Below are 57671 nucleotides of genomic sequence, written 5' to 3' on the forward strand. Positions count from 1 at the left end.
ATTAATTAGGTTTACAATCCTCTTATTATTCTCTACACATTTTCAGGAACCTCAAACCCTTCACGATAATCACGGGTCAAATATTTATCTGCTTCGGCATCGTTTACAAAACGCTCTGTTTTAGGATCAAAATTAAGCACACGACCCGTTCTATAGGCAATGTTACCTAAATGCGCTAAACCAGAAGATAAATGAGCTGTTTCTACTGGGCCATTAAGTATAGATTTATCATGTTTACGAACCGCTTCTATAAAATTGGCGAAGTGGCCATCTGTTCCGCCATTGCCTCGATCCATACCAGTACCAGATTCACCACCATCTTCACCAGATTTACCAGGTGTTCTATCTTTACCTAAATATGTGGTGTACTTATCGTAGCCATCTACTACTAAAATACCTTTGTCACCGTAGAAAATATTACCTACAGTAGCACCGCCCTCGGCATTTGTACACCAAGGTCGAACCTCAAACTGTATAATTTTATTTTCTTCCGGATAATTGTAAACTGAAGTAAGTACCTCGGGAGTTTCTTTACTATCATTCCAAAGAAACTTGCCGCCCATTGCGGTTATTTGTGTTGGAAGCCCTACATCTAAGCCCCACATACAAAGGTCGGTCTCATGTATACCTTGATTACCTACATCTCCATTACCATAATCCCAATGCCAATGCCAGTTGTAATGAACCAAGTTTTGAGTAAACGGTTCTTTTTGGGCAGGGCCGGTCCATAAATCATAATCCAATCCTTCAGGCACTTGTGATAAGCCTTTATCCCCAATATCGGGCCTCCATCTAAACACAAGTCCACGAGACATGTACACTCTACCAATATAGCCATCTCTCATTAAACCTATGGCCTCATTGATGGCAGGTGAACTTCTAAGCTGTACCCCGTGTTGAACGATACGGTCATATTTATTGGCAGCTTCGACCATTTTACGCCCCTCCCATATATTATGTGAACCAGGCTTTTCTACGTAAACATCTTTACCAGCTTGACAGGCCCAGATTACCGATAACGCATGCCAATGGTTCGGACTGGCAATACTTACCACATCGATATCTTTATCATCGAATACCCTGCGCAGATCTTGCTCAAGAGATACTTTCTTATCATAGGTTTCTTTAAATGACTTCTGTCTCTCTTTAAGAATGTTCATATCGGGATCACATAAGGTGGCCACTCGAACATTATCTTGCGCCATTAAACTTTTGATATGCGATTTACCCCTGCCATTTACCCCTAAGACTGCAGCATTAATACGATCGTTAGCTCCGAAAACGTTTGCGGAAACAATAGTAGGAGCGGCAATGACCCCAGTTCCTGCAACTGCTGTTTTCTTGATAAAAGATCTTCTAGATGATTTCATTTTCAATATATTTGGTTTTAGTTAAGTTGAAATTAAAATAAACCCAAGCAACACTATTTCTTGATCAGTCTGTGCAATCGAATACACAAATTCGCCTAATGCTTGATTGGCCTAAGTTAATAATTATAAGAATAGTTTACCCTTATAAATTATCATATTACTAAAGAATATTGACCAAAACCATACAATTAGTCACATTTGTAGTGCGGGGACTACGAAATAGACAATCAGATTAGCCTAGGGACAGTAGTATTCCACAGTCTAAAAGAAAATTTTAAAATCGCTAGAATATCATTCGCCAGTAGAAAAAACTATAAATAGACAAGCTATTACAAAACAGATGGCGAAAAAACAGAAAAGGACAATATAGTTATCCATAAGTAGGTGTTTTGTTCAAAATTACTCAAAAACACACCTTGGTTCACTTTTACTTACATTTTTTCGATGAAATCCTTACAAATTGACTTCACCAGTGGGTTCAACGATAAAGCCTACCCTTTCAACCATAATTCTGAATGGTCACATCGACAAACTGTCACATTTCGTATAAAAGTGATTCAAATCGGAGAGGAAATCACTCAATTTTAATTAAAATGTTAATTGCGTGATAGCATCAGTAATCTATTTTTTTGTGGTATTAAGTAAGGTAAGGTCAGGCTACTTTTATTGGAGAATACTTTTATAAATTTTTAAAATAAAAAATTATGAATAAAGATCAATTAGAAGGCAAGTGGAAACAAATCAAAGGTAATTTCAAGCAAAAATATGGCAAGGTCACCGATGACGATACCACTTATGCTGAAGGAAAGTTTGATGAAATGCTAGGTCGTTTACAAGAGCGTACCGGTAAAACCAAAGAAGAGCTACAGGAAGAAATAAGTAATTGGTAATTTATCTGTCACTTAAGGTTAGCCCCGATTTATCGGGGCTTTTTAATTCGTTACTTTCCAATTATTTCAGATTTCACTTCAACGAAATTTAACAATAGTGGAATTGCCGGATAGACCATATTGTGACCATACCCATCCATTTCCATTAACTCAACATCTTCATGGCCCACAACTTTCATCATACGATAAAAGTAGGCTACCTCTTCATAGCGCCCCAAGAGCTCAAGTTCTCGATTTCCGGTAATCAGAAGCATCGGCGGTGCATCTTTACGCACATGAAATAAAGGAGCAAATGGGTCTATAATAGGTTGCGTACCCTCGATACCCATCTCTTTGCGAATTGTAAAATGTGTAATGGTATGTCCGCTAAACGGAATTAACCCAGCGATGTCATTGGCATCGATGTCGAACTTCTCAAGGTAGCTTTTGTCTAGGCCTACCATACTTGCCAAATAGCCCCCGGCAGAATGACCTGAAACAAAAATCTTCTCTGGATTACCATTGAACTTCTCGATATTTTTAAATGCCCAAGCGACTGCTGCTGCTGCGTCTTCAATGTAAATAGGATGCTTCACTTTGGGGTGCATGCGATAATTGACGGTAACTACAGCTACACCTTTCTCCAATAGTCCTTCGGGAATGTGCTTATTTCCGTTTTCCAATCCACCGCCATGAAACCATACTATTGTTGATACATTGGTAGTGTCTTTTGGATAATAAACATCGAGTTTACATCGCTCTTTGAGGTATGCATCTGTCTTTTGCAAGCTAGTATTGTAGTAGGGTATATTTTCCTTTAACTCATACTCCGTTTGAGCAAACGTGATATTGCCTAAAAAGAAAAAGATAATGTAGAGATAGAAGGTATTTTTCATTTTCAGTGCTATTTATATGGGCGAAAGTAGGGAAAAAGAATTAGCATCAATCGCTCACTTCAACCACCATATCTACCTCAATAGCAATATTACCAGGCAAAGAACCCATACCGACTGCCGCTCGCGCATGCTTACCACGTTCACCGAAAACGGCTACCATCAAATCTGAATAACCATTCACGACTTTGGGCTGATCCCCGAAATCTGGAGTACAATTGACCATGCCCTTAACCTTTACTATACGCTTTACTTTATTCAAGTTGCCCAATTCAGCTTTAAGCACTGAAAGCTGGTTTATACCGGTAATTCTAGCGGCTTCATACCCTTCTTCTATGGTTAAATCTTCACCGACTTTACCGGTGATATTCTTACCATCTGGCTTTAAAGGACCTTTACCCGATAAAAAAATCAAGTTGCCGACGCGAACGGCATTTACATAATTAGCGATGGGCGAAGATGGTGTACTCAATTCGATACCTAATTCCCCCAATTTTTCTTCTGGATTGTAATCTGGGTCGAGCGTAGTTTCTTCAGCTGGGACAGCAGGAGCAGCTTGTTCTTTTTCGGCCGAAGTATCACATGAAAATAATACCATAAAGGCAAGTAGACTTACTATATATTTCATAAAAGTTTATTATTTCTTAAGCAAAAATTAAGCATTCTTAAGCACCTCTTTGACCCTTTGTGCTACTATTCGCTCTTGACCGGGCTCCATCATCCATGTAGTTATACCCACTTCTTCATTACCTCCAACAGTCTCTATAGATGGGTGACCGTCTCGCAAGGCCCTTCTCATATCGGGCTTCGAAATTTTGACTAAATCTTCATCCCAACGAATTTTAAGACTTGGTACATGATTGGCGTGCGGGGGAACATGTATTTCAGTTTCCACACCATTAACGGATTTTGCACTATCGCTAATTAACTTGATCTGACTTTCCCACATTTCCCATTCCTTTTTATGGTCTCTTGCGAGATACAACTCTAAGGCAACCAACATACCGAGCACTTCTTCTTTATTAACTTTCATACCCCTTGCAATGGTGGTACCTCTGGGAGGAGTATGCAATCGGGCGGCCTCAATAAATTTTCGTTTTCCCAAAAGTAATCCAGCACTTTGAGGACCCCGAATGCCCTTTCCTCCGGAAAACGCAACGAGATCAAAACCCATTTTAGTAAACTTAAAAAGATTTTCTACAGGTGGTACATCGGCAGCACAATCTATAAAAGTGGGAATGTTATGCTTTTTGCCAAGAGCTACAAATTCTTCCCTCGAAATTTCTCCTGCATCGGTATTAGCGTTCAAAAACCATAACATTGCCGTATTCTTGTTAATTGCTTTTTCAAGATCTTTAGTACTCTTTACCTCAACAATTTTAGCCCCTGTATTGATTAGGGCATGTGTATACCCGATAGCATGCTTTTCTTGAACGATCACTTCATTTTTAAGACCTGTGGTGTCAGGAAGTTGGCTGACCTTTTTCTCGTCCATACCACAAATGACTCCGGCCAGCCCAATGGTCATCGCCCCGAATGCCCCGGAAGAGACCGTTGCATATTCACACTCCAACAATTGAGCAATACGCTCCCCTACCTTATCATGTAACTCATCTAAGTTGACGTATTCAGTAGCTCCATAACTAATGGCTTCCGTAACCTCTTTATGCATCAACGAGCCCGTCATCGAGGTGTAGGTACCCGCAGCGTTAATAAAAGTTCTTAGCCCCAATTCTTTAAAAAAATCGCGAGCAGCAGGTTTTAAAAAAACTTCTTCCGTGGTCTTTGCCGACACCAAACTTGGTCCCAAAAGCCCGCCCACTAAAGGTAAGGCCGATATAGATTTCAATGCGTTTCTTCTACTGCTCATAATTCTTAAATTAAGGGTTATTATTCTACTGCTGCTATACAATCCATTTCTACCAAAGATTTACCGGGCACACCACCATAGGTTGCCACCGTAGTTCGTACCGGGGGATTCTTACCGAACCTACCTCGAAACACCTCATTCATAGCCTGGTAATCACCTAAATCGGCGAGATAAACATTTACTTTTAAGACCTGTTCCATAGATGAACCGTTCGCTTTCAAACCCTTCTCTAATTCTTGGAGCACAATTTCAGTATGGGCCTTAATTTCGTAAGGTTCTGTATGCGCTCCTTTACCGGCGATGTATAACGTATTACCATGCCTAACCGCACCAGAAAAAAGAGGGATGTCTTGATTGGTTACGATTTCTCCCACTACTTCTTTTTTTGCCGGTGTCTCGTCTGAGCCCATTTTCTTTGACATGGCATTAACAGAACCTACCCCAAAGAGTGCCGCCAAACCCATACCCAATTTTTTTAAAGAGGCCCTTCTTGTTGTTTTATTATCCATAATTTTAATATTACAATTAGTTATTAATCATTTTAGTTATCCCAATCTCCAACGGCGAGACCGTTCAGGTCATACACTACCTTACCTGCTCTAATCGTCAGTTCGCATTCGAACTTTTTATCACCCTTCATTCTTTTCCGCTGGGTATCGATAAAACCGAAATCCCCTTCGCGTAGATTCAATAAAGTAATATCAGCCACAGCACCCTCTGTTAAATGACCAAGGTCTTCTCTCTTTATGGCTTTGGCAGAATTCCAAGTTGTTGTAGCAATAACTTCTGAAACGGGCATGTTCATGTTCAAAAATTTAGACATTATATTGGTTATATCTTTCATGCCAGCATTCATGCTACCGGTATGTAGGTCGGTACTTATGGTATTTGGTTTAAAACCTTGTTTCATTGCAGGTACCGCTTGAGCAAACAAGAAGCTCCCACCTCCATGGCCAACATCAAAAATAATCCCTTTTTTCTGCGCTTCCCGTGCAAAATCGGCTACTTTACCATCATCACCTACAATTGGCATTCTACCATTTACGTGAGCATAGGCATGGGTAAAAATATCGCCGGGCCTTAATTTTTCCATAAAAAGTGTTTCTAAAGACAATTCGGGTTGACTGCCCCCAAAATCTATCATTACAGGAATATCAGCTAGTTTCCCAGCCTCCACAGCCTTTTCCGTAGGTGTCCAATCAAAGCCACTATAATGAGCGAGTTTTACCCCGACGACATGTGCTTTATTTTGCTTTGCGACCATGGCGGTGAGCTTAGCATCCATATCGAAGAGGTTTTGCTCCAAAGCTCCACCTTTCATGCCTGAACCTACAATATTTATAAAGGATAATACCCTTGTTTTCGATCTATCTATAACCTGATCTTTGAACAATTGAAAATTACGCCAACCGGCACCCCCTGCATCAACCAAGGTAGTTACACCTGCTCTAAAACTAAATCCGTCTGGGGGAAGGGCGGTAAAACTATTACTTAGATATGCATTAGGTTCAGTGCCATGAAAGTTATGGCTATGAATGTCTATTAGACCGGGAGAGACATACAAGCCTTCAGCATCGATTACCGTGCCTGCAGAATTTTTTGAGATATTCGAACCAACCTTGGCAATTGCATCACCTTTGATAGCAATATCGATCACCTTATCGATACCGTTTTTAGCATCTAAAACATGCCCATTTTTTATGAGTATATCAAATTCTTGGGCATTTACACCCAGAGTACACCATAAAATTACCCAAATGAGCGGCTTGATTTTTTTGTTCATGTTTGTCATAAGTGTCAATCTATTATTCCGTTGTTACTTTAATCGGTTCAATGGATAACCCGCTATTTTCTTGGTCATTTCTTATTTTGGTCACTTCATTTTCCTTTATTTCCGAAGCCTCATTACCAAAACTTGAGCGTATGTAAGTCAAAACTTGGGCAATTTCTATATCTTTTAAAAAGCTATGCTGTGGCATCATACCATTATAAACTTCATCACCTACCTTCAGGCTACCCTCCATACCGTTCAACAATACCTTGATTAGTCGTGCTTTGTCTCCAGTTACCCAATCGGTTTCCATAAGAGGGGGGAATCTTCCCGAGGCGCCCCTACCGTTCATTTGATGGCAAGCACTGCAATACTGCTGATAAATTTTTGCCCCGCCGACTAATTTCTTTGGCATGAGGTTGTCTTTATCGATATCAGGGGTTCTAATGTGCGAAAGCTGCTTTCGCGCTTCCATTGCCAATAACTGGTCTTCCCCGAATTCATCTTTATTCCCCTGATAGACTACCTTCCATATTTTGCCCTTTACGGAATCTGAAATGTAAAGTTCTCCATCGGGTCCGATAGCGAGCCCCATTGGTCGGTGTGCGGCATCTTTGGTATTAATGATAGGATCTACTTGCGCAAAACCATCTGCAAATATTTCAAAATCACCGCGCGGTTTTCCGTTTTCGAATGGCACAAAGCCCACAAAATACCCAGACTGCGGATAAGGGGCCCTATTGGTCGAACCGTGAAAAGTGATAAATGCACCATTTTTATAGCGTTCCGGAAACTGCTCTCCTTCATAAAAAACTAAGTCATTGGGTGCCCAATGCCCTGGGAAACCAATAATCGGATCTTCGTAATCTGAACAACGACCAACGATTTCACCATCTCCTCCATATTCGGGAGATAATACTTTTTTATCTTTTAGTTGATCGTAATAGCAATAAGGCCAACCAAAATGAGCACCTTCTTTAATTCGAATAAATTCTTCGGAAGGTAACAAAGCACTTTCTTGTGGGGTGTAAATATTTGGCCATAGACGCAACAGGTCGTCTCGCCCATGTACTACCCCGTAAAGCTCTTCATCTACCGGATTCCAGTTCATTGCTACCAGACTTCGAATGCCTGAAGCATACTTATAACCATCTTTTTGGGTTTGCCCTAACTTATTGGCATCAAAACGCCAAATACCTGCATGGTCTTCTAATTGGGGGCAAGGGTCAAGGCCAGGTGCACCTGGGGTACGTTTAGGTTCTTGACAGGCGTTCGATGGTGCCCCAAAAGGAACATACATATGACCTTTATTATCAAAGGCTATCGGTTTACCAATGTGTTCATGTCTGCCATGCTCGTGGTCATCGGTCAATACCACTTCAACATCGCCTACGGGAGACATTGTCTCGGCCTTCAATTTTTGACGGTGTACCACTAAATCAGAACTATAATAAATATACCCATTATATACACGCATGGCTGTGGAATAGCTCCATCGTGACCCTTTTTCACTACCTCCGAATTTTAAGGTTTCATCTGCGTAGTCGTCGCCATCAATATCTCTAAGGGCCATAACAGCAGTATTGGGCTGTGCATTTCTCATTTTGGCATAAATGATGTGGTCATCGGTTACCGCCAAATGCCTGACAGTTTCCTCAATTTCTTCAATCACCACTGTAGATTTAAAACCGTCGGGTAAAAAGAGATTTCCTTCTTTCGCCTCGGGGCTGCATTGCACTAACAGTGCCATGGCCCAAAGCGCCAAAAAGAAATTCTTTGGGGTGAAATAAGGCTTCATAATTTCAGGTTAGTTTGGCTAGTGGTATGCTATTTCCCTCGAAATAACACACTTAAAGTAGTGCACTTTTTTTATATGTACAAGCAAACCTTAAAAAAATGTGTTCGAACACATTAAAATACTTGGATTAGCTCTAGAAGTAGTCTTAAAGGTGGACAATAAAGCTAAAAATTATAATTACTTATCAATCAAACACCAAGGTTCCGAAGAACTCTGAACGATGAAAGTCAGGCCGGTCGGTATCAACAGAATTCCAACTTACATAATGTTGCTTAGAAGTATCATCACCGCATTTGTAGAAATTGGCCTTTGCCGTTAAATCTGAAAATACGATTTTATCTGAAAAAACAAAAATATCGGTAGGTATAACTATGGTCATTTCCCAATTATGCCCCCCTCCTCTTTCTTTAAATGGCTGGTCGCCTAGGCTAGATTTAATTTGTATTTTCTCTTGAATAATTTTTGGATCTACAAATTTTCTATCGTGCCTATCAGGACCATAAGCCAAATGCGTAGTACCGATACAATTAAACTCAAAATTATAATAATTTCCATTTTGCAGGGGGTCAACAAAAAACTCTACACAACTGTCTTTATGGGTAGAAGAATTAGGCTCGGTAAATTGAGCCAATATATTTTCTTCGCTCACATAGAACTTGAGCCACAAATTATTTTCATGTCTTGCAATTCGAAATTCAACCAAGGGCAAATACGAAAAGGAATCCCAATTTAAAGTTGCAATCCTGTTCTTCTCAGCATGTTCTTCCAACAAGCGTGAAACCACATTCAAATCAATTTTGTCGGTATACTTTATTTCTTTAACCTTCAGTTCCATATTTTGATTATCAGTTTGGGCCTTAACTGTTAGACTCATCAGCGCAAACAGAACAGTTATATACTTCATGATTTATATTGCTATAAAGCTTACACCTTTACCTAAGATACATTTATTGAATCTTATGCTTGAAAAGTCCGTATTCTAAGAACGTTCAATTTCGATAACTCCATCAACTTTACTAAGTTCATATAAGCGATTAACCAAAGCCTTGCGATTCATAAGAACAGAACGTTGATTAATAGATCCCTTATCGGTAATTTCAGCTTTTTTGTCACAAGGTTCAAAATCTGCAATCGTCGCCCGTCTAATAATGGTAGACGCACCTGAACCCTGATTTGCCAAGTCTGTCATTGCTTCTTGAATAATTGATTGCACCTCTTTAGATTTACAAATCTCCTGTAGTGTTGAATTGGGTGGCAATTGTGCTACTGCCGTACAATTTGCAAAATCTAAGAAAAGTATGGCACCCACAAAATCTCTATCATGGCCTGTCAAGACTACATCTCGCACCAGACCTTGGGAAGCAGCAATCAACTTGCTTCTCATGATGCCGACGTTCACCCATGTACCTGAATTCAGCTTAAAATTTTCGGTAATACGCCCGTCATATATTAAACCAGCATTCGGGTTGTCGTCATCGGCAAAATTGAGGGCGTCTGCACTTTTAAAATAGCCCTCTTCATCAAAAGCACTACTTGTTTGTATGGGGTTACGCCAATATCCGGGACTTATATTCGGACCCTTAAATCGTACTTCAAAAGTATCATCGCAAGGCACTAGTTTTGTTGTGATACCAGGTACGGGCACACCAAGATTGCCCGCCTGTTGGTCATAACGAGTATTGAACATGGTAGAAGGGCAAGCCTCGGTCATTCCGTATCCGGAGGAGATCAAAATACGTTTTCCTATCGATTTTATGGCAAGCACGTCTAAACTATCTCTTACATATTGCGAAAGACTGGCTCCTCCGAAAAACAACATTTTCAGCTTACTAAAAAAATTTTTACAAAGCGCCTCATCTGTTTGCAGCTGAGTCACCAATTCTTCGAAACCTTTGGGCACGTTAAAATATACCGTGGGGGCTATCTCTTTCAAGTTATTCACGGTAATCTTGGTACCTTGGGGAGAGGGGTTTCCATCGTCTATATATAAAGTTCCTCCATTGAAAAATACCAACCCAAAATTGTGGTTGCCCCCAAAAGTATGGCTCCAGGGCAACCAATCTACTAAAGTTAATTGACCATTTTTGACAAAGGGATAGGTTTGAGTAATCTGCTGAAGGTTGCAGGTCAGGTTGCCCTGTGTATTGATTACACCTTTGGGCATGCCCGTTGACCCGGAAGTAAAAAGAATTTTGGCCACGGTAGAAGCTTCCACTTTAGCATTAGCCTCCGCTACATCAGAAGTTATCTCAGTTTTCAATACCGTTTTAAAAGGAACACTATCTCCGATTTCATTCTTAGCGGTAATTACAGTAGAATCGACATCGACCACTTCCAGAACTTTTTTAAATTGTTCACCATCTTGAACAAATATGAGTCCGGGTGTCAATACTTCCAAGCAATGCTTTAACTTCTTAAAATCGGTTGATCTTAATGAGTATGCAGGACTAATCGCCGAAAAGGGAATGCCCACATGCTGGGCTGCCAATGCCAAAAGTGCGTGCTGCCAACTATTGCCGGAAAGAACGGCTACGGGACGTTCGACATTGGCATCGCTATGCAGTAAAAATTGACCGATGCGCTGCACTTTTTCCCAAACTTGTGCATAGGAAAGTTTTAACCAATTGCCATCAACATCACGTTGAGCAATCATAGTTTTTTCGGGTGCGATTTCGGCCCAATACCTTAAGCGCTCAGTTACCGTTTTCGGGTAGGTTTCGAATGGCACTTGTGAGTGCAATAAAATACTACCGTCTTTACGGATTTCCTTCATTATGGCGATGGGTGCGGTGGGTACTTCTAAATAAGATATGTCTTGCTTGGTTTCCAAAAGGTTATTTACATTATTTGCCGGCCATACGTATGGCACCATCTAAACGAATGGTCTCTCCGTTCAGCATTTGGTTTTCAATAATATGTTTGGCCAATTGGGCGTACTCTTCAGGTTTACCCAAACGGGATGGAAAAGGCACCTGCTGACCCAAAGACTCTTTTACTTCCTCAGAAAAACCCATTAATAATGGAGTCTCAAAAGTTCCCGGTGCAATTGTCATCACACGTATTCCGAAGCGTGCTAGTTCTCTAGCAGCGGGTAACATCATAGAAATAATTCCGCCTTTTGATGCTGAATATGCAGCCTGACCTATCTGGCCTTCGTAAGCAGCTACCGATGCCGTATTTATGATTAAACCACGTTCTCCGCTTTCCTCTGGACTGTTATTCTGAATCACTTCCGCCACTAGGCGCATCACATTAAAAGTTCCAATCAAATTAATTTGAATCACCTTACTAAAAGTAGAGAGTCGGTGTACTCCCTTTTTTCCTAAAATACGCTCTCCTGGGCCAATACCTGCGCAGTTGATTGCACCATGCAAACCCCCGAAATGGTCGAGTCCCTTTTGAATCGTTTCCTTTACATTTTCCTCATCGGTAACATCGGTCTTCACAAAAAGAGCATTCGCTCCCAATTTTTTTTCTGACAGTTTTCCAGTTTCCTCGTTCACATCGGCCAAAATGGCTTTTCCTCCATTCTCGATGACCATTTGTGCAGTGGCCAATCCCAATCCGGAGGCTCCACCGGTAATCAGAAACGTTTTATCGCTAATATTCATATGATTAACATTTATGCCATTTGGCCTTGGTCAGCATATAGCATATCAATTCTAACATTTTACGAAGATAACATATCAGTTATTACCATAGAACCAAATGCCTTTACAAACCGAATAACATAAAAGATAATTATTCGATAGAGTTTAGTAACTTGTCTAACACTCCATTCACTTAATTACACCCTGATGAAACGCAAACAATTTATTAAAACCACCTCTGCCGCCATGGTTGGCAGTATGTTGACACCTATGGTTTCTTGTAAAACCGACACCAAACAGGCTACAAAATCTAAAGAAGTCTTGCAAAGAACCAACTGGGCCGGCAACTATACCTATCAGGCCGATACCATTTACGAACCAAAATCTGTGGATGAAGTACAACAACTGATCAAAAAGTTAGACATTCAGAAAGCCTTGGGTTCTACTCACTGCTTTAACAATATTGCCGATAGCCCGAAAAATCAGATTTCCACAAAAAAATTAAATAAGGTCATCGAGCTTGACAAAGCGAATAAAACCCTTACCATAGAGGCCGGCGCCCGTTATGGCGACTTTGCCGAGATGCTGCATAAAGAAGGTTTTGCCCTGCACAACTTGGCATCACTACCTCATATTTCGGTGGCAGGTGCCTGTGCTACGGCTACCCACGGTTCCGGTGTAAACAACAAAAATTTAGCCGGTCAGGTGCGATCGGTCGAATTAGTAAAACCAGATGGCAGTCTTTCTACCCTAAACCGGGAGCACCCTGACTTCGCTGCGGTAGTAGTGGGCTTGGGAGCCTTTGGTATTATCACCAAAGTAACTCTAATGCTTCAAGATACTTTTGAAGTTCAGCAAGATGTTTTTTTGGATTTGCCTTTAGAATCGGTTACTTCAAATTTTGAGGATATTATGTCAAGCGGCTATAGCGTAAGCCTTTTCACCGATTGGCAAGATAACAAAGTGAGCGAGGTGTGGGTCAAGCGAAAAGTGTCACAAGAAATGGCCGACTTAGATAATGATTTTTACGGAGCCACACCTGCCAAAAAGAACATTCATCCAATCGTGGCCTTAGATGCGGTTAACTGCACGGAGCAGATGGGTGTTCCCGGGCCGTGGTACGACCGTCTGCCTCATTTCAAAATGGGTTTTACCCCCAGCGCCGGTGAAGAATTACAATCGGAATATTTTGTGCCACGTGAGCATGCTGTAGAAGCCCTTTTGGCCATTGAAAAAATGAAGGATGAAATCTTTCCGCATATTCTCATTTCTGAAATTAGAACCATTGCAGCCGATAATTTTTGGATGAGTCCATGCTATAAGCAAGACTGCATTACGATTCATACCACCTGGAAGCAAAAACCGAAAGAAGTAATGGCATTACTGCCCAAGTTTGAAGAAGCTCTTGCCCCTTTCAACACCAAGCCACACTGGGGCAAATTATTTACCATAGATGCAGAAACGCTGCAAGCTCGTTATGAAAGACATTCAGATTTTGTGGCCCTAGCCAAAAAATATGACCCCGAAGGCAAGTTCAAGAACGGTTATTTGACCAAGAACATTTATTGAAAGTTTATAGGAATTTGCAGTTCGAAATTTTCTCACAAATTGCTATAATACAATCATTTAACACAAATTAACTATTTCAATTACCTTATAGCGTACAATTAGATAAGAAAAATTACTAATTTCAAGCAAACCTTTTCAATCATGGCTACATACAACTTAAAAATTAACGGGAAAACCCAAGAAATTGAGGTTGATCCCAATACTCCCATGCTCTGGGTCTTACGCGACCATTTTAAACTGGTCGGCACCAAATTTGGTTGCGGTATAGCCCAATGCGGTGCCTGTACCATTCATTTGGGCGATAATGCGGTGCGCTCGTGCCAATTGCCCGTTTCATCGGTGGGCGAACAAGAAGTCACCACCATCGAGGGGTTATCTGAAAATGGCGATCACCCGGTACAAAAAGCATGGTTAGAAGTAGATGTACCCCAATGCGGCTACTGTCAAGCAGGTCAGATTATGACGGCTTCGGCCTTTTTAAAGAGCAATCCCAATCCGTCAGACGATGAGATTTCTACTGCTATGAACGGCAATATCTGTCGTTGCGGCACCTATACTAGAATCAAAAAAGCAGTGAAAATTGCTGCCAGTTCCGATCAGGCCTAACCACACCCAAAAAACTACACTCATGACATTCGTAAAAACAAAAATAGGTAGACGCTCATTTATAAGAACCTCGGCCCTGGCCGGTGGTGGCATGGTGGTTGGTTTCAGTTGGCTGGCCTCCTGTAAGATGACCCCTGAAGAGGTTAACAGCTTACCCAAAGAATGGTTCGACATCAACGGATTTCTAAAAATAGCCGATAACGGACTGGTAACCATCATGTCTCCAAATCCGGAAATTGGGCAAAACGTAAAAACGGCCATGCCCATGATTGTGGCCGATGAGCTTGATGTCGATTGGAAAGATGTTATCGTAGAACAGGCGCCCTTGAATATGGATGTCTTTCAACGCCAATTGGCGGGTGGTAGCCAATCGATCCGTGCCGGTTGGGAAGGTTTGCGCATGGCAGGTGCTACAGCGCGAAAAATGCTGAAACAAGCGGCCGCCAAAGCTTGGGAAGTACCCGAAGAAGAAATTACAACCTCTATGGGAATGCTTCATCACAAGGCCAGTAATAAATCCGCAAGTTACGGAGAGATGGCCTCTGCTGCCGTAAGTATTGAAAAACCGGACGAAGCCCCAGAAACCATTGAAGCTCCTGAAGAAATTGAATTAAAGGATATAAAAGATTTTACCATTATTGGCACCGACCGTAAAAATGTTGACGGCCCCAGTATTGTGACCGGCAAACCTTTATTTGGTATCGATACGTATGAAGAAGGTATGCTTACGGCCATGATTGTTCATCCTCCTGCTTTTGGTCTGACCTTTAAATCGATGAACGCCGATGAAGCCAAAGGCATGCCGGGTATTAAAGACATTTTTCATGTAAATGTCTATCCTGAAGGGGCTGAAAAACAATGGAGCGACGGTGGCGGAATTCCTGAGTTGGTGGCTATTGTCGGTGAGAGTACTTGGCAATGTATGCAGGCAAAAAAAGCCCTGAAAGTCGAATGGGACGGCCCTTCAACCCTCGAAAGTACTGCGAGCTATGGTGACGACCTCAACAAATTGCTCGATGCGCCGGTAAAAGAACCGGCCCGGAAAGATGGCGATTTCAACAAAGCTTTCAATAGTGCGGCAAAAAAGATAGAAAGCATCTACAGTGCTCCGTTCTTGGCGCACAATACGATGGAACCAATGAACTTCTACGCCAAAGTAACCGACGATAAGGCGCTATTGAGCGGACCGATACAAACGCCCGAGTTCTTGGAAAAAACCGTTTCTTCGGTGTTAGATATGCCCTTGGAAAATATCGAGATAGACATGACGCGTATGGGCGGTGGTTTTGGCCGTAGACTTTACGGGTCTTTCGGGGTAGAGGCAGCCGTAATTTCCAAAAAAGCGAAGGCGCCCATCAAATTGGTCTATAGCCGTGAAGACGATATGACCCAAGGTACGTATCGACCTGCCTATAAGGTGAAGTTCAAAGCAGGATTGGATGCCGAAAACAACTTGATTGCTTGGTATGTAAAAGGCGTGGGCACCAACGATGATTTAATATTCGAAAACCGTTTTCCTGCCGGTGCCGTTGACAATTACCTCGCTGAAAAAACCAGCTTAGAAACGAAAATAACTACCGGTGCCTGGCGTGCACCACGCTCCAATTTTATCGCTGGCGCAGAACAATCGTTTATGGACGAAGTTGCGGAACTGGCCGGTAAAGACCCGATTGAATTTCGTTTGGCACTCTTCGACAGGGCGATTAAAGATCCGGTGGGCGACCCCGAAAAGAACGATTACGACCCTGAACGTTATGCTGGGGTATTAAAGCTGGTCAAAGAAAAATCAAACTGGTCGAATTCCGGTGATAAGGCAAGAGGGGTCTCGGCCTATTATTGTCACAATAGTTATGTAGCCCAAGTGTTAGACCTCACTATGAACAACAACCAGCCCAAGGTCGATAAGGTATGGTGCGCCGTAGATTGTGGTATCGTTATTAACCCGATAAGTGCCAAGAACCAAATAGAAGGGGGCATCATCGATGGTATCGGGCATGCAACCTATTCTCAAATGACCTTTGAAAATGGGGTGCCACAGCAAGAAAATTTTGATGACTACCGATTGATACGAAATACCGAAGCGCCAAAAGCCATCGAATCTTATTTTGTAGATAACGGCATCGACCCTACTGGTTTGGGCGAACCTTCGCTACCGCCCGTTGTGGGCGCCTTGGCGAATGCGATGTACAAGGCCACCGGAAAACGGGTCTATAACCAGCCGTTTATTTTAGAAAAAGAGGTCGTCGGGTAAAATGTGTTCTAAATGAGACTGTTTTTTATAGGGATGCTATTTTTGGTTTCAAGATTTTCCTTTGCCCAAAAATATATCGGCCCACAAGAGGATATCGACCAAATTCTGGCAAATGCCAAAAATTTTTCACAATATGTGATGGACTCCGATTATGAGATGATCGGGAAGTCGTACACCGAAGATGCCAAGATTTTCCCGAACAATCGAGATATTTTGACCGGGGAAGAAGCCATTTTAGGGTATTGGCATTTACCCGAAGGCCTAGAAACTATACACCATAAACTGATGCCCGAAGAAATTAAGGTTTGGGGCGACGAAGCCTATGATTATGGTTATTATGAAGGCAAGACCAAAAAAGCCAATGGCGAAATCAGCAGTTGGAAAGGTAAATATGTTGTCGTGTGGCGCAAAGAAAATGGCGACTGGAAAATGTATTTGGATATTTGGAATGGGGTGAAATGAGCACTACGGAAGTTATTTTATTTTAAATTGAGATTGGCAATCGTAGCAATGTACTTTTCTCATTCGAAAAGGAATGGGTAGCGCAACAAGCATTAGAACCACCAATGACCATATTCTATTGATTCTTAGAATGGTCACATTGCCAGACATACAATTAGGACATTTTATTGAAGATTCGGAATAATCATCTCGAATAGTTTCCAGCTCCAAATCTACACTTTCCCCTAAAATCTCTGCTGCTTTTTCAAAATCATTAGCTCTTACCTGAAGTTTGACCCCGCCCAACGCCTGCGAGTAGAAATTATGAACTTGTATGGTCATCTCATCTTTGGTAAAACATTCCATACCATGAGCCTCTAATCTAGCACGGTCAATAGCGGCTTCGTGCGGAAACATATAAGTTTTTATGGTAGCGAACCGGTTCAATATTTTTTTATAAAACCTAAACTTCTATTTTTGATTTTCTAAAACTACATATCTCTTTTTAGCTTTCAAAGTTTGTCGAAAATGACTTATTCCTTAGAACGAGTTACAGTTAGTCTTGTTGGAGGAATGAAACCTGGGTAACTCACCTGTTGTAATGATAACTTATTTCTGTAAGAATCATCATTTTTAAGGATTCTAGAAGCCATTACGACATTCTCAAAAATTAAAGTTTACAGACCACTTGGTCGGCAACTAAACTTCTTTTAAACAGAAAATGTCGGTACACCTAAATTCATAGAATTTGTGATACCATTTATCGATGAGGGCTCACAATCAATAATATTTAGAACGGCTCAAAACAAACCTGTTGGTCTGTTTAGAAGATTAATACTACTATTCTGACAATTGATAGACAAGATTTTTAGTATTGCTCAACTCCACTTGTTCTACCCTACCCGTACCTTCAAAATGCAGAGAGATGCCTCTAATTTTTGCCGGTGTTTCGAGTACTTGCATCTGGTAGGCCAAATGGTCATTAACAAAAATCTGCAGTTCACCGTCTTTCGAAAGCAACTGTAATTGTACCGAATCTGAGAAGTCTACTCCAAAAGCGGAAAGGTCGGTTTTTTTTCCATCAATAAATTGTCCGAAGGCCATAATGTTCAAGGTGGCGACACAACCTTTGTTCGACAGCGGAATACCTATGGCCCCACCCTCGTAAATAAGATAAACCTGAGCCCGTCGGCATCCAGTAGCACTTTTTTCAAAAGTATTTTGCAATCGTACGGAGAAAATAAATTCAGAGGTGTCAATAGCACCGAAATCTTGCATTTGATACAAGCTTACTGAGGTATTTTCAACCTTTGGGTCGAGTCCGTAATCGGAAAGCACATTAGAGCTTATTGATAGTTCTCCTTTACGCTCTACATTTTCATTATCTAAATACAACGGTATGGAATCACGCTCGATAAGGCCCAACCAACCTTGGGTCGGTATAAACACATCATGGGCCTCCACTATGGTGCCATCGACCACCAATTTGGCATTAAAAAAACCCGGACGACGATAAATACAAGTGGCCACACTATCATTGCGATTGATGGTTATTCGTTTACTGGTATCCCAACTTTGCTGAATTTCGATTTTGGCATCGTCGGCAGCAGCAGAAACATCATAATCGAACACCACTGAATTAGGTAGGCCTTTAGCGATGGTTCGGCTTTTGAATTCAAAGTCTGCCTTATGGTAAGTCACCTCTTTGATGATGGGTTGTTTGTCATTATCCCAATTTAATGCAAGTAGGGCTACCCCAATGGTCAATACCCCGATAATGGCCAGTATTTTCTGCCAAGGAATTTGAATGAAGGCGGGTGTATCTGTATCAGACTTCTGAGAGTTAACAAAATCCCGCCAGTCGGCATGACCCATAAATTGAGAAAGAATGTTCAAAGTTGCTGCACTGGGGTTGGCAATACGCTCGGCCCGGCCCCAGATACGTTTTAGCGTCGTAACGCTCAAACGTTTTTTGGTTGCCTCAAAAATCTGTTCGCTAAGTGTTTCAAAATCACTATTACTCCAATTCTTGCCATTGCCCCAGCCCAACTTTGCTTCGATGCACGAAACCAAATGTTCGACCATATACAGTTTTGATTTATCCATAAAACTAAAAAGAGCAATAAAGGTGTGGGCGTTTGAATAGCATTAAACAGGATTGAACAGCTTGAACAGGCCGAAAAAATACCTTGGAACCTACTTTTGACTTAATCAAATTTAGACTTTAATCATAAATCGAGCAAAAATGAAAAAAACACTAAAAAGACATCTTATATTGGGTTTGACGATAGGCTGTACCTTATTATCGCACGCCCAACATAAAATAAACGCTCAAAAGAAAACAATAGCTTTTCCAATGACCGAAAAGCATTGGGCAACGGTCAGCAATAATGTAGAATTTACCTCTTACAAATCGACGAAAGTTGCCAGAAGTAAGAACGAGTCGGATATAGCAATTATGCTCAAAGATTTTGTATTTACCACCGGTATCATTGAGTTCGATGTAGAATTGAAAGGGCAGGGTTTTCCGGGAATCAACTTCCGTGTAAGCGAAGATTCATTAAACTCGGAAATATTCTACTTAAGACATTTTGGCAAACCTAACCCCAAGCGAAGAACCACCATGCAGTATGCTCCGGTAATCAGCGGAGTAAACCTATGGGACCTCACCGATGATTATCAAGCTGCGGCAACCCTTTACGAAAATCAATGGAACCATGTAAAACTGGTAGTATCGAAAAAGCAAATGAGGGTTTATGTCAATGATATGGAAAAAGCAGCTTTATGGGTTCCGGCATTGGAGGGCATCACCAAATCTGGCCGTATCGGTCTTACGGGCAATGTAATTTATGCCAATATGAAAATTACCCCCAATGCTACCGAAGACTTACCGACTACCGCAGGCTACGACCCAACCTACAATGACCCGAATTATCTCCGCAACTGGCAAATAACCGAACCGATAGACTTCCCCTTCGGAAAAGACATCTTAAAAGGCATTCAAAGAAACCCCGGAGTAGCTATTGACCCGGCCTACCTTGATAGTACCGCCGTTTGGAAACCGATAGAAGCCGGCCGTCGTGCCCTCATTAACTTGACTAAAGAATTCGGGGGTGAAAGCGTAAGCCCTAGACGCTTGATTTGGTTAAAGACTACTGTCACCTCTGATAATATGCAAGAAAAACTGCTTAAACTGGGTTTTAGCGATGAAGTTTGGGTCTTTATCAACAAGCAACCCCTGTACAAAGATGAAAACTACTTCGGTTCGCCGGGCATGAAAGAACCCCGCGGCCGAGCTACTTTAGACAACACTTCATTCGAAATACCTTTTCAAGAGGGAGAAAATGAAATTTTAATCGGCCTCACCAATTATTTTTACGGTTGGGGCCTCATTGCCCGATTAGCAGATACCGATGGTCTTGATTATTAATTAAAAAAGCCCAGGTTTCCTCGGAAACTTGGGCTTATACCTCAACTGACTCGGAGCTATTAATGACCGAAACTGTGTGCCAATTTACCGGCCATATGACGGGGTCTTCTAAAAAACTTACCTACAGTATCGGAAAAACCTTTTGATTTTACCGGTACAAAATCGAACCTCAAAATAGCTTCAGGGGCCTGGTCTCCGTTGATTAACAAACCGTTCTTTATTTGAAAATCTAAATACTCAAAACCTTGAGCACTTTCTTCTTTTCTATCATGATATTTGAAGGTGCTTTTAGTCTCTTTGATATAGAACCTTAAAGATTTGTACCTACCAGGGTTCAGAGTGGACACACTTCTTGACCGTAGAAAAAGACCTTTATGCAAGCCTTGAATGTCTAGGGTCGTATCTTCAAGAAAAAAGGCCAAGTTGTGTTCATTGCCTTGCTCATCAAAAGCAGAAAACTTGGTGACTGCAAGCTTCATTTCAGATATGTTCATATCAGAAACAAAGGCATTGGTCAAAACCATATCTATTATACTTCTGCCTTCAAAATCCGTTTGAAATTGTGCCATCGCAAAAGGATGCGACATTAACACATTAGAATAAATTTGGGAATTTTTCATAACTATAAGATTTGACAGCAAAGGTAAAACCGCATCATAAGCTGTGATACATCCCAATTTTCCGATTTGTGTAGTATTTTACCTTAAAAGAGACGTATGGTAATTTTTTTGCTTCCGTTCTAGTGAAAAAAGAGCAATCTAGTTTACAAACCCCTAATTTACAAAGGAGTAGTAACTAGGCTGACTAAAGTGATCTGCATACCGAACATCCTACATTGTTAATCTACCATTTCACATCATCCTCTATTAGGATATTGCTAAAAAAATACGCTTGAAAGTGCCATTATAGCTAGACGTGCAACAAATGTAGCAACATACGCTTCAGATGTTTTATTGGAAAGACCTGTCTGAAAATACATTTGTTACTGAGAAAATTATTTAACATTTTCTTGGCACACTCAACTTAACATAAACTCAACATGATGAACAAACTCAAATTATTGTGCATTGCATTTTTCGCAATGCTGGGTCACTTAGCTTATTCCCAAGCTTCTACGGTGAGCGGTCTGGTTTCCGACGAATCGGGAACACCTCTACCAGGAGCCTCGGTTGTAGTCGCGGGAACGACTAACGGTACCCAAACCGATTTTGATGGTAACTATACCTTAGGTGATGTACCATCAGGAGCAACCCTTACCTTTAGTTACATCGGCTATGTAAGCCAAGAGGTTGCATTGAACGGAAGAACAACCATTAACATAACACTATCCGAAGACCTTCAAGCACTTGACGAGGTGGTTGTAGTTGGTTACGGTACCCAATCTAGGGCAGAGGTAACCGGGGCGATTACCACCGTCGGCTCTGAAGAAATAGCTGCACTACCCGTAGCTACTGCAGACCAGGCACTACAAGGTAGGGCTGCCGGGGTAACGGTACTAAATACAGGTTCACCAGGTACAGCACCCGTCGTACGTATCAGGGGGCTTGGTACCATGAACAACAACGACCCCCTCTATGTTATAGACGGTATAATAGCTGGAGGTCTAGGAGACTTGAACCCCAATGATATTGAATCGATCAACGTTTTAAAAGATGCGTCAACAACAGCAATCTATGGTTCGCTAGGATCCAATGGTGTAGTTATGGTGACGACGAAAAAGGGTAGAAGAACGGGCAAAACCGTTATCAATCTTGATTCATATACAGGTATACAATACTCTAACCAACGGTTCGATATTTTAAATGCCGACCAATACCGACAATTTGCACAAGACGCTTTCGGGGTTACACCTACTTCGCCACTTTCGCAATCTAACAACAATACCGATTTTCAGGATGCATTATTCAGAACAGGAATCATGCAAAAAATAGATCTTGGTATTTCTGGCGGTTCGGAAAATAACGATTTCAGGTTCTCTGCCGGATATTTGGATCAAGAAGGCGCCATAATAGAAACCGGTTTCGAGCGGTTCTCTTTTCGCGCTAATAGCAATTTTACATTAGGTAAATTTAAGTTCGGTGAGACCTTAGCCGTATCTTTCAATAAACAGAACCCAGAAAGAAACTTAGCAGATCGGTCATTGTTAGAACATGCCATTAAAATACCACCTTATCTTCCTATTTATAATTCTAATAACCTAGGTGGTTTTCAAGGGCCAAGTAATGGTTTGGACGGACAAGATGCCGAAAACCCGGTGAGGGTTCAAACACTCGGTGAGCACATAAATAAATCATCTGCAATTATAGGTAGCCTATTTGGGGAATTTGAAATAATTGAAGGCCTCAACTTTAAAAGCCAGGTAGGTCTTGAATATAGAAACTCAAACACTAATATCTTTCGTCCTTCCTACAATGATGACAGTGAAGGCGCAACACACGCGTCTGATTTTGCGCTAATCACCAAGAATTCGAGCTTAAGAAAATCTATTATTGTGACGAATAGTTTGAACTATAACAAAACATTCAACGACGTTCACAACTTCGAAGTATTGCTATTGGCCGAGAAACAAGAAAGAACCGATGAGATTTTAAATTCCAATAGTCAAAATCCTATTACCAACGATATTACGCAAGTATCGAACACTCAATCCTTTTTAGAATCAGAAGCATTTGAATACCAACGTATCGGGTATTTGGCCCGTCTGAACTATAATTTTGACCAGAAATATATTTTTGCGGCTTCGATTCGAAGAGATGCATCATCTCGCTTTGGTTCGGCCAATAGATGGGGTTCATTCCCTTCCGTAGCACTGGGATGGAACATTGCCAAAGAAAACTTCTTGGCAGATACCGCATTAAACACCTTAAAGTTAAGGGGTAGTTGGGGCATCACAGGAAATGATAAAATCGGAGAGTATCAATATAGCGCTACCTTGTTATCGAATTTCTTTTATCCCTTAGGCGACGGATTGGCCACAGGTACCACACCAGGTGGTCTTGCAAACCCCGAATTAAAGTGGGAAGAAACGACTATGCGCAATATCGGTCTCGATTTCGGACTTTGGGATGGTAGGTTTACCGGTGCCCTTGAGTATTATAACAACACCAGTGATGATTTATTAATGAATCGTCCTCTACCGGGTACTCTAGGTATTCATTCAGGATCGGTAACTGAAAATGTCGGATCGGTAGAGACCAATGGTTTTGAGCTCAATATAGGGTACAACGATTTTGAAGGCGACTTTACTTGGTCGGCCAACTTGAACCTAGGTACTTCTAGAAATGAGGTAAAATCTTTGGGCGAAAACGAATCACTATCGGGCGGTAGTTTTGAGTCACAAGATATTTCGCGTGTAGAAGTTGGTGAACCGCTATTCTTTTTCTATGGTTATGAAACCGATGGAATATATGACACAAGGGCTGAAATTGATGCGGTTTTAAACCAGGTTCCCGATGATAATGGAGATGTTACCTATAACCCTGGAGATATCCGTTTTGTTGACCAAAACGGCGATGGCGCCATCAACGATCAAGACCGTGTTAAGATAGGTAATCCATATCCAGACTTGACTTATGGTTTCAATTTGAACGCGGCATATAAAAATTTAGATCTTAATATGTTTATCTCAGGTGTAGCCGGAGTTGATGTATACAACACCAATATCTATGACTTAGAAGGCATGCCAAGATTGTTCAACGCTGGCACCAATGTCTTGAACCGATGGACAGGCCCAGGCACCTCAAACTCGGTTCCTGCAGCCGGTGGGGCCGATGAAAACTTCAATTCCATTTCCGATCGTTTCGTTGAAGATGGTTCTTATACCCGATTAAAGAACATAACTTTAGGGTATACCCTTAGCGGTACATCGCTAGAAAAGTATTTCTCTAAATGTAGAATATACATAAGTGGTCAGAATTTAATTACGCTGACCGATTATTCGGGCCTAGATCCTGAAATAGGTAATCCATTAACTAATGACGGTGATGCAAGGAGATATGAATTAGGTATTGACCGAGGTAATTACCCGCAACCCAAATCAGTTTTACTTGGAGTACAACTATCTTTCTAAAAAAATTACTATGAAAACAAATAAAATTATACTAACGGTTCTTGCGAGTTTGGGTCTGATACTCTCTTGCAATGAAGATTCATTAGAACTAACAAATCCAAATGAGCTACTGCCCGAATCGTTCTTTCAAAACCCGATACAGGTACAATCTGCGGTAAATGCAGTGTACTCCAACATGCAAACTCAAGGTCTCTATAGCAGGCATATGTTTTTTATGATGGATAACATGTCTCAAGAAAATGGAGGAAACAATCAGTTAGAAGCCGACAAAAGGCAATATCTTGAATTCTCGTTTAACCCGAGCCACGGTGCAATCGGTGCTTATTGGGAAAGTTGTTATAGAGGCATCAACAAAGCAAACTATGTGATTGAAAACGAAGAAACAATTAATGCTATTCTACCTTCGGTCATGAGTGATGATGCAAAGCAGAAGGCACTGGGCGAAGCAAAATTTCTAAGGGCATTTTATTACTTTCTGATAGTTACCAGATTTGGCGATGCCCCATTAATTACAACTTTACCTCCAGAAGATGGCGTTGGATTTGGCAAAAATAGCAAAGATGAAATTTATGCCCAGATCATTAAAGATTTACAAGAGGCCATTCCCGTATTAAATGCCAAAGGAGAAGAAGAAAATGGTAGGGCCACAGTTGGATCGGCACGAGCATTACTGGGCAAGGTTTATCTTTTCTTAGAACAATATGACGACGCCCTTGCACAGTTCAATGCTCTAAATGGTTACGCTTTGGAAGATGACTATTTCGACAATTTTAAAGAGGAAACCGAATTTGGCGTAGAGTCCATTTTTGAAATTCAATATGATGATGATCTTGGTTTTAGTGCTCAATGGAACTCCGATAGAAGTGGTGAAGGTCCTAACGAGGCAACTTTTAGGGGCCAAGAATACGGTTTTAACGATTGGTTCAACGTCTTTCCATCCGATGATTTATTGAACGAATATGAAGAAAACGACATTCGTTTTGAGCAATCTTTCTATGTCAACGGAGATAAATTCGGTAAAGACAGCGCACTTACAGTAGACCATTTTCCTAGTAATGGAGGAGGTAATGCCGGCTGGTCGAAATACAATAATTACTATAAAGACGATAACGAAGACCAAACCTCGGGCATTAACTTTAAGTATTTGAGATACGCCGATGTTTTGCTTATGATGGCAGAGTGCGAAAGCATGAGACCTGGCGGTGATCAAGATGCTGCCATAGGTTTAATCAACCAAGTTCGTGAAAGAGCTGGTTTAGATCCTTTACCTACCGGTTTATCAGCGGCCCAAGTTTTTGATGCCCTAGTACATGAACGAAAAGTCGAATTGGCCGGAGAGCAATGCAGATTCAATGATATCATTCGTTGGGGGATTGCAGACACCGAACTCGCAGGAACCAGTTTTCAGACCGGTAAGCATGAACTGTTGCCCATACCTCAAGCCGAGATAGACGCAAACATTAATATCAGTTCGGCAGACCAAAACCCTGGATACTAGAAAAATATTAAAAATAGTTTCTTTAAGTTAGTTTAGTTTTTCTAAAACAGCGTGTTGGTTGCACGCTGTTTTTTTCTAACAAATTATAGTAGTCTAACCATTACACTGATAAAAAGAAAAAAGGTGAAAAAATTTCTGACCGATAGTTTTATTTGCTGTTCAGTTGCGTTTTTTGTCGGTTGCACTGATAAAGAATCCAAAACGATTCCGGTCGAGGAAAAAATTTTCTCGTCACTCGATCCCAAAAAAAGTGGCATTGAATTTAAGAATACACTTGTAGAAAACGACTCCCTTAATTATTTCACCTACTCTTACCTTTATATGGGTGGCGGTGTGGCCACCGGAGACATCAATAACGATGGCCTTATCGACATCTACCTTACCGGCAACCAAATGCCCAATAAGTTATATTTGAACAAAGGAAATTTACAATTTGAGGATATTTCCAATAAAGCCGGCGTAAGTGGTGATGACAGATGGTATACAGGGGTTACCATGGGTGATGTTAATGGTGACGGACTACTTGATATATATTGTTCCGTAGGTGGAAAGTTCGGTCCAAAGAATAATCAACTTTTTATAAATAATGGCGACAGTACATTTTCGGAAAAAGCCGAGGAGTATGGCCTTGGCGATATCGGAAACAGTGTTCAGGCAACATTTTTCGATTACGATAAAGATGGTGATCTTGATTTGTACGTTGCCAATTATCCCCCCACTAAATTCGACTCCCCGACCTTTGTGTACACCTATAAAATGAATAATCTTAAAGAGGAAGAAAGCGATCACCTTTTCAGAAACGACGGGGGCGAATTTGTCGATGTAACCAAAGAAGCGGGTTTGTTCGCATTTGGCCTTACTTTAAGTGCAACGGTAGGTGACTTGAACAACGATTTATGGCCCGACCTCTATATTTCGAGTGATTTTAACTCCCCTGACCTTATGTACCTCAACAACCAAGACGGCACTTTTAAAGAAGTGGTAAAAGAAGCTACTTCCCATACGGCCTTTTATGGTATGGGAGCCGACATCTCCGACTTTAATAATGATGGGTTTCTTGATATTTTTCAGGTAGATATGGATGCCAAGAGTAACAGGCGCAAGAAAGCCAATATGGCCAGCATGAACCCTCAATTATTTTGGGATGTGGTCGATGCCGGTTTTCACTACCAATACATGCACAATTGCATGCAACTTAATTCAGGAGTCTTCGAAAAGGGAATTCCCCATTTTTCGAACGTATCAAGGTTAACAGGCACTTCTTCCACCGATTGGAGTTGGGGGCCTCTGTTCGCTGATTTTGATAATGATGGCGACAAAGACCTCTTTGTTAGTAATGGTACTCGAAGAGAAATTAATAACAATGATTACTTCAACCAATTAAAAGGTCTGGAACTTGATAAAGACACCCTCTTAAATCTCAGTCAACAAATACCTTCTGAAAAAATTGACAATTTCATGTTCGAAAACAAGGGCAATCTTGATTTTGAACGGGTCAATGAAAAATGGGGTATTCAATTTGAAGGCTTTTCTAACGGGGTCGCATATGCTGATTTGGATAATGATGGAGACCTTGAGATTATCACCAATAATATCGACGACTACGTTACGGTATTTGAAAACAAAAGCTCAAAATCAAATAATTATCTTACCATAAAGTTTGAAGGAACCGAACACAATAAATTCGGATTAGGAAATCGAGTTTATTTGACCAATGATAACACCACCCAACTTCAAGAAATGACCCTGACTCGAGGGTTTCAATCATCAGTAGCGCCAGAGCTTCATTTCGGACTGGGAAAATCTGAAAGTATCGACGAAATTAAAGTAGTGTGGACCGATGGTAAAATACAGACCATCACAAATGTATCAGTGAACCAAACCTTGGTTTTAAAACATGCCGACGCTAGCGATACAGAAATCGAAACCCCTCAAAGACAAAAACTTTTTTCCAATCGAGATGAAAACTTCTTTGAAAAACACAAACACGAAGAGAACGAGTACGACGATTTTGAAAAGCAAGTATTATTGCCTCATAAAATGTCTTCTTTCGGCCCCGCACTTGCCGTAGGCGATGTTAATAATGATGGCCTAGATGATTGTTTTGTGGGCGGGTCTGCGAAGCATTCGGCGGCACTTTTTCTTCAAAATAAAAATGGATTTGAAAAACAGAAAGATTCGTTTTTAGATGAAGATCGCGCATTTGAAGATGTCGGTGCTCTTTTCTTCGATGCCGATAATGATGGTGACACAGACCTTTATGTGGTCAGCGGTGGCTATGAGTTTCAACCCGATTCAAAACTACTTCAAGACCGACTCTATATCAATGACGGAACAGGAAAATTCGAGAAGTCTACTGGAGCATTACCGAAATTGACGGTGAGCGGGTCAAAAGCGTATGCGGCCGATTTTGATAACGATGGGGATCAAGATATTCTTGTGCTCGGCCGACAAGTTCCCGGAAGATATCCTTCGCCTGCCAGCAGCTATATTCTAGAGAACAATAGTAGCTCAGAAAAAATAGAATTTATAGTTTCTGAAAAAATGCATGCACCCGAGTTCGATAACATGGGTATGGCGACAAGTGCCGTTATTACCGATTTAAACGGTGATGACCGAATGGATTTTATCGTTGTCGGAGAATGGATGCCCATTAGAGCTTTCAAGAACACTGAAACCGGCTTTCAAGAAGTATCTCAAGAATTGGGCTTGAACGCTGATACGACGGGTTGGTGGTGGAGCATCGAGCAAGGTGATTTTGATGGAGACGGCGACCCTGATTACCTCGTGGGAAACAATGGTCTTAATTATAAATATAAGGCTTCAGAAGAAGAGACTTTTGATATATATGTGAACGATTTTGACAAAAACAGCAAGCAAGATATTGTACTCAGTTATTACAATGATGGCAAACAGTATCCGTTAAGGGGTCGCGAATGTTCATCGCAACAAATACCGGGAATCAAACAAAAATTTGGAGATTACGCCAGCTTTGCCGAAGCTACTTTAGCCGATGTATACACCGAAGCATCTCTAGAATCGGCACTACACTATCAGGTAAAATCATTTGCCAGTATTTATTTGGAAAATGACAATGGAAAACTGATTGCTAAAAAACTACCTATTGCAGCACAAACTTCAAGCATAAATCAAATACTTGTTGAAGATTATGATAAAGATGGAGCTTTGGATATTCTCATTGCGGGCAATCTTTATGCATCTGAAGTGGAAACCCCTCGGAACGATGCTGGCCACGGACTTCTATTGAAGGGTGATGGTATCGGAAACTTTACCGCGGTCGAAGGTTCAGAAAGTGGATTTTTTGTTCCCGGTGATGTGAAAGGCATGGCACCGATCAGTGCCAATGGTCAGCGTTATATTATCGTTGCCAAGAATAACGATTATTTACAGACGGTCAAAATCAACTAATCACCATAAGGGTTTAAAGTCTCGATAATTCCATCGGGGCGGTAAACGATTTCCGCCATTTTCACCGACCTTAAGTGTGTAACGCCTTTTGACAAACTTGAATCGTGATAGAATAGGTACCATTTACTCTCTACTTCGCAAATGGAATGGTGGGAGGTCCAACCCACCACAGGATTCAAAATTCTTCCGGTATACGTAAAAGGTCCGTACGGGTTATCGCCTATTGCGTAACAGATATAATGGGTATCACCTGTAGAATATGAGAAGTAATATTTGCCTTGGTACTTGTGCATCCAAGCGGCTTCAAAAAACCTACGGTCATTATCCCCAGAAAGCAATAGCTTTCCATCTTCATCAAGAATCTGAAGTTCTTTGGGTGCTTCTTCAAACTCTAGCATATCATCCGTCATTTTCGCAACAAACGGTAACAAGGCCGGTTCATCATCATTTGGAATAAAAGCGGTGGGACTTTCCGGTTGTTCGGCATTGAAGGCTCCGGTTCTCCAACGCTGGAGCTGCCCGCCCCAGAGTCCGCCAAAATACATATAGTAGGCTCCGTCCTCATCTTCAAAAACTGCAGGGTCAATGCTAAAACTACCTTTTATTGCTTCTGGTCGGGGCACAAACGGACCTTCGGGAGAATCGCCTACTGCTACACCTATTCTAAAAATTCCGTCATATGCCTTTGCTGGAAAATACAGGTAATATTTCCCGTCTTTATGAGCAGCATCTGGAGCCCACATTTGTTTCTCGGCCCATGCTACATCTTTAACATGCAATGCAACCCCATGATCAACGGCCTCACTATTTAGACCATCCATAGAAATAACGTGGTAATCTTCCATAGCGAAATGGCTACCCAAATCATCGAAAGCTTCACCTGCATCAAGGTCGTGCGAAGGATAGATATATATTTTTCCGTTAAAAAAATGTGCCGATGGATCGGCCGTATATATATGTTTGACCAAAGGTTGTGAAATGGCCTTTTTATTCAACTCATCAAAATCGATATGTTCGATAGAATCTTCTGGCATAGTCTGTTCTTTATCGTGTTCGCTAAATTTTAATTCTTCGGAGGTACCCTTCTTTTAATCAAGTCAGTCTCAATCTGAACCTCCATCTTTTTATTGATTTCATAGAAAAACAACAATCCAGCGCCAATTACAAATGGTATCGCAGGAAAAATACTGACCAACAATTTGATGCCCTCAATAGCACTTTCGGGCTGTACTTCTGTGTTCGGCAAATACTCAAAAACACCTAGAACCCATGTGGTAATGGCACCTCCGATACTTAGACCAGCTTTTAGACCTACCATCATCGCAGAAAAAATAATGGCAGTTGCCCGACGGTTGTTTTTCCAATCGGAATAATCGGCCACATCGGCAATCATTGCCCATAAGATAGGGATGGTTATTCCGTAGAAAAAACCATGCAAAATTTGGGAAATAAACATTAGACTAACTGACTCTGGTGGGAAAAAGTAAAAGAATACAATGAACAAGGCCGAAATGAAAAGAAAAGTACCGAAAACATCACGCTTACCGTATTTATCGGCCAATTTCTTTGACAGAGTAATGCCCACTATCATAAAAATAATACCCCCGGCATTAAATAGTCCGAAACCAGCGGAAATAGGATCTTGCCCAAACTCGTTCAAACCTATACTCGAGAGAAAATCAAGAATGGGTTGAATAACCGATGCAAGCTGCGGTCGATTTACATAGTTTTCAAAATAGTACACGTAGGCACCCCCTTTCATGGCCAATGTAATAAAGACCAAAGTGGTCAAGGTGAGCATAATGATCCAAGGCCTATTTTTAGCTAAATCGCCCAAATCTTCTTTCAAACTTGACCGTTGTTCCGGTTTTGGAACAATTCGTTCTCGTGTGCTCAAAAACGTAATCAGCAACATTACAGTACCGACAACAGCCAAAACGGTCATTACCTTTTCGATACCTACGGCCATATCGCCATCACCTGCACTTTTGATAATGCCCAACATAAATACCTGAACAAAGAACTGAGCGAACATTACAGCTACAAAACGATATGAAGAAAGACTGTTACGTTCTCCCATGTCACCAGTTATTACCCCACTAAGCGCCGAATAGGGCAAGTTATTGGCAGCGTACAACAATAGTAAAAGCGTATATGTTACAATGGCATAGATGACCTTGCCTTTGTACGAGAAATCGGGTGTGGTAAACGCAAACAAGGCCACTACCCCCAAGGGTATGGCCGTAAACAATATCCAAGGGCGAAATTTTCCCCATTTGGTATGGGTTCTATCTGCAAGGGCACCGATTACAGGATTAAAGATAAAAGCGGCAATCAGGCCCACTACCAACATGATCACCGAAGAATCTTTCGGTGAAAGACCATAGATATCAGTATAGAAAAATGCGAGGTAGGTAATTAGCGTCTGAAATACCAAATTGGCTGCTAGGTCACCAAGGCTATAGCCGATTTTTTCCTTTACGGACAGTTTTTGCGAGTTTGAAGTCATTGCTGGGTTGATTATCTGAAATGAAACGAAGCGTTACTTGTTAAGCTCCATAACACTTTCATAAGCTTTTTTGGGTCGGTAGTTTCTATCGAAAAGTAGCGGATAATTCGTTCTATCGTCAATGGGCCAGTTATTGAGCCACGACGACCCGTCGTTTATACCCCAGAATGTTACCCTATCAATTTTATCACGATGTTTACGAAATAGCTTGAAAATATCTTGGTATCGTTTAGCCAATATATTTTGAACAGAATCAGGCAGACTTTCAGGATAGGGATTCATTGATGGACTATTCTCAAAATTTTGACTCACTTCGGCCCCTTCTAAATCCCAGGGGTTGGGCAGTACCGTAATATCCAGCTCGCTAATCGAAACCTTTACCCCTGCGTCATGATAGGCGATAATACTAGTTTCAATTTCTTCAAGAGTCGGCCCTTCCAAATTCCAATGGCCTTGCATGCCCACTGCGTCAATCTTTATATTTTTTTCTTTTAATTTTTTTACCAAACGTATAACCCCTGCCCTCTTTTCGGGATTTGTAAGATTATAATCGTTGTAGACGAGTTGAACGTCTGGGTCCGCTTTTGCCGCAGTTTCAAATGCCAGTTCTAAATAGCTATCGCCCAAAACTTCAAGAAATATAGATTCTCGAAGAGTTCCATCTTCATTTAAGGCTTCATTTACCACATCCCAAGAGTCTATTTTACCCTTATACCTATTCACTATGCTATTAATATGGTTTTTTAGAATGACAGTCATGGCCGAACTGTCGTTTACTTCGGTTACCCAATCGGCCAATTGGCTATGCCAGACCAAAGTATGGCCCACGGTATGTAGATTATTCTTTTTACCCAAATCAACATACTTATCGGCAATTTCAAAATTGAATTTATCAGGTGATGGATGTATATGCATCCACTTCATGATGTTTTCAGGTGTAATACTATTGAACTCTTTTTTCAACAGTGCTGTCGCCAATGAATCTTTCTCTTCAATAACACCATTATTGATAGCGGCTCCCACAAAGAAATCATAGGAAAACGTATTCTTGAGACTTGGGTCGACATGTTCTGCTTCCACATTTTCCGAAGCCTTATTTCCACAGGCCGCAACGACGGCAAGAAGGCATATACAACCAAAAATTTGAATTGGGGATTTCATATTATTTTTGTTTTTAACCGAATAGCAAGAAATATAATTTATCACATTTACAATACGACCATTCGAAAATTACCGAATTATTCGTGAAATACAGATTAAACTATCGACATGATAAAAATCGTATTTCTCAATTAGGCTGGATGCCAATTATGAAGCAAGAAATGTCAAAAATGTGGCATGAGCTGCCATTGCAATGTAAGAAAGGGAAAAGAACCTTTATTCTTGTTTAAATTCAGTGGGCAACACCCCAAAATAAGCTTTAAAACATTTGGTGAAATAAGAAGGTGACGAGAATCCGACTTTGTAACAGACTTCGCTAATAGAAGCATCTCCATTTTCAATAATTTCCTTGGCTTTTTCTAAACGTAGTTTTCTTAGGAATTCGTTGGCAGTATGGCCGGTCAGCGATTTTATCTTCCGGTAAAGCTGACTTCGGCTCAAGTTCAACTCCCCGGCCAATTGCTCTACATTCAGGTTTTCATCGGCTATATTTTCAATAATATACTCCATTACCTTAGTGATAAAACCTTTGTCAAGAAGTGATGTATTCTCGGGTATCTTTACGTTATTCGTTCCTTCGCCAAATTTATCGAATAATATTTGCCTACTCTTTATAATTTGCCTGAGTTGTGCCCTAAGCACCTTCAAATCAAATGGTTTGCTCAGGTAGATGTCGGCCCCGGAATCAATGCCCTTTATCCAATCTTCACTCATTGTCTTAGCCGTTAACATCAATAACGGTATATGGCTCGTTCTCAAATCATCTTTTATGGCCTTACAGAATTCTAAACCATCCATTTCTGGCATAACAACATCTGTAATAATTAAATCGGGTATACGCTCAAGGGCCAGTTTTAGGCCCTGTTGCCCATTTACAGCCTCAAACACATTGTATTCGGTCTGAAGCTCATTTTTGAGATATGACCGTAGCTCGGTATTATCTTCGACTATGAGTAAGGTCTTCTTTGCTCCTGTAAGCATTTCAAGTCGTGCGGTTTCAGGTATGTCTTGATTTGTTGCAGGCACCACCTCTTCATTAATTGTGGCGGCCAATAATAATTCTTCAGTATTAAAATGTTCTCTGCCCATGGGCAAGAATACCCTGAACTTTGTTCCAACGGCCTCCTCACTTTCGACGACAATATGCCCTTTCAGTAAATCGACAAAACTTTTTACCACCTCTAGACCTATACCCGTACCCCCGTAATATTGACTGTTCATGTTTTTGACCTGATAGAATCGTTCAAAAACATTTCTTACCTCTTCTTGACTTATACCGCTCCCCGTATCTTCAATAAAAATCTCAATTGCTGGTAACTGCTTTTCGGTATCTATGAGGGGAAATATCATATTGGTTTCCCTTTGGTGTACGCCTATAGTGATGGTGCCATTGTCTGGGGTAATCTTAAATGCATTTGACAGTATGTTGAACAGCACTTTTTCTAACATACCGGGATCGCTCCAAAGCTTTACGTTTTTACCACTAGACTCAAAAAGCATCGCGATATTCTTCAATTCAGCTTCTTCATTAAAATGTTCCGCGATTTCTTGTGAAAAATCGACCACATCGATTTCTGAAACCTTAATCGAAAACTTGTTCAACTGTAGTTTTCTGAAATCCATCAACTCATCGATCAGTCGTTTTAAACGAGCCGTATTTTTATGAATGATATTGAGTTTTTCCGACAAACCTTTTGAAAGTCTATATTTTTGATCATGCATAACCGACTCAAGCGGGTTTAGAATCAGCGTTAGAGGCGTTCGAAATTCGTGAGAGATATTGGTAAAGAACTGAATCTTACGATTGTTCAATTCTTCTTCTTGCAAACGTCTGGCGCGTTCGACCTGTACCAAACGTTTTTCTCGAATTCTTTCTTTGGTCAGTCTAAATGCAAACACAGAAATCATTACGAACAATATGAGATAACAAGCAATGGCCAAAGTAGTTCTATACCATGGTGGCAATACGGTCAACCGCAGCGTTTTTGCACTCTCGTTCCAAACCCCATCATTGTTGGCCGCTTTGACCATAAAAGTATAATCGCCCGGTGATAAATTAGTATAGGTGGCACTCGTGGTATTACTCACAAAATTCCAAGTATCTTCTAGGCCATCAAGGTAATAGGCATATTTATTCTTCTCAGGTCGGGTATAATTAAGGGCCGCAAATTCAATTGTAAAAAAAGACTGATTGTGGTTCAATGTCAAATGCTCTGTTTCTCCAATAGCTTTTTTCAATGGTGAGCTTGATGATTTATTATGTATTTTGAAGTTCGTAAAGTAGACTTCTGGTTTTCTTTCATTAAATGTAATAGCTTCTGGGTTTACTACATTTACCCCCTTATAGTTACCAAAATACATGGTGCCGTCTTCATCTTTAAAGCCAGCATTATAATTGAAATCATCTGACAACAAACCATCATTGGCGCTATAGTTGGTAAACTGTTTTTCTTCAATTTCAAAGTATGAAAGCCCTTTATTGCCTCCAAGCCATAGATTACCATCATCACCTTCTAAAATCGTAGCAATACTTTCTTGCTCCAAATTGGTCGAGGCACTGTTGAACCAAGTGATATTTTTTCCATTTACATCATATTTCCATAGCCCTGCACCATCGGTACCGATCCATATATTCCCAAACTTATCTTCGAAAAGTGTGACCGTTAAATCTATTAATACCTTTTCGGCCGGATTTTGCTCTTCGGACGGCATCAACTCTAGATTCTCGAATGCCCCTTTATATCCATTTTTCCTTTTAAACACCCCACGGTTAGTAGCTACCCAAACTGTGTTGTTTCTGTCTACAAGAACTTTTCTTATTTCAGCACCTTGTCTAAAAAGACTATCTGCGACAAAATCGAACTTTTTAGTTTTTGAATCATAATAATGTAATCCACTAGAGCTCGTGCCGATCCAAACTACACCATCGATATCTTCGGCAAAATTCATAATACGATGAAACCGCAAGCGCCCGTTCACCTCTTGAATTTCATAATGCTTGAATTGATCACTTCCCCTGGGCAGATAATATATACCGGAGTTCCAAGTGGCCACCCACAGATTGCTTCCACTATCGAAAAACAGATTCTGTACATCTAACGCCTCGAAGCCTTTTGCAATGGGGTTATCTTGATCGATAAGATGATCAAAGGTTTTTTTCTCTAGATCATAGACGTCAATTCCGCCCCCATCCATACCTATCCACAGCCTATTTTTTTTGTCTTTAACGATACTGGTTACCGATGATGATTGTAACGAGTTACGTATGTTAGAAACACTTTCTAAATCTTTGAATTTATCATATAAAATGTCTGAAACCCCAACCCCGGCATTATAGTAACCGACCCAGACCCTTTTTTGGTCATCTACGAAAAGTGTCCAAATCGAATTGGATTTTAATCCGTTGTCCGCAAATTTATCGTAGTGATAGTGTTTAATTACCGAACCATCTTTTTCCACCACTAGTAAACCGTCATTCTCGGTACCACATAAAATTTTACCATCCGGCCCCTGAACCATGGTCAAAATCTGCTCGTCAGTGATGGGGAATCTTTCAGCTTGATACGTGTTTATAGAAGCGGAACTGACTTTGAGCAACCCGCTTGAGTAAGTACCCATCCAAATAGAACCCGAATCATCAATTATAATCGATTCAACACCATAAGAAGCTCTATTTGCAAACTGCGCCCCTTTTAATGTAACGGGTTTTACCTTATTGCCATCATATTCATAAAGACCTTGATTAGTGCCAATAACTATTTTTCCATCGGGTCTTTTTTTAAGGCATCGTACTTGAAAAGTTTCAGGTGCAGATGCAACTATTTCGACGGGCCTTGCAATCAATTCTTGAGGGTCAACCTCGAACAAGCCATCTAAGTAGGTACCGATTAAAATTGTTCCCGAATCGGTTTCCTCAAGAGCGAGAACAATCAATTGGTCCAGAATTACATCACTTTCGTTGCGAAATACAATGTGATCAAAATTATCATAGTCGTTGTTATAGATATTCAGTCCTACTTCCGTACCCACCCATAAACGATTCTTGCTATCTATTAGACTGGTCTGCACCAATGAACTGTTCAACGACTTCGGATCATTGAATTTTTGACGATACGAAATAATATCAGAACCATAGTATTTATAGAGTCCACCACCGTAAGCTGCAATCCAAATAAGTCCGTTCTGATCCTGAACAATATTTGAAATAGCCTTTTGGGTTATACCCTGCTTCATATCAACAAAAGACAATTCGCTATCGACTACTTGCGCATTCGTGAATTGAGAGATACTGAAGCAAAAAAGCCAAAGAAGTTTATACCAATTTGGTGAATTCATATGATTAAAGTCGAGTAAGTAAACAAAACTTATAACGTTTTCGCTATTAATATTTTGCCTCTAAAAATAGTCATTTACCACTAACCACATGCTCTAGAACCTATATTTTGCCTTTTGTCTTAAAAAACAGTGGTTAAACTATTATCCTGATACTGAACACCACAAAATATGGTTTGCTATGCCATATTTTTTCAAATGCTTCAAATATGCCATCATGGGCGACATACTTTTTATAATATACCCTTCACTTATCTGAAATTTGAACATACGCAACAACTTTATTTATTTAAAGGTCGATGTAGCATTTATCGAACTTTTAAATAGCTATTTTATATATTTAAAGGAGAATTTAGCACGTCTTCGCATCATACAACTCAACTTAAAAATGATTAATCGCAATAACTTATTCGTTCTTTGTTTTCTTTATGTGTTCGCTCTTTTCGCTCAAGCACCACCGGGATACGATCTCTGGTTAACTTATTCAAAAATAGTAGAGCCCGATATTTCAAAGAAATATTCTGACATCTCAACCTCGATAGCCTTTCTCGGAAATTCTAAAACTTTAAATATCGCCCAATCGGAGCTACATACGGCAACCGAAAAGATGCTGGGCCAAACTCCTACTTTCTTTAAGGCATTTGAGAGCAACCATTCAATGGTAATCGGAACAAAAAACCTTCTAGACCCTTCGCTAAACAAAGTACTTACTAAAGATTTAGAACAAATCGGCAATGAGGGTTTTATAATTAAATCGGTGCTCAGTCAAAAGAAAACCACCCTCGTTATTACGGCAAACGAAGATATCGGAATTCTTTACGGAGTTTATAGATTGCTTGCCCTTATGCAGCAGCGTAAAAACCTCGATAATATCGCTTTGGTCGACTCGCCGAAAATAGATATTAGAATGCTCAATCATTGGGATAATCTCGACCGGAGTGTTGAAAGGGGCTATGCAGGTTTTTCGTTATGGAAATGGCATAAACTTCCCGAATTTATCGACCAGAGATATATCGATTATGCAAGGGCTAACGCATCTATTGGTATCAACGCCGTTTCTTTGACCAACGTAAATGCCAATGCACTAATATTGACACCCATGTACCTCGAAAAGGTGAAAGCACTGGCCGATGTCTTTCGGCCTTACGGTATCAAGGTCTACCTTACCGCTCGTTTTTCTGCCCCTATTGAAATCGGCGGATTACAGACCGCAGACCCGTTAAACGAGAAAGTTAAAGTATGGTGGGCAGATAAAACCGATGAAATCTATAAGCTGATTCCCGATTTCGGTGGGTTTTTGGTTAAAGCAAATTCAGAGGGGCAACCAGGCCCTCAAAACTATGAACGAAACCATGTAGATGGTGCCAATATGCTTGCCGAAGCCCTACAACCTCACAATGGTAATGTAATATGGCGAGCTTTTGTTTATTCTGAGCATGATGCCGATGACCGGGCCAAACAGGCCTATTCAGAATTTGTGCCCTATGATGGCAAGTTTATGGATAATGTTCTTGTACAGACCAAAAACGGCGCAATAGATTTTCAGCCGCGAGAACCCTTTCACCCCATGTTCGGGGCCACACCTAAAACTCCCTTAATGATGGAGTTTCAAATTACACAAGAGTATTTAGGTTTCAGTACGCACCTTGTATTTCTACCAAAGCTTTATGAAGAAGTGCTTGATTCAGACACGTATCAAGAAGGTGATGGTTCGACCGTAGCCAAAGTTATAGATGGCTCTTTGCAAGGTCAAAAAATCACGGGTATGGCCGGTGTAACGAACATCGGAAACGATATTAATTGGACGGGGCACCCCATCGCTCAAGGTAACTGGTATGGCTTCGGTCGTTTAGCATGGGACCCATATTTAAGTTCTGAGAACATTGCCGAAGAATGGCTTCGTCTAACTTTCTCCAATGACGATGCATTTGTTAAACCGATGAAAGAATTGCTCATTATGTCTAGAGAGGCGGTCGTAAATTACATGAACCCTCTTGGTCTACACCATATTTTCGATACCGGCCATCACTATGGCCCAGGGCCTTGGGTAAGTGAACTGAGCCGACCAGAGTGGAATCCCGTGTATTATCATAACGCCGATGAAAACGGAATAGGCTTTGACCGCACACCTACAGGAAGCAATGCCACCGAACAATATGCAGAACCCTTGCGCAGTCAATTGAACGATCCACAAACTTGCCCCGAAGAATACTTATTATGGTTTCATCACCTCCCTTGGGATTATAAATTGAAGAATGGAAAAACCCTATGGAATGGCATAGCATTAAAATATCAGGAAGGTGTAAATCAAGTCGAAAAAATGGTCTCTACTTGGGAAACAATGAAACCCTATGTGAACAAGGCCCAGCATAAAGAAGTGCAGATGCTGCTACAAATTCAACTTAAAGAAGCCAAATGGTGGCGCGATGCCTGCTTACTCTATTTTCAGACCTTCTCTAAAAAAGAACTTCCTGAAGGGGTAGAAAAACCAACGCAAACCCTAGAATATTTTAAATCATTAAAATTCCCATTCGCACCGGGCATACGCCCTCGGTGGAATTAATCAGCTTTTTAACTTTAAGCAACGATCATGCACAAACTAAGAATGCTTTTCAGCTTTATTATTCTCATCGCCAGTATTCAAATCAATGCCCAAGAGAACACCATAACCATTCATGTTGATCAAGCTAAAGATACCATCAGCAAACATATTTACGGGCATTTTGCCGAGCATCTAGGTCGTGGTATCTACGATGGGTTTTTTGTGGGAAAAGATTCCAAAATTCCCAATACAAATGGTATTCGCACCGATATCATTGAAGCATTACGAGAATTGAGTATACCGGTACTTCGTTGGCCCGGCGGATGCTTTGCCGAACAGTACCAATGGAAAGACGGCATAGGCCCGGTGGAAGAAAGACCTTTGGTCGTCAATACTTTCTGGGGAGGTGTTACCGAAGACAACTCTTTCGGCACCCACGAATTTTTAGAGCTGTGCGAAATGCTCGATACCGAACCCTACATTGCTGTAAATATTGCTAGCGGAACTGTCAAGGATGCCTCTCAATGGATAGAATATGTTACTTCTGATAAGGATAGTGAGGTCACCCGATTGCGCAAGGCCAATGGCCGCAAAGAACCGTGGGACGTAAAATTCTGGGGCATCGGTAACGAAAATTGGGGCTGCGGAGGAAGTATGGATGCCGAATATTATACCGATGTCTTCAAGAGATTTAGCACCTATTGCAATGCCGATTTTAAAATTGCCAGTGGCGGAGAGTGGGACGATTTGGAGTGGACACGAACTTTTATGTCAGAAATAAAGGAAGTACCAGGGTTTATTGATATCGCTGACGGGCTTTCATACCATTATTATACGATTGCCAATGACTGGTCGGTCAAAGGTTCTGCTCTTGATTTTGTAGAGGAAGAATGGTTCAGAAGTATGGATCAAACCCTAAAAATGGAAGCCAATCTCGAAGACCATATTGCCATTATGGATGAGGAAGACCCCGATAATACCATTGCCCTAATTGCAGACGAATGGGGAACGTGGTACGATGTAGAAGAAGGGACGAACCCCGGTTTTCTTTACCAGCAAAATTCATTAAGAGATGCTCTGGTCGCCGCCCTTGGGCTAAATATTTTCAATAATCAAGCCCGACGCGTAAAAATGGCGAATATTGCACAGACTGTCAACGTGCTTCAGGCCATGATATTGACCAAAGAGGGCCAAATGGTCAAAACCCCAACCTTTTATGTATTCAAAATGTATAAGGTACATCAAGATGCGATGCAATTACCTTCTGAAGTGAAAGCAGAAAACTACACTACCGAGCAGGGTGAAGTACCGGCACTCTCAGTTTCAGCCTCTAAAAATTCACATGGTCAAGTTCATGTGACCGTTGCCAACGTGCATCCTCATAAAGAATTAAATACTGCAATAAACCTAAAGGGAGTTGAAAAGTTCGGTGAAGTTTCAGCTTCGATTATCACAGCTGACAAAATGAACGCCTTTAATGATTTCGGCAAAGAGGAACAGGTAAAACTTGAGACTTACGAGGGTATAAGAAGTAAAAAGGGAGCACTTTCCGTAGATATTCCCGCCAAATCAGTGATTTTGTTGAAAATCAAGTAAGTATTTAAGAACGTCCAACTGTCGATATTATGAATAGATTTTACCGTCTTCCTGTTATTATATTCGTTCTTTGCACATTGCTTGCAGCAAATGCCCAAGTTCGCCTACCCAAACTCATTAGTGATGGTGCAGTTCTCCAACGAGATACAGAGTTGAAAATATGGGGGTGGGCATCACCCAACGAGGCTGTAGAACTTAGCTTTAATCAAGAGAATTACACTACCACAGCGGACATCGATGGTAATTGGCATTTTATGTTGCCCCCGCAAGCTGCAGGAGGTCCGTATAAAATGATTGTTAAGGGCAAAAATGAAGTTGTTGTAGATGATATTCTTTTTGGTGAGGTATGGCTCTGTTCGGGCCAATCCAATATGGAGCTGACCATGCATCGGCTGCGAGACAACTACCCTGACGATATTAAAAACTCGAAGAATTCTAAAATCAGGCAATTTCTCGTACCTGATAAATATGACTTTAATACTGTCCATAAAGACTTAGACTCCGGAAGCTGGGTCGAGGCAAATTCTCAAAACTTATTGAACTTTTCAGGGGTTGCCTATTTCTTTGCGAAAGACTTATATGATAAATATCGAATACCAGTTGGCCTCATCAATGCGGCACTGGGTGGGTCGCCTGTGGAATCTTGGATGAGCGAAGACGCCCTTAAAGAATTTCCGGAAGCGTATGCCGAATTACAGAAATTCAAGAATGCCGATCTTATCGCTGAAATAGAACAGAAAGACCAAAAACGACAACAAGACTGGTTCAATGAATTAAACGAAAAAGACCTAGGGTCAGTAAAGGGTAACGAATGGTTTGCACAAGAATTTGATGATTCTGAATGGAAAGAAATGCAAATGCCGAGTTTTTGGTCAGATACTGAATTGGGGAATGTGAATGGAGTGGTTTGGTTTAGAAAAGATATTAACGTTCCTGAAAATTGGTTGGGAAAAGAAACGAAACTTTGGCTGGGCAGAATGGTCGACCAAGACTATGTTTATGTCAATGGCACCCTTGTGGGCACCACGGGATATCAATATCCCCCAAGAAAATATGAGGTAAACGATAGTCTTTTGCAAGAAGGCAAGAATACCATCACCGTTCGCTTGATCAGTCAACAAGGCAAAGGTGGCTTTATTTCAGATAAACCTTATTTTATAGCTGTGGGCAAAGACACTATTGATCTGAAAGGGCGGTGGAAATATAAACTTGGTACGGCGATGCAACCTCTAGAAGGTCCCACTTTTATCCGCTGGAAACCGGGTGGGTTATACAACCGGATGATCTCTCCGCTACTCAATTACAAGATAAAAGGTGCTATTTGGTATCAAGGCGAATCAAATACCGACCGACCAGAGACCTATAATGAAACTTTTTCTGCATTGATTAAAAACTGGCGCGACAAATGGAAAATCGGTGAGTTTCCGTTTCTATATGTACAACTGGCCAATTACATGAAAGAGACCCATGAACCTGTCGAAAGCGATTGGGCGAAACTGAGACAGGCACAACTTAACACTTTAAAATTAAATAACACAGGCATGGCCGTTATAACCGATATTGGTGAATGGAACGACATTCACCCCCTAAATAAAAAAGATGTAGGTAAGAGGTTGGCTCAACTCGCCTATAGCCTTGCTTATAATGAATCGGATACTAGGTTAAGCCCCGTACCAACAAAAGCCTTATTTTCTGACCATCTAGTTCAGGTATCATTTGAGAATAACCAATCAGGACTCAAATTGAAAAATAACGGACCGCTAAGAACATTTGAACTATCATCCGATGGCATCAACTTCTTTAAAGCTAATGCCGAAATCATAGGTAAAGATGTTGTGGTAAAGAGTAGCAAGGTGTCAACACCCATTGCCATTCGCTACGCATGGTCAAACAACCCCGCAAAGGCAAATCTTTTTTCAAAAAATGGCCTCCCGGTTTCTCCTTTTGAATTTAGAAAAGAGTAGTCGAAGATTTAGTTCCACTTAAAGGCAAAATAGCGGCAAGAACCTTCTCCTAAATTTTTGATACCGTGCATAGAACCAGATTTGGCCAGATAGAAATCTCCAGGACCTGCCTGATAGGTTTTGCCTGCTATGGTCATTTCTGTATTCCCGGCCATCATCAAAATTATTTCAGTTTCTATATGCTTGTGGGGTTCGTGGCTCGGCCCTAATTTATCCAATTGGGTCACATGCATTTCGTAGCGCTCGCACATGGCTGTTTCCCTATCAAAATAGGGCACCCCTCCACCTCTAGAACTTGGCATGTATGTTAAAGAATCAGCATTAATCATTAATGACCCTCCGGCTTTGGAACCTCTTTCGATATTCATGGGCTTTTTTGACCGATAGCGGATGACGTAATAGGTCAGATTGGTGTCACCTATGTTTTCCATCTGATGCATTTGTTGGGGCATAAGAAGAACTACTCCCTCCGGACCGAGAACTGTACTCTTACCCTCAATCGTAATCTTCATAGTACCTTCTCTTACAATTATACATTCTTCAATATCTTTATTGGCATGAGCCGGACCAGGAGTTGCGCCAGGCATTTGAGTTGTCGCATGCATTTCAATGTATTCTAAGTGTGGTGAAGAACCTTCCAGAATGCTCCGGCCTTCCTTAAGTTCACTTTTTTTGACCGGAAAATCGTTCCATTTGTAAATTCCCTCTTCAATAGGTTCAAGTTGTGCATTTGAATAGATGGCAAATAAGAAAATGAAACTGGAAATTGTGGTTTTCATCATTAGTGTTTTAAAGTATGGTTGAGGTATTAAACATTGAAATCAGTGTTCGTAAGCGAACTCAATGAACCACACTAATATAATGAAAAAGAACCAGTTGTGGTGATTTAAAATTGGCATGCCACAATATTTCGAGGCGGCAACGCAACTATAACAAATTGGTGATATCAATTTATAATTACGAATATATTATGTGGTGAATCGATTCTTTTTTAAATTTATGCAATCGATTACTTAAAATCATAAAATGACATTTAAAATCACTTCGTTTACTAAAACTTTTCTTCCTCTATTCATCTTGAGCCTTGTACTGATAGCATGTAAGGAAGAGAAAAAAACTGAGACAGCACAACCGACTGTTTCGCCCTTTGCCCAAGCGGACTCCATTATTAAATCTATAATAGTTCCTACTTTTCAAGACAAGACCTTTGACATCTTAGAATTCGGAGCTGTCGAAGGTGGCGAGACGAACAATTCAGAAGCTTTTAAAAGTGCAATTCAGGCCTGCAGTGAAGCAGGAGGAGGCAGAGTATTGGTGCCGTCTGGTAAATTTCTTACCGGGCCAATTCACCTGAAAAGCAATGTAAACCTTCATCTTGAAGAGGGGGCAGAGGTCTTGTTCTCAAAGAACAAAGCTGATTATCTGCCTGTGGTACATACCTCATATGAAGGCGTTGAACTTATGAATTATTCGCCATTGATTTATGCCTATAAAGAAAAAAATATTGCCATCACCGGCGAGGGCACTTTCAACGGACAGGCAGATAAAACAAACTGGTGGCCCTGGTGTGGTGCAGAACGGTACGGACACGAAGAAGGTGAACCGCAACAGCGCGATGAACACAACCTACCCAGATTACGTAAAATGAACGAAGATGCCGTACCTTTTTCAGAACGTGTTTTTGGAGAAGGCCATCAACTACGACCATCTTTCTTTCAACCCTTCGAATGCGAAAATATACTGGTAAAGGGCATTACTTTTACCGATGCGCCATTTTGGGTAATGCATCCTATAAAATCAATAAATATTACTGTAGATGGTGTGACCGTAAGCAGCCACGGCCCAAATAATGACGGTTGTGACCCCGAGTACTCTAAAAACGTTCATATTAAAAATTGCGTTTTTGACACGGGCGATGATTGTATCGCTATAAAATCGGGAAGAAATGATGAAGGAAGAAGAGTCAATATACCTAGTGAGAATATTGTGGTAGAAGACTGTGAAATGAAAGATGGCCATGGCGGTGTGGTAATGGGTAGTGAGATATCGGCAGGGGTACGTAATGTTTTTGTACGCAACTGTAGAATGGACAGCCCCGAACTTGAACGTGCCATACGTATAAAAACAAATACATTGAGGGGTGGTTTTGTAGAGAATGTATATGTAAAAAATATTCAAGTGGGGCAAGTAAAGGAGGCCGTGCTGAAAATCAACACCTATTATGGCATTTATGACAAACAAGAGGGAAATCACATCCCCACTATAAAAAACATCTTTTTAGAGGATATTGAAGTTGAAAATGGCGGTAAATACGGAGTGCTAATTCAAGGTAGGGAAGAGATGCCTGTACAAAATGTAACGCTCAAAAACGTTCATATCAAAGGAGCCGAAACCCCTATGTTGGTAGAGAATTCAGAGCCTATCAACTTTGAGAACACCACTATTAACGGCGAAAAATATTAGCACGTTCATAATACGAACTATTTGTTGAACCAGTAGGTGAGCTTGGCCACGATGGCCCTGTTTCTGCTATCAAAATTTCGCATCGGATCGGTAATATAATTATCGGTATAGACCAAAAAGAAATCAGATGCCGGGGCAAAGCGCCATTGCAACCTTGAGTTGATATTTAAGTTCTCGAGTCTATTGTTGTATTGCACAAAGGTGGTCCAAAATAATTTCTTACTAAATGTAAAATCCAGTTTTGGGCCCACTAACCAAAGGTCGGCCGTTTTAAAATCGCCCCCCAGATCAATGTGCGTATAATCGTAATTTAAGGCAATTGAACCATACGGTTGATATCTGTAGGTAAGTTCACCTTGAATACCCTGACGCTTGCCCCCATAAAACCTGCCCATACTGGGGCTTAGCTTATAATAGAATTTTTTACGGGCGTCAGACTCATATTCAAGAGTTACAATAGTATTCTCCGGTTCACTACCTGCTGGAAAAAAAGCAGCGCCATTTTGAATTCGGGTCGGATCGAAATCATTGAGCAAGGTGAAATTCTCATATTCTAAATTGAGCATAAAGGTATGGTTGTTCTGAAAACTTATTTCATAACCTACCTCTAAACTCGCTTCTTCAAGATCAAAATCTTCAATGATAGGATTATCGTCTTTTCCCAGCTTATAAATCCATCTAAAATCGCTCATCAAGGTCATTTGGGCAATTTTATCGGTCTTAGGAAAAAATCGTATATCCATTTCAGGGCTAACCAAAAAGAAATCTCTTCGGGGAACAAAACCCACCTCGGCATCATAACCATCGCCTACCACCATGGCAGCAAGTTCAGTTCTGAATCGCCTGCGATTATACTCGAGTTGGCCCATACCGAAATATTTCATCTCTTTATCGTCAGGCGTAAATGAGCGCATATACGAGGCCTTGCCAGTCCAGAAATTATTATCGGTGTAGAGCCTATATTCTACCCCTGCAATTCTATCATAGGGATCATAGGTCTGACCAAAATTTTTATGACTGAAGCTTTGCTTGTTAATGAAAAGAAAGCCAATATTAGATCTGCTGAAAACTTGGTGTTCAGCCGCAAGAATCGCATAATTATAACTCGGTAAGTCATTTTCCTTCTGTGATGCGGCCTGCATGGCCAAGAGCCCGATTCTAAAATTCTCATTTAATTTCCCGCTCAACCTAGCCCCACCGTAAATCGTGTTCTGTACATTATTTTCCGTTCTTGGATTTCTAGAAATACCTATTTTTCGTGAAAAGAAAGGTTGTGCCCGGTCAGAACCGAATCCGCCGAACAAATCAGCATTTTCTAAAAAAAATTGTCTTTTCTCCGGAAAAGAAATCTCAAAGCGATCCAAGTTGTTTACCTGTTCGTCTACTTCTACCTGTGAAAAATCAGGATTTACCGTTAAGTCTAGATTAAGGCTAGAGGAAATACCGATTTTGGCATCACCCCCAACATTAAAATCGTACTGATAATTTTGCTGTGAGACATTTTCAAAATCTCGATTGATACCCGTGGTAATATATGGAATTAGTGAAATATTCTTACCCGCATTGTTCAAGGGCTCATTCCAAATAATTTCAGCAGTATGATTGAGATTCATCAGATTATATTGCCTGGGAATACGCACGAAACATGATATTTCATTGGTCTGACTATCATTTCTATAAGCATTAAAGCCCCACTTTTCAGCGCCTTCTTTATATCTAATAGAACTGAAAGGAATGGCCAATTCACATACCCAGTACCCATCGTACATTTTTGAATCTCCATACCATTTATTGTCCCAAGACCCATCGAAAGCATCACTGTTCTTGCCCCCGATCGATATCAAGGCCTCTTTCTGTGCCCCTACCGGGTTCATGCTAAATTGAAAGGCATTTGTTTGATCGTAATAGGTGTCGAAAATAAAATTGATATTATCGTTTTGGGAAAATTTAAAATCTCGTTTGAGTGACTCTACCCTAAAGTTATTGCCTGACGTATAGCATTTGGCTGCGATATAAAGATTTTCTTGATCATAACTCAAAAAAACCTCAGTATCGCCTTTGGCCAAAACACTGTCCGTTGGAAAGTACTGGCTGAAATTGGCGTTCTCTTCGGTCCGTTGCCAAGTTAACTCGTTAAGTATTCCATCTATCACTATGTCATCAACGCTTTTTTTTATATGAATTTGAGGCTGTTGTATATTGGTTTCGAAGTGATTGCCATTCTGGGAAAACAACTGCAATGAGACGAGATAACAACACAAGTTCAATAAAAATAGACGCATGGCACAAGTTCTTGGTTCTCTTATTATACTCTATTTCCAGATTTTTATTAATCCATCTTCAGTACCCAATAAAGGATCCGCATCGGGTATAGGCAAGCCGTCAATATTCTCGTCGGCCTTTGGTCTTTCACCCGGCAGGCCTTTGTTTAAATCCCATAATCTACCATCTGGATAGGCCCCGACGACACCCAAGTTCTCACCTCCCAAATTTTTATGGCCTACACCGGCAGGAATAATAATAACATCACCCGCTTCTATCTTAATCTTCTCGCCGTCTTCACCACCTAAATGAACCAATGCACTACCCGAATAAACCCCTAGAACCTCATGAGATATGCTATGATAATGGTGAAAGGAGTAGATACCATTTCGCCAAGAATTACTCCAGTTGTTCTCCAAAAACCTATTTTCCAACCACGAAGCACCACTTCTTCCGGTCTCGGAGAATGCATTTTTATATAGAATCAGTGGATATTTACTGTTAGGTATTTTACCGTCGTCTTTAAAGTAGAGTTTTTTGGGTACGTTATCCATCGCCAGTATATTTTTTGGAAGAAATAGGGCCAGCCCCACCAGACCTGAAGTCGTTAGAAATTTCTTGCGGTTCATAGAATAGTATTTTATTATCTGCTACAGTTTAACAACTCGACCTTCTTCAGCCGATTGGTATGCCGCATATATGACATTCACGCAATCTACGGCCAGGTCGATACCTGCTAATGGCTCTCTATCTTCCCTGATAGAGAACACAAAATCTTCAATTTCTTGCGCGAAACCCCTAAACCAATCTTCATCACAACTAGGTCGATTCCAACCCGCCTTGGTTTCTAGTTTTTCCGTGAAATACTCATCTCCAAATGTATCAGGGTCTACCGCATAGGTTTCGATACCATCATTCAATGTCATATTCGCCTTAATTACCCCATCGGTCATAAAGGCGGTAACCCGGGTATTCAGACCACCAAGACCTACATCACTAACCAATACCGTGGCTCGAGACCCATCTTCGAATCGAATAATGACATTGGCCCAATCTTCTACATCGACCGGATCTGAACTTATCCACCGATGGGCGTTGGCCTTTTTAGCACGCTGGGTAGCCTCTGTATGAATTAAATCTGCCGTGTCTGCGAGAACAGATACAGGTCTAATGCCTTCGCCGATTCTTTTTAAACCTTCAAATTGTTTTAAATACAAACAGGCACCTACGGAGTGTGCCCCCATACGCAAAAGGGCACCACCGCCCATAGATTTCCATTCTTTAGAGAAAAAAGAGTTAGAGCCAGAGTGGTTTTCTTCGGCTCGCAATTCTAAAATTGAACCTTTTGATGCCGCTATGAGGCTTTGCATTTTCAGTATCGGAGGAGAATATACCCAGTTTTCGGCGTAACAAAACTTTACATTATGCTTGAGCACGGCCTCTCGTACCGCTTCTGCATTCTGTTTGGCGCCCTTTCTCATTTTGGCCCGGGCCACATGTAAGCCGATCGGTTCTTTATCTCCTGGTTCACCAAAATAGCCCGTAAGGGGCTTTTCCATAACAATATGTTTACCTGCTTTGGCCGCTTTAATCGCTATTTCATGATGAGATGCCGGTGGAGTACAAATATCTATGATATGAATATCGGACCGAGAAAGCAGCTCATTCAGGTCATCGGTCGCAAAAGAAATATTGTTATCATTGGCATAGCGTTGGGCACTATCTAAAGTTCGAGCACAAACACCTCTGATTTCAACCAAACCTGAGGGCAGCTTTTGATAATTATCAAAATGCATTCGAGCCCCATACCTAGAACCCACCATGCCTATACCTAAAGTAGTGTGACTCATATTACAAGTATTCAGTTTTTGACAAACCTATTGGTGCGATTAAAAAAATTCAGAACCATCTGAAAATCAATTTAATATAAAAATAAAGGAAAATTATTGAAGAAAAACGAAAACCTTTTAAATTCATATTTTATGATCTATAAAGAAAGGGAAAACGATTAAATCGCATTCCCTTTACTACCGAAGCTAACTCAAAAACTATTTTAATATCCGGGATTCTGCGATAATTCCGCTTCCGTATTATTCTGTATTTCAACGTTCGGCACAGGATATAAGTTATTGTGCTCTTGAACTGTCGAACTTGCATAATGATTATATCTTTGGGTTCTATCATATAAAAGACCGAGCCTGTTCAATGTTAATCTTCTTGGCTCTTCTAAGTATAATTCCCTTAAGCGCTCATCAAGAATGAAATCGATATCGACATCAGAAGCACTTATCTCGGATGCGTTTGCCCTTCTTCTGATTACATTAATATCATCGGCTGCCAATGCGTTCTGATTTAAGTTCATATAAGCTTCGGCTCTTAACAACAATGTCTCCGGTAACCGCACAGCGTAATGATCCGCAAAATATCTTCTGGCATTTCCATTGTTTTTTGGACCAACACCTCCAAAGCTATCGATTAAATCTTTATGCTCTTGTGTTGCCAAGGCCTCTTGTTCAGGAGTTAAACTGCCATCGGTCAAGTCAGTATCAAAATGATTATTGATCTGCACCAACTTTAAAAATACCGGGTAGATATATCGATTGGAATCATTTTCAATTGTTGCCGGATTAAGATATGTCTCATAGGCCAGCTTACTATCAGTTCTCAAATCAATTATTTGATTATAGTACACTGACAACGGATTATCTACCCACCACTTACGCAGTATATTTGCATCAGAATTTCTGATATCATTTTCAAAATCGTCCGTACCTACATTATTCCATATTCCATGGGTCACATGTGTAGATGGTCTAAAAAAAGCTTGCCCCCTACCACCGTGATATGTTGATTCATAAATAAATGTTCTTACCCCCAAATTTTCATCTTTGGCAACCCATCTGTTGTATTCAGGCCCAATCATACGTTCCCAGAAGTTAGCATCGCCAGAGGCACGACCATAACCCCCCAAAGTCTCGTATTCAACTTGGTACAACCAAATACCTTCAGTATTGCCAGTAGATCGGTTCTGATTACCAAGTCTGAACAGATCCCAATAGACATCACCCGGCTCATTGGCCCTTGATCCAAAACGATTCTCCATCAACGCATAATTACCTCCATCAATTACTTCACTGGCGCTATCTATAGCTTTCTGATAGTCACCGGTTACGATATACAATTCTGCCAGAAAGTGTCGTGCTACATCTTTGGTCAACCTACCATCTTCAACATCACCTACATTTGGTAAATCAGCTCTGGCCGCTTCGAAATCGTCAATAATCGCTTGCAAGACATCTGCTTTAGGCGTTCTAGTAAAGTCTCTTCTTGCCGCCTGATTTTCTTCTAATAATAAAGGAACATCACCGTATAAATAGACCAATGTTCTATATGCCCAGGCCCTAAAAAAACGTGTTTCGGCCAACAACCTAGTTCTATCTGCGTTACTTTCGAACTCTACCCCTTCGATTCTGCCAATAATCGTATTGGCATTGGAAATCATTTTGTACGCTTCTTCCCATCGTTGGGCAACATCTGAATTATCAGGCCCGAAATCGGTATATTGTGAATAAATGTTTTGAGTGAAGTCTCTTGCATGCCACCCGGCATCTGTACCAAACCACACATCCATATCTACAGGAGAGCCATCATTGTTACCAAAATAGCGTCTTGCCTGATTATACAATTGGGCAACGGAAGCTTCGAAATTTTCGGGAGTTATATATGAGTTATCTACTACAGTGAAATCAATGGGAATTTCTTCTAGAATTTTGTCTTCATCACAACTAAAAACCAAAGTCAATAGAAGTGCAAAAAGGGTATTTTTAATAATTTTCATATTCTATTTCTTTTAAGATTTCTTAATTAAAATGATAAGTTTAGACCTAGTGTATAATTTCGAGTTACCGGTCTTTCATAACTAATTCCCACAGCATTTCCATCTTCATCGGTTATTTCCGGATCGATACCTTTCCATTTTGTCCAGGTATGCAAGTTTTTTCCACTAGCTACCAATGTCAGGTTTTTAATTCCGATTTTATCCATTAAATCACTATTGAATGTATAACTCAATGAAACATCTTGCAATCGGACAAAACTTCTATCCTTAAAGGCTTTGGCCTCAAATTCAGAACCGATATTATCATATCGTAATGACGGGTATTCCGAGTTTGGATTATCCGGTGTCCAATAATCAACTATAACAGGAAGCAATCCATTTACCTTACCTCTACCTGCCGGATCCCACTGAGCTACCCTCCAGTACGAGTTGTTACCTAGGTACCCGTTCTTACCTCCTTGAATCGAATTGATAAACACACTTAAATTGAAATTTTTATAATTGAAGTTGTTCGATATGCCGAAACGATATGCCGGCGCTGTATTACCTAATATTATTCTATCATCAGCTATAGAAACACCCCCCCCATTTTGATCAACTACTCGATAATAACCGGGTTCGTAAATACCGGAAATATCAGCATCACCGAATTGATAAATAGGGTTATCGGGATCAATTTGCAAATCGTAAATAACCCCTAACTGCTCTCCAATAAAGAAACCTGAATTTGGCAAATCGTCTTCTATTCCGTCTCCGTCATCATCTTTTCCTAGCACTGAAACCACTTCGTTTCTATTGGTCGAGAAATTAAGTGCTGAAGTCCACTGAAAATCACTTGTCTGAACATTTATCGAATTAATATTAAATTCAAATCCCGTATTATGGACTTTGCCCAAATTGGCCGCTGCCGTAGAAAAGCCGTTCAGTGATGGAATATCAATATTGATCAAGATATCTTCAGTATCGGTATTATAGTATTCTATATTTCCGCTTATTCTATTATTGAACAAACCGAAATCAAGACCTATATTAAGACCTGTGGTCGTCTCCCATTTTAGACCTGCCGCAGCAATGGTCGAAGTAAACTGCCCACCAACGGTAGTGCCCCCATCACCAAAAACATAAGCGTTATTCTGATCCACCTTGGCCAAAGTTGAGTACCTAGGCAATGCCCTATTGCCCGATTGACCATAAGAACCTCTTAGCTTTAAATTAGAAACTACATTACTTTCTACTAAAAAATTTTCTCTTGAAAGGGTCCATCCTAAAGCGACGGAGGGAAAAATTGCAAATTTATTATCCCTTCCAAACCCTGAAAAGCCATCACGTCGAACAGTTCCGGTGAAATAGTACTTGCCATCATAATTATAGTTAATTCTACCCATTTGATACAAACTACTCTCTTCTTCTGCACCGGATTGAATATCTAAGGTACTTGCTAAACTTAAATCATTAAAGCCTAAGAGCTCGTTGCTAAAATTGGTTCCGCTACTTTCCGTTGATTCTATGTAACGTTCTTCACGACCATAAACCGCCGTAAGATTAAGGTTATGCACATCTTTGATTATCTTATTGTAAGACAAAATATGATCCATCGTCCAATCTTTATTAAAAAATAAATCTTTCGACCCTTGGGATACCCGATCTGAAGTTTTGAACAAATATTGATTATGTTTTCTTGTTCTTGTACTATTATTATAGTTCATTCTGTATGACAGCCCCTCTACCCATGGTATATCTATAATGGTATAAATTGTAGTGTTCAAATGGGTTCTTTTATCATCGTCAAGATCGTTTTCAGTAAGCAACGTGCTATTACCGAAACGTTCGGTTACTTTTGAAACAATATTGCCATCCTCATCATAAGCAGCGGCAAACGGCGAGTAGGTATAAGCTGACCTACTAAATTCTATACCCGAATAATCGGCTGAAGTCACAAATGAATTGGTGCCGATTTTCAACCAATTATTTAATTTTAGTTCTAAATTGACGCGACCGGTTATTTTACTGAAATTATCACCCTTAATTACCTCTTCATTATCTAAAAAAGAGCCCGATACGAAATAGGTAATATTATCTGTACTACCACCAATGCTTAGGTTGTGATTATTTACAAAACCAGTTCTTGTCAACAAATCTTGCCAGTCTACATTAGTACCGTTTTCAAAACCTGCAACTTCTTGAGGATCAAGATCAGCTACAGGATTGTAATCTGGATTGTAATTATCACCTTGAGGATAAGCCTCAGGCCATTTGAAGGCCCTTTTTTGATCTAAATAATCTTCTCTAGAACCATATTCCAATCGATTAGCGTCTTTCTTAAAACTATATCGGGTCGAATAATTAAACACTGGCTTACCTGAGCCTCCACTAACTTTACCTGATTTCGTTGTAACTATAATGACACCATTTGCTGCTTGCGAACCGTAAATTGCAGTAGAACTTGCATCCTTCAATACATCTATCGATTGTACATCATCAGGATTAATATCTTGCAACGAACCTCTAAATATAATTCCGTCTACTACTATTAAAGGGGTGTTGGCACCTTCCGAGCCTCCGAAGTTATTCTGTCCTCTAACCGAGAATGAAACATCACCCCCTGCTTCATTACTGACCCCGACATTTAAACCCGCCACAGTACCCTGCAGCGACTGAACTATACTTGTGTTTCCTTGATTTCTAAATGTTTCAATATCCGCACTTGCTACCGCCCCAGTTACATCTGATTTTTTCTGAGTACCATACCCTACCACCACGACTTCATCCAATAAGTTATTATCGGGTTGAAGGCTGATATTAATATTTGCCCTACCCTGTATAGGCTCTTCAAGAGATTTGAAACCTACATAACTAAATACCAACGTTCCGTTGTTTTCGGCATTAATAGCATAGTTTCCATCAAAATCTGTTGTGGTTCCCCGAGTGGTGTTCTTTATGACAATAGAAACACCGGGGAGTGGTTCACCGGTTTCTGCATCGGTGACGACACCATTTACACTCAGGTCAGCTTGAGCAACTACTGTCGTTAAACTAGTCAAGAACAATAGCAACAAAAGGAAACTTTCTCTGTTGAATTTTTCAATTTTCATATGGTTGGTTGATTACTAGAGAGAAATCATCAATAATACTACCGAACAAGAACCAGCTAAAAGTTTATTTATATCAATTTTTTATTAAAAAAATTAATTAAACAAACTCCAAAAAATTGTACAGCTACGTAATCAACAATTATTCTCTTAAAAATTTACGAAACTAAAATAATAAATAAAAAATAGTAAAATAAAAAAAACGAAGTTTTTAATAAAAAAAGATAATAAAGTGTGTTTTTCACATTTTACTTGCGACAGTATATATAGATTTACAGTCGCTTTTTAAATCAAGCGCAAAATGTAAATTTCAGATAGTAAGACGAATCAGTTCTTTTTAGATTTTAATAGAAGCTGCCAATGTTGATAAGCTAGTTTAGCTATCTGGTTTTCTTGAGGTAGGTAAGACAGATTTAAGTCTTTGCCGTATTGTGGAAGTTCTTTTACGCTGTTGAAAATGCTTGCCCCAAGCCCGGAAATCAAGGCGGCCCCCAAAGCGGAAACATCTGAAATACCAATATTAACTACTGGCTTTTGCAATAAGTCGGCCATATACTGCATAAGAAATTTGTTGGCGGTGATACCACCATCTACATTCAACTCTTTCAGTTGATGACCCGTCTCTTCTTCTATGGCCACTATAACATCTTTAATCTGATACGCAATAGATTCTAGAGCGGCCCTCACCAAATGATTCTTTGTAGTACCGAAAGTCAAGCCATGAATGGAGCCTTTCCAGTCTTTCTGCCAATAAGGCGCGCCCATTCCGCTAAAAGCAGGAATAAGATAGACTCCTTCATTTTCATCCAACGAAGTAGCCCTAGTCTCTATCTCTTCATGTGAAGTAAAAATACCGAGTTGATTTTTGAGCCATTCAAGGGTAGACCCACAACTTACAATAACGCCCTCAAAGGCGTAATTAACCCTACCGTCGACACTATAGCCGATTGTGGTCAACACTCCACTCTTGTTTTCTTTATTGACCTGTTCAGCATTCCATAACATTGAGGATCCCGTACCCAATGTCGCTTTGGCCATTCCGGTTTCAAAACATTGTTCTCCAACGAATGCAGCATGTGAATCACCAATCAATCCCGTTATCGGAATAGGTTGTTCTAAGACCCCATCAAAATCGGAATGCCCATATTGGTCTGCAGATGACAATACTTCAGGTAAGTTGAGCCCTGTTAATTGATAACACTCTAACAGTTCAGCATCCCATTGCTGGTCATATATATTATAAAATAACGTTCTGGAGGCATTGGTGTGGTCAGTCAAGTACTTTTCGCCATTGGTCAATTTAAATAGTAACCATGAATCTACCGTACCAAAATAAGCTTCACCACGATCAATAGCCGATTTTATCAATGAGCTGTTTCTATAAAGCCATATTAATTTGGTGGCAGAAAAATATGGGTCGATGGTCAGTCCGGTTTTCTCATTGACCAATTTTTCAAGCCCCAAATCTTCAAGTTCCTCACAAATAGCCACTGACCGTTTACATTGCCAAACTACAGCATTATGCAAGGGTTTCCCTTCTTTATTCCAAACCACGAAAGTTTCCCTTTGATTAGAAATACCACATGAGAGAATATGGGGCAGCTCTCCCTTATTTTCTTCTTTATAGATGGCACAACATTTTTCCACAGCTTGTATCACCGAACTGTAAATGTCCACTGGATCCTGCTCCACGAAACCCGAGCTGGGGAAAGTGGACTTCAAAGGTTCCGTAGCTTTGGTCACCAACTTGCCTGAGGTATCGAACAGTATGGCTTTGGTTCCGCTTGTTCCTTGATCTATCGCTAAAATAAGGGGTATGGACATTAGGTTATTTTTGGTGCTAATAATTCTTAGGGCTGCTGATCTACTCTTCGTTTGGGTGATTGACCCGATCTAATATTACGGCTATAAGTATGACAAAACCTTTGATGATTTGTTGCCAAAAAGGGGATACGTTCAATAATACCAGACCGCTATTCAAAACCCCGATAATCAATGCGCCCTGTACGGTACCCATAATGGAACCCCGCCCACCGGATAAGGAAGTTCCTCCAATTACTACAGCAGCAATAGAATCTAATTCGTAACTAAAGCCTGCGTTCGGTTGGGCGGAATCTAATCTTGAGGTAAGAATTATGCCTCCTACGGCCGCAAGAATACCTGCTAAAGCATAAACCCAAATTTTAATTTTCGAAATATTCAGACCAGACAAGCGTGCCGCACTTTCATTACCGCCAATCGCGTAAACATAACGACCGAATTTCGTTTTTTTGGTTACAACAACGGCTATCGCCACTACTACGGCAGTTATCCACACAGGCATTGGTATGCCCAAAAACCAACCTGTACCTATAAAGGCAAAATGTTCCCCCAATCCTGTAATCGGGAAACCGCCCGTCCACAACATGGTTGCCCCACGAGCTATAGTCAACATGGCCAGTGTGGCTACGAAAGGAGGTAC

Annotated in this window: 38 protein-coding genes (1 of these 38 running past the window's edge); 13 read left to right on the forward strand and 25 right to left on the reverse strand. The window is 40.7% G+C overall.

Annotated features, from left to right (window positions below; all coding sequences use genetic code 11):
• Window positions 1–32 precede the first annotated feature (32 nt).
• Window positions 33–1370, reverse strand: coding sequence for a Gfo/Idh/MocA family protein (locus tag IV512_RS09390; protein ID WP_209402683.1), 1338 nt, complete (start codon window positions 1368–1370; stop codon window positions 33–35).
• 704 nt (window positions 1371–2074) lie between these two features.
• On the opposite strand from IV512_RS09390, the gene IV512_RS09395 reads away from it, so the two are divergent.
• Window positions 2075–2260 (forward strand): CsbD family protein, encoded by a 186-nt coding sequence (locus tag IV512_RS09395; RefSeq protein WP_100870619.1) that lies wholly within the window; start codon window positions 2075–2077, stop codon window positions 2258–2260.
• A 50-nt stretch (window positions 2261–2310) separates the two neighbouring features.
• Here the strand turns inward: IV512_RS09395 and IV512_RS09400 are convergent, their stop codons facing one another.
• The 9 genes from IV512_RS09400 to IV512_RS09440 form a co-directional block, all read right to left on the reverse strand.
• On the reverse strand, window positions 2311–3135 hold the full coding sequence (locus tag IV512_RS09400; protein ID WP_209402685.1) for an alpha/beta hydrolase: 825 nt from the start codon (window positions 3133–3135) through the stop codon (window positions 2311–2313).
• A 46-nt stretch (window positions 3136–3181) separates the two neighbouring features.
• The gene (locus IV512_RS09405; RefSeq protein WP_209402687.1) at window positions 3182–3760 is read right to left on the reverse strand and encodes a RidA family protein; all 579 of its coding nucleotides are present in this window, start codon (window positions 3758–3760) and stop codon (window positions 3182–3184) included.
• 27 nt (window positions 3761–3787) lie between these two features.
• Entirely contained in the window at window positions 3788–5002 is a 1215-nt protein-coding gene (locus IV512_RS09410) for a selenocysteine synthase (RefSeq protein WP_245224711.1), read from the reverse strand.
• A 20-nt stretch (window positions 5003–5022) separates the two neighbouring features.
• Window positions 5023–5511 (reverse strand): RidA family protein, encoded by a 489-nt coding sequence (locus tag IV512_RS09415; protein WP_209402689.1) that lies wholly within the window; start codon window positions 5509–5511, stop codon window positions 5023–5025.
• Window positions 5512–5543: 32 nt separating this feature from the next.
• Window positions 5544–6785, reverse strand: a complete 1242-nt coding sequence (locus IV512_RS09420; RefSeq protein WP_245224712.1) for an amidohydrolase/deacetylase family metallohydrolase — start codon at window positions 6783–6785, stop codon at window positions 5544–5546.
• A gap of 22 nt (window positions 6786–6807) precedes the next feature.
• Entirely contained in the window at window positions 6808–8571 is a 1764-nt protein-coding gene (locus IV512_RS09425) for a PQQ-dependent sugar dehydrogenase (RefSeq protein WP_209402691.1), read from the reverse strand.
• A 184-nt stretch (window positions 8572–8755) separates the two neighbouring features.
• On the reverse strand, window positions 8756–9475 hold the full coding sequence (locus IV512_RS09430) for a carbohydrate-binding family 9-like protein (protein WP_209402693.1): 720 nt from the start codon (window positions 9473–9475) through the stop codon (window positions 8756–8758).
• Window positions 9476–9550: 75 nt separating this feature from the next.
• On the reverse strand, window positions 9551–11401 hold the full coding sequence (locus IV512_RS09435; RefSeq protein ID WP_209402695.1) for a feruloyl-CoA synthase: 1851 nt from the start codon (window positions 11399–11401) through the stop codon (window positions 9551–9553).
• Between the two features lie 13 nt (window positions 11402–11414).
• Window positions 11415–12182: a 3-hydroxyacyl-CoA dehydrogenase gene (locus tag IV512_RS09440; protein ID WP_209402697.1), complete on the reverse strand. Its 768-nt coding sequence runs from the start codon at window positions 12180–12182 to the stop codon at window positions 11415–11417.
• Between the two features lie 186 nt (window positions 12183–12368).
• Between IV512_RS09440 and IV512_RS09445 the strand changes: the two genes are divergently transcribed.
• From IV512_RS09445 to IV512_RS09460, 4 genes are all read left to right on the forward strand, one after another.
• The gene (locus IV512_RS09445; RefSeq protein WP_209402699.1) at window positions 12369–13730 is read left to right on the forward strand and encodes a D-arabinono-1,4-lactone oxidase; all 1362 of its coding nucleotides are present in this window, start codon (window positions 12369–12371) and stop codon (window positions 13728–13730) included.
• 141 nt (window positions 13731–13871) lie between these two features.
• Window positions 13872–14336: a (2Fe-2S)-binding protein gene (locus tag IV512_RS09450; RefSeq protein WP_209402701.1), complete on the forward strand. Its 465-nt coding sequence runs from the start codon at window positions 13872–13874 to the stop codon at window positions 14334–14336.
• A gap of 22 nt (window positions 14337–14358) precedes the next feature.
• Window positions 14359–16587: a molybdopterin cofactor-binding domain-containing protein gene (locus IV512_RS09455; RefSeq protein WP_209402703.1), complete on the forward strand. Its 2229-nt coding sequence runs from the start codon at window positions 14359–14361 to the stop codon at window positions 16585–16587.
• A 12-nt stretch (window positions 16588–16599) separates the two neighbouring features.
• On the forward strand, window positions 16600–17049 hold the full coding sequence (locus tag IV512_RS09460; RefSeq protein WP_209402705.1) for a DUF4440 domain-containing protein: 450 nt from the start codon (window positions 16600–16602) through the stop codon (window positions 17047–17049).
• Between the two features lie 12 nt (window positions 17050–17061).
• On the opposite strand, the gene IV512_RS09465 is transcribed toward IV512_RS09460, so the two are convergent.
• Complete coding sequence (locus tag IV512_RS09465; protein ID WP_209402707.1) at window positions 17062–17445, reverse strand: hypothetical protein; 384 nt, start codon at window positions 17443–17445, stop codon at window positions 17062–17064.
• A gap of 423 nt (window positions 17446–17868) precedes the next feature.
• Window positions 17869–19134 carry a hypothetical protein gene (locus IV512_RS09470; protein WP_209402709.1) on the reverse strand — a complete coding sequence of 422 codons (1266 nt, stop codon included), beginning with the start codon at window positions 19132–19134 and terminating at the stop codon, window positions 17869–17871.
• Between the two features lie 139 nt (window positions 19135–19273).
• On the opposite strand from IV512_RS09470, the gene IV512_RS09475 reads away from it, so the two are divergent.
• Window positions 19274–20458 (forward strand): hypothetical protein, encoded by a 1185-nt coding sequence (locus tag IV512_RS09475; protein ID WP_209402711.1) that lies wholly within the window; start codon window positions 19274–19276, stop codon window positions 20456–20458.
• Window positions 20459–20517: 59 nt separating this feature from the next.
• On the opposite strand, the gene IV512_RS09480 is transcribed toward IV512_RS09475, so the two are convergent.
• Window positions 20518–21078, reverse strand: coding sequence for a hypothetical protein (locus IV512_RS09480; RefSeq protein ID WP_209402713.1), 561 nt, complete (start codon window positions 21076–21078; stop codon window positions 20518–20520).
• A gap of 422 nt (window positions 21079–21500) precedes the next feature.
• Here IV512_RS09480 and IV512_RS09485 point away from each other — a divergent pair, with 422 nt between their 5' ends.
• The 3 genes from IV512_RS09485 (at window position 21501) to IV512_RS09495 (ending at window position 29454) form a co-directional block, all read left to right on the forward strand.
• Window positions 21501–24527, forward strand: coding sequence for a TonB-dependent receptor (locus IV512_RS09485; protein ID WP_245224713.1), 3027 nt, complete (start codon window positions 21501–21503; stop codon window positions 24525–24527).
• A gap of 10 nt (window positions 24528–24537) precedes the next feature.
• On the forward strand, window positions 24538–26025 hold the full coding sequence (locus IV512_RS09490; RefSeq protein WP_209402717.1) for a RagB/SusD family nutrient uptake outer membrane protein: 1488 nt from the start codon (window positions 24538–24540) through the stop codon (window positions 26023–26025).
• A gap of 123 nt (window positions 26026–26148) precedes the next feature.
• Window positions 26149–29454, forward strand: a complete 3306-nt coding sequence (locus IV512_RS09495) for a VCBS repeat-containing protein (protein ID WP_371743280.1) — start codon at window positions 26149–26151, stop codon at window positions 29452–29454.
• Here the strand turns inward: IV512_RS09495 and IV512_RS09500 are convergent.
• The 4 genes from IV512_RS09500 to IV512_RS09515 form a co-directional block, all read right to left on the reverse strand.
• A complete protein-coding gene (locus IV512_RS09500; RefSeq protein WP_209402719.1) occupies window positions 29451–30488 on the reverse strand; it encodes a glycoside hydrolase family 43 protein in 1038 nt (345 codons plus the stop codon). The two genes, IV512_RS09495 and IV512_RS09500, sit on opposite strands and share 4 nt — an antisense overlap.
• Window positions 30489–30517: 29 nt before the next feature.
• Window positions 30518–31963 carry an MFS transporter gene (locus IV512_RS09505; protein WP_100870597.1) on the reverse strand — a complete coding sequence of 482 codons (1446 nt, stop codon included), beginning with the start codon at window positions 31961–31963 and terminating at the stop codon, window positions 30518–30520.
• Window positions 31964–31996: 33 nt separating this feature from the next.
• Window positions 31997–33124 (reverse strand): endo-1,4-beta-xylanase, encoded by a 1128-nt coding sequence (locus tag IV512_RS09510; RefSeq protein WP_209402721.1) that lies wholly within the window; start codon window positions 33122–33124, stop codon window positions 31997–31999.
• A 216-nt stretch (window positions 33125–33340) separates the two neighbouring features.
• Window positions 33341–37459, reverse strand: a complete 4119-nt coding sequence (locus IV512_RS09515; protein WP_209402723.1) for a two-component regulator propeller domain-containing protein — start codon at window positions 37457–37459, stop codon at window positions 33341–33343.
• A 385-nt stretch (window positions 37460–37844) separates the two neighbouring features.
• On the opposite strand from IV512_RS09515, the gene IV512_RS09520 reads away from it, so the two are divergent.
• From IV512_RS09520 to IV512_RS09530, 3 genes are read left to right on the forward strand one after another with little or no spacing between them, the layout of a single operon-like run.
• Complete coding sequence (locus IV512_RS09520) at window positions 37845–40019, forward strand: alpha-glucuronidase family glycosyl hydrolase (RefSeq protein ID WP_209402900.1); 2175 nt, start codon at window positions 37845–37847, stop codon at window positions 40017–40019.
• 27 nt (window positions 40020–40046) lie between these two features.
• Window positions 40047–41594, forward strand: coding sequence for an alpha-N-arabinofuranosidase (locus IV512_RS09525; protein WP_245224714.1), 1548 nt, complete (start codon window positions 40047–40049; stop codon window positions 41592–41594).
• Between the two features lie 29 nt (window positions 41595–41623).
• On the forward strand, window positions 41624–43558 hold the full coding sequence (locus IV512_RS09530) for a sialate O-acetylesterase (RefSeq protein WP_209402725.1): 1935 nt from the start codon (window positions 41624–41626) through the stop codon (window positions 43556–43558).
• Window positions 43559–43566: 8 nt separating this feature from the next.
• Here the strand turns inward: IV512_RS09530 and IV512_RS09535 are convergent, their stop codons facing one another.
• Complete coding sequence (locus IV512_RS09535; protein WP_209402727.1) at window positions 43567–44337, reverse strand: cupin domain-containing protein; 771 nt, start codon at window positions 44335–44337, stop codon at window positions 43567–43569.
• Window positions 44338–44584: 247 nt separating this feature from the next.
• Here IV512_RS09535 and IV512_RS09540 point away from each other — a divergent pair, with 247 nt between their 5' ends.
• The gene (locus IV512_RS09540) at window positions 44585–46021 is read left to right on the forward strand and encodes a glycoside hydrolase family 28 protein (protein WP_209402729.1); all 1437 of its coding nucleotides are present in this window, start codon (window positions 44585–44587) and stop codon (window positions 46019–46021) included.
• Between the two features lie 17 nt (window positions 46022–46038).
• On the opposite strand, the gene IV512_RS09545 is transcribed toward IV512_RS09540, so the two are convergent.
• The 7 genes from IV512_RS09545 to IV512_RS09575 form a co-directional block, all read right to left on the reverse strand.
• Window positions 46039–48261 carry a carbohydrate binding family 9 domain-containing protein gene (locus IV512_RS09545; protein WP_209402731.1) on the reverse strand — a complete coding sequence of 741 codons (2223 nt, stop codon included), beginning with the start codon at window positions 48259–48261 and terminating at the stop codon, window positions 46039–46041.
• Window positions 48262–48333: 72 nt separating this feature from the next.
• Window positions 48334–48912 (reverse strand): cupin domain-containing protein, encoded by a 579-nt coding sequence (locus IV512_RS09550; RefSeq protein ID WP_209402733.1) that lies wholly within the window; start codon window positions 48910–48912, stop codon window positions 48334–48336.
• A 21-nt stretch (window positions 48913–48933) separates the two neighbouring features.
• On the reverse strand, window positions 48934–50133 hold the full coding sequence (locus tag IV512_RS09555; protein WP_209402735.1) for a Gfo/Idh/MocA family protein: 1200 nt from the start codon (window positions 50131–50133) through the stop codon (window positions 48934–48936).
• Window positions 50134–50336: 203 nt separating this feature from the next.
• On the reverse strand, window positions 50337–52121 hold the full coding sequence (locus IV512_RS09560; RefSeq protein ID WP_209402737.1) for a RagB/SusD family nutrient uptake outer membrane protein: 1785 nt from the start codon (window positions 52119–52121) through the stop codon (window positions 50337–50339).
• 26 nt (window positions 52122–52147) lie between these two features.
• Window positions 52148–55213, reverse strand: a complete 3066-nt coding sequence (locus tag IV512_RS09565; RefSeq protein ID WP_209402739.1) for a TonB-dependent receptor — start codon at window positions 55211–55213, stop codon at window positions 52148–52150.
• A 324-nt stretch (window positions 55214–55537) separates the two neighbouring features.
• Window positions 55538–57034: a glycerol kinase GlpK gene (locus IV512_RS09570; protein WP_209402741.1), complete on the reverse strand. Its 1497-nt coding sequence runs from the start codon at window positions 57032–57034 to the stop codon at window positions 55538–55540.
• 40 nt (window positions 57035–57074) lie between these two features.
• Window positions 57075–57671 carry the 3' portion of an ABC transporter permease gene (locus tag IV512_RS09575; protein WP_209402743.1) on the reverse strand. It continues 372 nt past the right edge of the window, so the window shows 597 of its 969 coding nt (coding positions 373–969); its start codon lies beyond the right edge, outside the window; its stop codon occupies window positions 57075–57077.

The sequence above is a fragment of the Pseudozobellia sp. WGM2 genome (genome assembly GCF_017810075.1).
In the GTDB taxonomy this organism is placed as follows: domain Bacteria; phylum Bacteroidota; class Bacteroidia; order Flavobacteriales; family Flavobacteriaceae; genus JADNYK01.

Coding starts and splice junctions, on each gene's coding strand:
- IV512_RS09415 (WP_209402689.1), bottom strand. CDS start 5,511: ATGGATAATAAAACAACAAGAAGGGCCTCTTTAAAAAAATTGGGTATG.
- IV512_RS09505 (WP_100870597.1), bottom strand. CDS start 31,963: ATGACTTCAAACTCGCAAAAACTGTCCGTAAAGGAAAAAATCGGCTAT.
- IV512_RS09465 (WP_209402707.1), bottom strand. CDS start 17,445: ATGTTTCCGCACGAAGCCGCTATTGACCGTGCTAGATTAGAGGCTCAT.
- IV512_RS09425 (WP_209402691.1), bottom strand. CDS start 8,571: ATGAAGCCTTATTTCACCCCAAAGAATTTCTTTTTGGCGCTTTGGGCC.
- IV512_RS09510 (WP_209402721.1), bottom strand. CDS start 33,124: ATGAAATCCCCAATTCAAATTTTTGGTTGTATATGCCTTCTTGCCGTC.
- IV512_RS09530 (WP_209402725.1), top strand. CDS start 41,624: ATGAATAGATTTTACCGTCTTCCTGTTATTATATTCGTTCTTTGCACA.
- IV512_RS09405 (WP_209402687.1), bottom strand. CDS start 3,760: ATGAAATATATAGTAAGTCTACTTGCCTTTATGGTATTATTTTCATGT.
- IV512_RS09390 (WP_209402683.1), bottom strand. CDS start 1,370: ATGAAATCATCTAGAAGATCTTTTATCAAGAAAACAGCAGTTGCAGGA.
- IV512_RS09395 (WP_100870619.1), top strand. CDS start 2,075: ATGAATAAAGATCAATTAGAAGGCAAGTGGAAACAAATCAAAGGTAAT.
- IV512_RS09420 (WP_245224712.1), bottom strand. CDS start 6,785: ATGAACAAAAAAATCAAGCCGCTCATTTGGGTAATTTTATGGTGTACT.
- IV512_RS09460 (WP_209402705.1), top strand. CDS start 16,600: ATGAGACTGTTTTTTATAGGGATGCTATTTTTGGTTTCAAGATTTTCC.
- IV512_RS09515 (WP_209402723.1), bottom strand. CDS start 37,459: ATGAATTCACCAAATTGGTATAAACTTCTTTGGCTTTTTTGCTTCAGT.
- IV512_RS09550 (WP_209402733.1), bottom strand. CDS start 48,912: ATGAACCGCAAGAAATTTCTAACGACTTCAGGTCTGGTGGGGCTGGCC.
- IV512_RS09410 (WP_245224711.1), bottom strand. CDS start 5,002: ATGAGCAGTAGAAGAAACGCATTGAAATCTATATCGGCCTTACCTTTA.
- IV512_RS09555 (WP_209402735.1), bottom strand. CDS start 50,133: ATGAGTCACACTACTTTAGGTATAGGCATGGTGGGTTCTAGGTATGGG.
- IV512_RS09455 (WP_209402703.1), top strand. CDS start 14,359: ATGACATTCGTAAAAACAAAAATAGGTAGACGCTCATTTATAAGAACC.
- IV512_RS09540 (WP_209402729.1), top strand. CDS start 44,585: ATGACATTTAAAATCACTTCGTTTACTAAAACTTTTCTTCCTCTATTC.
- IV512_RS09485 (WP_245224713.1), top strand. CDS start 21,501: ATGAACAAACTCAAATTATTGTGCATTGCATTTTTCGCAATGCTGGGT.
- IV512_RS09430 (WP_209402693.1), bottom strand. CDS start 9,475: ATGAAGTATATAACTGTTCTGTTTGCGCTGATGAGTCTAACAGTTAAG.
- IV512_RS09450 (WP_209402701.1), top strand. CDS start 13,872: ATGGCTACATACAACTTAAAAATTAACGGGAAAACCCAAGAAATTGAG.
- IV512_RS09565 (WP_209402739.1), bottom strand. CDS start 55,213: ATGAAAATTGAAAAATTCAACAGAGAAAGTTTCCTTTTGTTGCTATTG.
- IV512_RS09400 (WP_209402685.1), bottom strand. CDS start 3,135: ATGAAAAATACCTTCTATCTCTACATTATCTTTTTCTTTTTAGGCAAT.
- IV512_RS09480 (WP_209402713.1), bottom strand. CDS start 21,078: ATGAAAAATTCCCAAATTTATTCTAATGTGTTAATGTCGCATCCTTTT.
- IV512_RS09525 (WP_245224714.1), top strand. CDS start 40,047: ATGCACAAACTAAGAATGCTTTTCAGCTTTATTATTCTCATCGCCAGT.
- IV512_RS09445 (WP_209402699.1), top strand. CDS start 12,369: ATGAAACGCAAACAATTTATTAAAACCACCTCTGCCGCCATGGTTGGC.
- IV512_RS09490 (WP_209402717.1), top strand. CDS start 24,538: ATGAAAACAAATAAAATTATACTAACGGTTCTTGCGAGTTTGGGTCTG.
- IV512_RS09470 (WP_209402709.1), bottom strand. CDS start 19,134: ATGGATAAATCAAAACTGTATATGGTCGAACATTTGGTTTCGTGCATC.
- IV512_RS09500 (WP_209402719.1), bottom strand. CDS start 30,488: ATGCCAGAAGATTCTATCGAACATATCGATTTTGATGAGTTGAATAAA.
- IV512_RS09520 (WP_209402900.1), top strand. CDS start 37,845: ATGATTAATCGCAATAACTTATTCGTTCTTTGTTTTCTTTATGTGTTC.
- IV512_RS09440 (WP_209402697.1), bottom strand. CDS start 12,182: ATGAATATTAGCGATAAAACGTTTCTGATTACCGGTGGAGCCTCCGGA.
- IV512_RS09560 (WP_209402737.1), bottom strand. CDS start 52,121: ATGAAAATTATTAAAAATACCCTTTTTGCACTTCTATTGACTTTGGTT.
- IV512_RS09535 (WP_209402727.1), bottom strand. CDS start 44,337: ATGAAAACCACAATTTCCAGTTTCATTTTCTTATTTGCCATCTATTCA.
- IV512_RS09475 (WP_209402711.1), top strand. CDS start 19,274: ATGAAAAAAACACTAAAAAGACATCTTATATTGGGTTTGACGATAGGC.
- IV512_RS09570 (WP_209402741.1), bottom strand. CDS start 57,034: ATGTCCATACCCCTTATTTTAGCGATAGATCAAGGAACAAGCGGAACC.